Annotated in this window: 63 protein-coding genes, 1 pseudogene and 2 riboswitches (2 of these 66 cut by a window edge); of the genes and pseudogenes, 39 read left to right on the top strand and 25 right to left on the bottom strand. The window is 35.5% G+C overall.

Annotated elements, in window-relative coordinates:
• The 9 genes from thiD to kdpDN all read left to right on the top strand — a co-directional run.
• Window positions 1-755 carry the 3' portion of a bifunctional hydroxymethylpyrimidine kinase/phosphomethylpyrimidine kinase gene (gene thiD, locus AC3WVA_RS23095; RefSeq protein WP_492322196.1) on the top strand. 67 nt of this gene lie to the left of the window's left edge, so the window shows 755 of its 822 coding nt (coding positions 68-822); its start codon lies off the left edge, out of view; it ends in the stop codon at window positions 753-755.
• 84 nt (window positions 756-839) lie between these two features.
• Window positions 840-987, top strand: a riboswitch (cyclic di-AMP (ydaO/yuaA leader).
• 93 nt (window positions 988-1,080) lie between these two features.
• Window positions 1,081-1,467 (top strand): hypothetical protein, encoded by a 387-nt coding sequence (locus AC3WVA_RS23090; RefSeq protein WP_048526268.1) that lies wholly within the window; start codon window positions 1,081-1,083, stop codon window positions 1,465-1,467.
• Window positions 1,468-1,483: 16 nt separating this feature from the next.
• On the top strand, window positions 1,484-1,714 hold the full coding sequence (locus AC3WVA_RS23085) for a hypothetical protein (RefSeq protein WP_048526269.1): 231 nt from the start codon (window positions 1,484-1,486) through the stop codon (window positions 1,712-1,714).
• Between the two features lie 261 nt (window positions 1,715-1,975).
• A riboswitch (cyclic di-AMP (ydaO/yuaA leader) is annotated at window positions 1,976-2,121 on the top strand.
• Window positions 2,122-2,220: 99 nt separating this feature from the next.
• Window positions 2,221-2,325: a SipW-dependent-type signal peptide-containing protein gene (locus tag AC3WVA_RS23080; RefSeq protein WP_000887889.1), complete on the top strand. Its 105-nt coding sequence runs from the start codon at window positions 2,221-2,223 to the stop codon at window positions 2,323-2,325.
• A complete protein-coding gene (gene kdpF, locus AC3WVA_RS23075; RefSeq protein WP_000150656.1) occupies window positions 2,322-2,402 on the top strand; it encodes a K(+)-transporting ATPase subunit F in 81 nt (26 codons plus the stop codon). Before AC3WVA_RS23080 ends, kdpF begins: the two co-directional genes overlap by 4 nt.
• Window positions 2,403-2,421: 19 nt before the next feature.
• Window positions 2,422-4,089, top strand: a complete 1,668-nt coding sequence (gene kdpA / locus AC3WVA_RS23070; RefSeq protein WP_098346422.1) for a potassium-transporting ATPase subunit KdpA — start codon at window positions 2,422-2,424, stop codon at window positions 4,087-4,089.
• 13 nt (window positions 4,090-4,102) lie between these two features.
• Window positions 4,103-6,193 (top strand): potassium-transporting ATPase subunit KdpB, encoded by a 2,091-nt coding sequence (gene kdpB, locus AC3WVA_RS23065; protein ID WP_128975808.1) that lies wholly within the window; start codon window positions 4,103-4,105, stop codon window positions 6,191-6,193.
• A gap of 16 nt (window positions 6,194-6,209) precedes the next feature.
• Window positions 6,210-6,791 (top strand): K(+)-transporting ATPase subunit C, encoded by a 582-nt coding sequence (gene kdpC, locus AC3WVA_RS23060; protein ID WP_492322195.1) that lies wholly within the window; start codon window positions 6,210-6,212, stop codon window positions 6,789-6,791.
• Window positions 6,792-6,847: 56 nt separating this feature from the next.
• Window positions 6,848-8,002 (top strand): KdpD-like non-kinase potassium sensor, encoded by a 1,155-nt coding sequence (gene kdpDN / locus AC3WVA_RS23055; protein ID WP_098520048.1) that lies wholly within the window; start codon window positions 6,848-6,850, stop codon window positions 8,000-8,002.
• A 28-nt stretch (window positions 8,003-8,030) separates the two neighbouring features.
• On the opposite strand, the gene AC3WVA_RS23050 is transcribed toward kdpDN, so the two are convergent.
• On the bottom strand, window positions 8,031-9,212 hold the full coding sequence (locus AC3WVA_RS23050; RefSeq protein WP_141539434.1) for an MFS transporter: 1,182 nt from the start codon (window positions 9,210-9,212) through the stop codon (window positions 8,031-8,033).
• A 141-nt stretch (window positions 9,213-9,353) separates the two neighbouring features.
• Here AC3WVA_RS23050 and AC3WVA_RS23045 point away from each other — a divergent pair, with 141 nt between their 5' ends.
• From AC3WVA_RS23045 to AC3WVA_RS23030, 4 genes are all read left to right on the top strand, one after another.
• Complete coding sequence (locus AC3WVA_RS23045; RefSeq protein ID WP_000401391.1) at window positions 9,354-9,815, top strand: MarR family transcriptional regulator; 462 nt, start codon at window positions 9,354-9,356, stop codon at window positions 9,813-9,815.
• Between the two features lie 128 nt (window positions 9,816-9,943).
• Entirely contained in the window at window positions 9,944-10,798 is an 855-nt protein-coding gene (locus tag AC3WVA_RS23040; protein WP_098346418.1) for a patatin-like phospholipase family protein, read from the top strand.
• Window positions 10,799-10,924: 126 nt separating this feature from the next.
• Window positions 10,925-11,128: a hypothetical protein gene (locus AC3WVA_RS23035; protein ID WP_098346417.1), complete on the top strand. Its 204-nt coding sequence runs from the start codon at window positions 10,925-10,927 to the stop codon at window positions 11,126-11,128.
• A gap of 55 nt (window positions 11,129-11,183) precedes the next feature.
• Window positions 11,184-11,456 carry a sugar ABC transporter ATPase gene (locus AC3WVA_RS23030; protein ID WP_098346416.1) on the top strand — a complete coding sequence of 91 codons (273 nt, stop codon included), beginning with the start codon at window positions 11,184-11,186 and terminating at the stop codon, window positions 11,454-11,456.
• Window positions 11,457-11,517: 61 nt separating this feature from the next.
• Here AC3WVA_RS23030 and AC3WVA_RS23025 read toward each other — a convergent pair whose 3' ends face one another.
• Entirely contained in the window at window positions 11,518-12,819 is a 1,302-nt protein-coding gene (locus AC3WVA_RS23025; protein WP_000482710.1) for an NCS2 family permease, read from the bottom strand.
• A gap of 203 nt (window positions 12,820-13,022) precedes the next feature.
• Between AC3WVA_RS23025 and AC3WVA_RS23020 the strand changes: the two genes are divergently transcribed.
• The 3 genes from AC3WVA_RS23020 to AC3WVA_RS23010 all read left to right on the top strand — a co-directional run bounded on the left by AC3WVA_RS23020 (window position 13,023) and on the right by AC3WVA_RS23010 (window position 15,076).
• On the top strand, window positions 13,023-13,889 hold the full coding sequence (locus AC3WVA_RS23020; protein WP_098346415.1) for an SDR family oxidoreductase: 867 nt from the start codon (window positions 13,023-13,025) through the stop codon (window positions 13,887-13,889).
• Window positions 13,890-13,957: 68 nt separating this feature from the next.
• Window positions 13,958-14,719 carry a L,D-transpeptidase gene (locus tag AC3WVA_RS23015; RefSeq protein WP_098346414.1) on the top strand — a complete coding sequence of 254 codons (762 nt, stop codon included), beginning with the start codon at window positions 13,958-13,960 and terminating at the stop codon, window positions 14,717-14,719.
• A 105-nt stretch (window positions 14,720-14,824) separates the two neighbouring features.
• Window positions 14,825-15,076 (top strand): hypothetical protein, encoded by a 252-nt coding sequence (locus AC3WVA_RS23010; protein ID WP_098346413.1) that lies wholly within the window; start codon window positions 14,825-14,827, stop codon window positions 15,074-15,076.
• Window positions 15,077-15,087: 11 nt separating this feature from the next.
• On the opposite strand, the gene scrK is transcribed toward AC3WVA_RS23010, so the two are convergent.
• The 13 genes from scrK to AC3WVA_RS22945 form a co-directional block, all read right to left on the bottom strand.
• Complete coding sequence (gene scrK / locus AC3WVA_RS23005) at window positions 15,088-16,029, bottom strand: fructokinase (protein ID WP_098346412.1); 942 nt, start codon at window positions 16,027-16,029, stop codon at window positions 15,088-15,090.
• On the bottom strand, window positions 16,026-17,501 hold the full coding sequence (locus AC3WVA_RS23000; protein ID WP_098346411.1) for a glycoside hydrolase family 32 protein: 1,476 nt from the start codon (window positions 17,499-17,501) through the stop codon (window positions 16,026-16,028). The genes scrK and AC3WVA_RS23000 overlap by 4 nt, the downstream gene beginning before the upstream one ends.
• Window positions 17,502-17,515: 14 nt before the next feature.
• Complete coding sequence (locus AC3WVA_RS22995; protein WP_492322194.1) at window positions 17,516-18,895, bottom strand: sucrose-specific PTS transporter subunit IIBC; 1,380 nt, start codon at window positions 18,893-18,895, stop codon at window positions 17,516-17,518.
• Between the two features lie 129 nt (window positions 18,896-19,024).
• Complete coding sequence (locus AC3WVA_RS22990; RefSeq protein WP_048526285.1) at window positions 19,025-20,011, bottom strand: LacI family DNA-binding transcriptional regulator; 987 nt, start codon at window positions 20,009-20,011, stop codon at window positions 19,025-19,027.
• A gap of 117 nt (window positions 20,012-20,128) precedes the next feature.
• Entirely contained in the window at window positions 20,129-20,344 is a 216-nt protein-coding gene (locus tag AC3WVA_RS22985; RefSeq protein ID WP_048526286.1) for a DUF1540 domain-containing protein, read from the bottom strand.
• A 72-nt stretch (window positions 20,345-20,416) separates the two neighbouring features.
• On the bottom strand, window positions 20,417-20,869 hold the full coding sequence (locus tag AC3WVA_RS22980) for a thioredoxin family protein (protein WP_098346408.1): 453 nt from the start codon (window positions 20,867-20,869) through the stop codon (window positions 20,417-20,419).
• A 12-nt stretch (window positions 20,870-20,881) separates the two neighbouring features.
• Window positions 20,882-21,301 carry a disulfide formation protein C gene (locus AC3WVA_RS22975; protein WP_087957430.1) on the bottom strand — a complete coding sequence of 140 codons (420 nt, stop codon included), beginning with the start codon at window positions 21,299-21,301 and terminating at the stop codon, window positions 20,882-20,884.
• A 165-nt stretch (window positions 21,302-21,466) separates the two neighbouring features.
• Window positions 21,467-21,715: a YhdB family protein gene (locus AC3WVA_RS22970; RefSeq protein WP_048526289.1), complete on the bottom strand. Its 249-nt coding sequence runs from the start codon at window positions 21,713-21,715 to the stop codon at window positions 21,467-21,469.
• Between the two features lie 120 nt (window positions 21,716-21,835).
• Entirely contained in the window at window positions 21,836-22,345 is a 510-nt protein-coding gene (locus AC3WVA_RS22965; protein ID WP_098346407.1) for a PCYCGC domain-containing protein, read from the bottom strand.
• A 45-nt stretch (window positions 22,346-22,390) separates the two neighbouring features.
• A complete protein-coding gene (locus AC3WVA_RS22960) occupies window positions 22,391-23,500 on the bottom strand; it encodes a GerAB/ArcD/ProY family transporter (protein ID WP_098346406.1) in 1,110 nt (369 codons plus the stop codon).
• Window positions 23,501-23,516: 16 nt separating this feature from the next.
• Entirely contained in the window at window positions 23,517-24,599 is a 1,083-nt protein-coding gene (locus tag AC3WVA_RS22955; protein ID WP_098346405.1) for a Ger(x)C family spore germination protein, read from the bottom strand.
• Window positions 24,596-26,113 (bottom strand): spore germination protein, encoded by a 1,518-nt coding sequence (locus tag AC3WVA_RS22950; RefSeq protein WP_098346404.1) that lies wholly within the window; start codon window positions 26,111-26,113, stop codon window positions 24,596-24,598. The genes AC3WVA_RS22955 and AC3WVA_RS22950 overlap by 4 nt, the downstream gene beginning before the upstream one ends.
• A gap of 125 nt (window positions 26,114-26,238) precedes the next feature.
• Window positions 26,239-26,835 carry a hypothetical protein gene (locus AC3WVA_RS22945; RefSeq protein WP_141539433.1) on the bottom strand — a complete coding sequence of 199 codons (597 nt, stop codon included), beginning with the start codon at window positions 26,833-26,835 and terminating at the stop codon, window positions 26,239-26,241.
• 232 nt (window positions 26,836-27,067) lie between these two features.
• Here AC3WVA_RS22945 and AC3WVA_RS22940 point away from each other — a divergent pair, with 232 nt between their 5' ends.
• From AC3WVA_RS22940 to AC3WVA_RS22930, 3 genes are all read left to right on the top strand, one after another.
• Window positions 27,068-27,628 (top strand): nitroreductase family protein, encoded by a 561-nt coding sequence (locus AC3WVA_RS22940; protein WP_000214810.1) that lies wholly within the window; start codon window positions 27,068-27,070, stop codon window positions 27,626-27,628.
• Between the two features lie 114 nt (window positions 27,629-27,742).
• The gene (gene spoVR, locus AC3WVA_RS22935) at window positions 27,743-29,161 is read left to right on the top strand and encodes a stage V sporulation protein SpoVR (RefSeq protein ID WP_098346402.1); all 1,419 of its coding nucleotides are present in this window, start codon (window positions 27,743-27,745) and stop codon (window positions 29,159-29,161) included.
• 107 nt (window positions 29,162-29,268) lie between these two features.
• A complete protein-coding gene (locus tag AC3WVA_RS22930; RefSeq protein ID WP_098520042.1) occupies window positions 29,269-30,531 on the top strand; it encodes a neutral/alkaline non-lysosomal ceramidase N-terminal domain-containing protein in 1,263 nt (420 codons plus the stop codon).
• Between the two features lie 109 nt (window positions 30,532-30,640).
• Here the strand turns inward: AC3WVA_RS22930 and AC3WVA_RS22925 are convergent, their stop codons facing one another.
• Window positions 30,641-31,111, bottom strand: a complete 471-nt coding sequence (locus AC3WVA_RS22925; protein ID WP_098229270.1) for a MarR family winged helix-turn-helix transcriptional regulator — start codon at window positions 31,109-31,111, stop codon at window positions 30,641-30,643.
• 145 nt (window positions 31,112-31,256) lie between these two features.
• Here AC3WVA_RS22925 and AC3WVA_RS22920 point away from each other — a divergent pair, with 145 nt between their 5' ends.
• From AC3WVA_RS22920 to AC3WVA_RS22875, 10 genes are all read left to right on the top strand, one after another.
• Window positions 31,257-31,841: a DUF3238 domain-containing protein gene (locus tag AC3WVA_RS22920; protein ID WP_087957437.1), complete on the top strand. Its 585-nt coding sequence runs from the start codon at window positions 31,257-31,259 to the stop codon at window positions 31,839-31,841.
• Between the two features lie 133 nt (window positions 31,842-31,974).
• Window positions 31,975-32,559 carry a DUF3238 domain-containing protein gene (locus AC3WVA_RS22915; RefSeq protein WP_098520041.1) on the top strand — a complete coding sequence of 195 codons (585 nt, stop codon included), beginning with the start codon at window positions 31,975-31,977 and terminating at the stop codon, window positions 32,557-32,559.
• Window positions 32,560-32,745: 186 nt separating this feature from the next.
• Window positions 32,746-33,009, top strand: a complete 264-nt coding sequence (locus tag AC3WVA_RS22910; protein ID WP_000456206.1) for a metal-sensitive transcriptional regulator — start codon at window positions 32,746-32,748, stop codon at window positions 33,007-33,009.
• An 88-nt stretch (window positions 33,010-33,097) separates the two neighbouring features.
• Window positions 33,098-33,658, top strand: coding sequence for a sulfurtransferase TusA family protein (locus AC3WVA_RS22905; RefSeq protein WP_247998777.1), 561 nt, complete (start codon window positions 33,098-33,100; stop codon window positions 33,656-33,658).
• 37 nt (window positions 33,659-33,695) lie between these two features.
• Entirely contained in the window at window positions 33,696-34,826 is a 1,131-nt protein-coding gene (locus AC3WVA_RS22900) for an MBL fold metallo-hydrolase (RefSeq protein ID WP_098520039.1), read from the top strand.
• Between the two features lie 32 nt (window positions 34,827-34,858).
• On the top strand, window positions 34,859-35,089 hold the full coding sequence (locus AC3WVA_RS22895; RefSeq protein WP_048526303.1) for a sulfurtransferase TusA family protein: 231 nt from the start codon (window positions 34,859-34,861) through the stop codon (window positions 35,087-35,089).
• Between the two features lie 30 nt (window positions 35,090-35,119).
• Window positions 35,120-35,479: a rhodanese-like domain-containing protein gene (locus AC3WVA_RS22890; protein WP_071759281.1), complete on the top strand. Its 360-nt coding sequence runs from the start codon at window positions 35,120-35,122 to the stop codon at window positions 35,477-35,479.
• Between the two features lie 14 nt (window positions 35,480-35,493).
• A complete protein-coding gene (locus AC3WVA_RS22885; protein WP_071759280.1) occupies window positions 35,494-35,790 on the top strand; it encodes a rhodanese-like domain-containing protein in 297 nt (98 codons plus the stop codon).
• Between the two features lie 72 nt (window positions 35,791-35,862).
• Entirely contained in the window at window positions 35,863-36,342 is a 480-nt protein-coding gene (locus AC3WVA_RS22880) for a DsrE/DsrF/DrsH-like family protein (RefSeq protein ID WP_098520038.1), read from the top strand.
• A 33-nt stretch (window positions 36,343-36,375) separates the two neighbouring features.
• Window positions 36,376-37,140 (top strand): sulfite exporter TauE/SafE family protein, encoded by a 765-nt coding sequence (locus AC3WVA_RS22875; protein ID WP_071759279.1) that lies wholly within the window; start codon window positions 36,376-36,378, stop codon window positions 37,138-37,140.
• 33 nt (window positions 37,141-37,173) lie between these two features.
• Here AC3WVA_RS22875 and AC3WVA_RS22870 read toward each other — a convergent pair whose 3' ends face one another.
• Window positions 37,174-37,614, bottom strand: coding sequence for a hypothetical protein (locus AC3WVA_RS22870; RefSeq protein ID WP_098346396.1), 441 nt, complete (start codon window positions 37,612-37,614; stop codon window positions 37,174-37,176).
• A gap of 148 nt (window positions 37,615-37,762) precedes the next feature.
• Window positions 37,763-38,965: an LCP family protein gene (locus AC3WVA_RS22865; RefSeq protein ID WP_071759310.1), complete on the bottom strand. Its 1,203-nt coding sequence runs from the start codon at window positions 38,963-38,965 to the stop codon at window positions 37,763-37,765.
• Between the two features lie 227 nt (window positions 38,966-39,192).
• Here AC3WVA_RS22865 and AC3WVA_RS22860 point away from each other — a divergent pair, with 227 nt between their 5' ends.
• Complete coding sequence (locus AC3WVA_RS22860) at window positions 39,193-40,278, top strand: acrylyl-CoA reductase family protein (protein ID WP_142321041.1); 1,086 nt, start codon at window positions 39,193-39,195, stop codon at window positions 40,276-40,278.
• Window positions 40,279-40,312: 34 nt separating this feature from the next.
• On the opposite strand, the gene AC3WVA_RS22855 is transcribed toward AC3WVA_RS22860, so the two are convergent.
• Together AC3WVA_RS22855 and AC3WVA_RS22850 are read right to left on the bottom strand one after the other, a co-directional pair.
• Complete coding sequence (locus AC3WVA_RS22855; RefSeq protein WP_098346394.1) at window positions 40,313-41,968, bottom strand: Na/Pi cotransporter family protein; 1,656 nt, start codon at window positions 41,966-41,968, stop codon at window positions 40,313-40,315.
• A gap of 331 nt (window positions 41,969-42,299) precedes the next feature.
• A complete protein-coding gene (locus AC3WVA_RS22850; RefSeq protein ID WP_098346393.1) occupies window positions 42,300-43,502 on the bottom strand; it encodes an MFS transporter in 1,203 nt (400 codons plus the stop codon).
• Between the two features lie 318 nt (window positions 43,503-43,820).
• On the opposite strand from AC3WVA_RS22850, the gene AC3WVA_RS22845 reads away from it, so the two are divergent.
• The 7 genes from AC3WVA_RS22845 (at window position 43,821) to AC3WVA_RS22815 (ending at window position 50,385) form a co-directional block, all read left to right on the top strand.
• A complete protein-coding gene (locus AC3WVA_RS22845; protein ID WP_098346392.1) occupies window positions 43,821-44,909 on the top strand; it encodes a DUF871 domain-containing protein in 1,089 nt (362 codons plus the stop codon).
• Between the two features lie 74 nt (window positions 44,910-44,983).
• The gene (locus AC3WVA_RS22840; protein WP_349303153.1) at window positions 44,984-46,924 is read left to right on the top strand and encodes a BglG family transcription antiterminator; all 1,941 of its coding nucleotides are present in this window, start codon (window positions 44,984-44,986) and stop codon (window positions 46,922-46,924) included.
• Window positions 46,925-47,035: 111 nt separating this feature from the next.
• Window positions 47,036-47,356 (top strand): PTS lactose/cellobiose transporter subunit IIA, encoded by a 321-nt coding sequence (locus tag AC3WVA_RS22835; protein ID WP_070805287.1) that lies wholly within the window; start codon window positions 47,036-47,038, stop codon window positions 47,354-47,356.
• A 1-nt stretch (window position 47,357) separates the two neighbouring features.
• Window positions 47,358-47,663 (top strand): PTS sugar transporter subunit IIB, encoded by a 306-nt coding sequence (locus tag AC3WVA_RS22830; RefSeq protein ID WP_098520034.1) that lies wholly within the window; start codon window positions 47,358-47,360, stop codon window positions 47,661-47,663.
• 82 nt (window positions 47,664-47,745) lie between these two features.
• Window positions 47,746-49,056: a PTS sugar transporter subunit IIC gene (locus AC3WVA_RS22825; protein WP_001013061.1), complete on the top strand. Its 1,311-nt coding sequence runs from the start codon at window positions 47,746-47,748 to the stop codon at window positions 49,054-49,056.
• Complete coding sequence (locus AC3WVA_RS22820; protein ID WP_071759272.1) at window positions 49,032-49,310, top strand: hypothetical protein; 279 nt, start codon at window positions 49,032-49,034, stop codon at window positions 49,308-49,310. The genes AC3WVA_RS22825 and AC3WVA_RS22820 overlap by 25 nt, the downstream gene beginning before the upstream one ends.
• Window positions 49,300-50,385 (top strand): DUF871 domain-containing protein, encoded by a 1,086-nt coding sequence (locus AC3WVA_RS22815; RefSeq protein ID WP_349303154.1) that lies wholly within the window; start codon window positions 49,300-49,302, stop codon window positions 50,383-50,385. Before AC3WVA_RS22820 ends, AC3WVA_RS22815 begins: the two co-directional genes overlap by 11 nt.
• Before the next feature lie 169 nt (window positions 50,386-50,554).
• Here AC3WVA_RS22815 and entC read toward each other — a convergent pair whose 3' ends face one another.
• The 4 genes from entC to AC3WVA_RS22795 all read right to left on the bottom strand — a co-directional run bounded on the left by entC (window position 50,555) and on the right by AC3WVA_RS22795 (window position 55,391).
• Complete coding sequence (gene entC, locus AC3WVA_RS22810) at window positions 50,555-51,928, bottom strand: cell wall-binding protein EntC (protein ID WP_492322198.1); 1,374 nt, start codon at window positions 51,926-51,928, stop codon at window positions 50,555-50,557.
• Between the two features lie 507 nt (window positions 51,929-52,435).
• Complete coding sequence (locus AC3WVA_RS22805; RefSeq protein WP_411470213.1) at window positions 52,436-53,590, bottom strand: ABC transporter permease; 1,155 nt, start codon at window positions 53,588-53,590, stop codon at window positions 52,436-52,438.
• A gap of 26 nt (window positions 53,591-53,616) precedes the next feature.
• On the bottom strand, window positions 53,617-54,291 hold the full coding sequence (locus AC3WVA_RS22800; RefSeq protein WP_000609103.1) for an ABC transporter ATP-binding protein: 675 nt from the start codon (window positions 54,289-54,291) through the stop codon (window positions 53,617-53,619).
• A complete protein-coding gene (locus tag AC3WVA_RS22795) occupies window positions 54,288-55,391 on the bottom strand; it encodes an efflux RND transporter periplasmic adaptor subunit (RefSeq protein ID WP_098346387.1) in 1,104 nt (367 codons plus the stop codon). Before AC3WVA_RS22795 ends, AC3WVA_RS22800 begins: the two co-directional genes overlap by 4 nt.
• A 211-nt stretch (window positions 55,392-55,602) precedes the next feature.
• On the opposite strand from AC3WVA_RS22795, the gene AC3WVA_RS22790 reads away from it, so the two are divergent.
• Together AC3WVA_RS22790 and AC3WVA_RS22785 are read left to right on the top strand one after the other, a co-directional pair.
• Window positions 55,603-56,337, top strand: coding sequence for a YwaF family protein (locus tag AC3WVA_RS22790; RefSeq protein ID WP_492322193.1), 735 nt, complete (start codon window positions 55,603-55,605; stop codon window positions 56,335-56,337).
• Window positions 56,338-56,511 (top strand): annotated as a pseudogene (locus AC3WVA_RS22785) (peptide ABC transporter permease); the annotation flags it as partial.
• A gap of 38 nt (window positions 56,512-56,549) precedes the next feature.
• Here AC3WVA_RS22785 and brnQ2 read toward each other — a convergent pair.
• Window positions 56,550-57,286: the 3' portion of a branched-chain amino acid transport system II carrier protein BrnQ2 gene (brnQ2, locus tag AC3WVA_RS22780; RefSeq protein WP_151627730.1), read on the bottom strand. Its footprint extends 580 nt past the window's final position; 737 of the gene's 1,317 nt are visible here — the last part of the coding sequence; its start codon lies beyond the right edge, outside the window; its stop codon occupies window positions 56,550-56,552.

The raw sequence follows: 57,286 nt of genomic DNA, 5'->3' as shown, positions 1-57,286 counted from the left end.
TCCAAGCAGATTTAAAAACATTCCAAGAGCTTGGTGTGTACGGGATGACGGCTATTACGGCAATTACTGCTCAAAACACGCTTGGCGTTCAAGGGGTATATCCAGTTTCGTTAGAAGGTATTACGGAACAGCTGAATTCAATTGGTACGGATTTAAGACCAGATGCTGTGAAACTAGGAATGTTATTTAGCAGCGAAATTATTCAAATTGTAGCAGAACATATTAATAAATTTGGCTGGAATAATATTGTACTAGACCCTGTTATGATTGCTAAGGGCGGTGCATCATTATTACAACAAGAAGCAGTACAAGCATTAAAAGAATATTTATTACCAGTAGCAACCGTTGTAACACCGAATGTTCCTGAGGCAGAAGTGTTAACGGGAATGGAGATTCATAATATTGAAGATAGTAAGGAAGCGGCCAAAGCACTGCATGAATTAGGTGCAAAATATGTGCTTATGAAGGGCGGACATGCAGAGTATCAAGGTAATGAAGTAGTTGATTTACTCTTTGATGGTGAGCGGTTTATGGAATTTAAAAGCGAACGAATTCCTTCAAAGCAAACACATGGAAGCGGATGTACATTTGCTTCAGCGGTTACAGCAGGACTTTCGAAAGGATACTCAATTGAAGAGGCAGTTCTAGAAGCAAAACAATTTATTAGTATAGCAATTGAAGAGCCATTAAATATTGGAAGTGGTCATGGACCGACGAATCATTTTGCATATAAATTGAATAAAGCGCATGTATAAGTAGAAAAAAGTCAGTTATATAACTGGCTTTTTTTCTGTTTACTTTTTCCAAATACAAGAGTAATATATCAGCCAGAATATATTTTTTGTAATACGCTGAGTCCAATTATATGGAGCGGAGGAACCAATTTGTGCAGTGTCACTAGGGGTGAATCTTTCAATTTTGAAAGTAGGGCTACTCTCAAAGTCCGAATCCGACAGCTAACTTCGTAAGCGTCTTGAGAGAGGACGGTGCCATGATGGATACATCACTTCATCAATCTGATTAGTATAGGGGAATATCAATCTATGTTTGAGTTCTTTTATGCTAAGGAGGATGAGGTACATGGAATTAACACTTATTTGTGTTGGAGAAGAAAGTAAGGTAAATAGTTTAAGAGATTTAGTAGCATTTCAACATGAGTTAATTATTTTTACAGCAAATGAAGAGGTAGCGGCTGAAGTTAGAAATTGCGGGTTTGATTGGACGTATAGTTGTAGTAAGGAGCAGGATTTTACTAGTATTTGTGAGTGTATTAAGAAGGTGATTTTACTAGGTGATGAGCTTCCAATTGTTAGCTTCTTTACAGAACATATTCGCTTTTCTTTTCAAGCACCTATCACTGTTGTTACAAGGAATAAACGATATCCAGCGAGGCTCTATGAAACAATTGGAGCTACATTTGTCGTGTTTACGAATTGTGATAATATTTCTTTTTTATTTTTTGAATAGGGTGGGGGAAAAGAAGATGAAGGTTTTGTTATTAGGAGATATAGCGAATCGTTGGGCGGTATCAGTAGATCGAGTTCAAGAGTTGGTGGTGCTTGATCCTATTTTTCCAAGGCCCTATATTATATTGCCATCAAAAGACGCTTTATATTTAAAAACAGATGTTATCGAATATGAGCAATTACATGCAGAATTGTCACAAGTTTATATTCGTGGGAGAAATTTACGCGCGTTTTTGCGTGGAGAATAAATAGGGAATGAAAAAAGAGCGAATGCGAAGTGCCACAAGCTATGCACTTCATGTCATTCGCTCTTTTTATTTCGTATTTAAAAGATCATTTCTGTGAAAAAGAAAGAAAAGACGAGAAAATAGACGAAAGAATATTAATAATACCTAATGTAAGCGTTTAAATAAGATGATATTTTCTTATTTTCAGTAATTTGCCTCTTTACAAGTGAAAAATAGAGGAGTATATTTACTCTCATAAATCATTCATAAAATTTCCAAAAAAACCTAAAATCGCTGAGTTCCAGAAATGGAGCGGGGGAACCAATTTTGTGCATCGTCACTTGGGGTGAATCTTTCAGTTTTGAAAGTAGGGCTACTCTTTAGGCCCGAATCCGACAGCTAACCTCGTAAGCGTTTAGAGAGGAGGTTTACTTTTTGTTGTTCATTTTTTGAACACTGAGTAGAGCTCAGTGTTCTTTTTTAATATTTTAATGGTAAAATTTTACAAAATTAAGTGAGGGATAGCTATGTTAGATGTTGTAATGATCGGAATTTTTGTTGTGTTAGTCGCATCGATGGCAAGTCTTGCAAGTTGGTCAGATAAAGTTGTGAAAGAAGGGAAGCAATCATGACGATTGCCTTATCGGTTATTGTTGCAGCAATTACGGTGTACTTAGTGTATGCATTATTAAATCCGGAAAAGTTTTAATTAGGGGGAGTCATTCATTATGATCTGGGTCGCAGTTGTTATTACAATGCTGTTGTTTATTCTTGTGGCAAAGCCAACGGGAATTTATTTAGAGAAAGCTTTTCAAGGTAGTAAAAAGCTAGATAAAGTATTCGGGCCTTTTGAAAAATTCATTTTTAAAATTACAGGTGTGAAAGAATACAATCAAACGTGGAAACAATACGCACTATCATTAGTTTTATTAAATGGGTTTATGATCTTTGTCGTATATTTCATTTTCAGATTGCAAGGAGTATTGCCATTAAATCCAGCAAACATTGAAGGAATGGAGCCTACGCTCGCTTTTAATACAGCGATTAGTTTTATGGCTGATACAAATTTACAGCATTATAGCGGTGAAAATGGCTTATCTTATTTATCACAATTAATCGGAATTACATTTTTAATGTTTGCAGCACCGGCAACGACGTTAGCACTGGTTATGGCATTTATAAGAGGGCTCGCTGGAAAAGAACTTGGTAACTTTTTCGTTGATTTTACGAGAGCATTAACGAGAGTATTTCTTCCTATCGCATGTATTGCAGCACTAGTCTTTGTCGCACTTGGTGTACCACAAACGTTAGACGGTGCCGTTACGGCACAAACGATTGATGGCGCAAAACAAAGTATTTTACGCGGGCCTGTTGCATCATTCGTAGCCATTAAGGAACTCGGAAATAACGGTGGTGGATTTTTCGGAGCAAACTCTACGCACCCTTTTGAAAATCCAGGACAAGTGAGTAATATTTTGCAAATGATGCTTATGATGTTATTGCCAACAGCACTTCCGTTTACGTACGGACGAATGGTAGGAAATAAAAAACAAGGTCGCATCCTTTTTGTTTCACTATTCATGGTGTTTTTAATAGGGTTTATAACGATTACGACATCTGAACTACATGGAAATCCAGCGTTAAACGGAATGGGTATACAGCATGTACAAGGAAGTACAGAAGGAAAAGAAGTAAGGTTCGGAACAGTATTTTCTTCCCTTTACGCAACAGTAACGACAGCTGCGGAAACAGGAGCCGTTAATACGATGCATGATACGTTAACACCAATTGGCGGGTTAGTACCACTCGTAAATATGATGTTAAATACAGTATACGGCGGTGTTGGAGCAGGTTTTGTGAACATTATTATGTATGCGATTATCGCAGTCTTTATATCAGGATTGATGGTTGGACGGACACCAGAGTTTTTAGGTAAGAAAATTGAAGGTAAGGAAATGAAATTAATTGCGGTAACGATACTATTTCATCCACTGCTTATTTTAGGATTTTCAGCATTAGCTCTTTCAACAAGTTTAGGAACGGATGCCATTTCTCATTCCGGTTTCCACGGTTTAACGCAAGTAGTATATGAATATACATCATCAGCTGCGAATAATGGATCTGGATTTGAAGGATTAGCGGATAATACACCGTTTTGGAATATTACAACTGGTTTAGTTATGTTTTTGGGCCGCTATTTCAGTTTAATTACGATGCTAGCTGTTGCAGCTTCTTTGAAAGAAAAGACGGTTGTGCCAGAAACAGTCGGAACGTTCCGTACGGACAATAGTTTATTTGGCGGCATTTTCATCGGAACAATTGTAATTGTCGGTGCATTAACATTCTTCCCGATGTTAGTACTCGGCCCAATTGCAGAATTTCTTACATTGAAGTAATGGAGGGTAAATGATGAGACCGGTAGTAGTAAAAGAAAAAAGAGTAAATGAGTCACACATACATGCGGTAGAAGATGAAGTTAGACAAGCGAAAACGATGGATCGTGATATCGTGACACATGCGATGAAACAATCCTTTGCGAAATTGAACCCGAAAGTTATGATAAAGAATCCGATTATGTTCGTTGTAGAAATTGGATTTATCATTACGTTCATTTTATCTTTTCTTCCAAGTCATTCTAGTAGTGTACCAGGATGGTTTAATATAACAGTTTCTCTTATTCTATTATTTACAGTTTTATTTGCTAACTTTGCAGAAGCGTTAGCGGAAGGGCGGGGGAAAGCGCAAGCCGATTCTTTAAAACAGTCGAAGAAAGATGTGTTTGCAAATGTTGTAAAAGAAAATGGAGACATTGTTCAAGTTTCAGCAACTGATCTGAGAAAAGGTGATGTTGTTATTGTAAAACAAGGAGAAATGATTCCAAGTGATGGAGAAGTAATAAAAGGGTTAGCGTCTGTTGATGAATCTGCGATTACGGGGGAATCAGCTCCTGTAATAAAAGAAGCGGGCGGTGATTTTTGTTCCGTAACGGGCGGAACGATGGTCGTCAGTGATGAGATTACGATTGTTATTACGAGTAATCCTGGTGAATCATTTATTGATAAAATGATTTCGTTAGTAGAAGGGGCTGCTCGTCAAAAAACGCCAAATGAGATTGCTTTAAATACAGTGTTAACGAGCTTAACTCTTATTTTCTTAATCGTCGTTGTGACGTTACCGATTTTTACGAATTATTTAGGGTTTCAAATTGATACAGCTGTACTTGTTGCGTTGTTAGTTTGTTTAATTCCAACGACAATTGGTGGGTTATTATCAGCGATTGGTATTGCTGGGATGGATCGGGTGACAAAGTTTAATGTGTTAGCGATGTCAGGTAAAGCAGTAGAAGCTGCGGGTGATATTAATACAATTATTTTAGATAAAACAGGTACGATTACTTTCGGGAATCGGATGGCTCATACATTATTACCTGTAGGAAATGAAACGATTGAGCAAGTTGGAAGATGGGCTGCGATTAGTTCTGTTTTAGATGAAACACCAGAAGGTCGATCAGTTATCGAATATGTAAAAACGAAATCTTTATCATATGATAGAGCACTTGCAGAACAAGGTGAATTTGTTCCATTTAAAGCAGAAACGAGAATGAGTGGTGTCGATTTACAAGACGGAACGAAAGTGAGAAAAGGTGCTGTAGGTAGCGTGATTGAATGGGTTAGGTCACAAGGTGGAACAATTCCGAAAGATGTAAATCAAAAAGCAGATTTCATTTCCAAAGAGGGTGGAACACCACTTGTAGTTGCAGTGAATAATCGTATTTACGGTTTAATTTATTTAAAGGATACAGTAAAACCTGGTATGCGTGAACGTTTTGAACAATTACGCCAAATGGGGATTAAAACAGTTATGTGTACGGGTGATAACCCATTGACAGCAGCAACCATTGCAAAAGAAGCAGGAGTAGATGAATTCGTTGCTGAGTGTAAGCCAGAAGATAAAATTGCGGTTATTAAAGCAGAGCAAGATAAAGGGAAACTTGTAGCGATGACAGGTGATGGTACAAATGATGCTCCGGCATTAGCGCAAGCTGACGTTGGATTAGCAATGAATAGTGGGACGACAGCTGCGAAAGAAGCAGCGAATATGATTGATTTAGATTCGAACCCGACAAAAATTATTGAGGTTGTAGGAATCGGTAAGCAATTATTAATGACGCGTGGTGCGTTAACGACGTTTAGTATTGCGAATGATATTGCAAAATATTTTGCAATCATTCCAGCAATGTTTACACTTGCGATTCCGCAAATGGAAGCATTAAACATTATGAAATTAACATCACCACTGTCAGCAATTTTATCAGCATTAATATTTAATGCAGTTATTATTCCGTTACTCATTCCATTGGCGATGAAAGGTATCGCATATAAACCGATGAGTTCGAATGCACTACTTGGCCGAAATCTACTTATTTATGGGCTTGGCGGAGTGATTGTACCGTTCATTGGAATTAAAGTAATTGATATAATTGTCGGCTTGTTTATATAAGGAAGAGGGGAAAAAGATGGCAAAGAAACAAAGTATACTATCACCAATCATCCGGATTACTTTTACATTTTTACTGTTGTGTGGCCTTGTATATCCGCTTGTAGTTACTGGTATTGCACAAGCAGTAATGAAGGAGAATGCGGATGGAAGTCTAATATATAATGATAAAAATGAAGTGATTGGTTCTAAATTAATTGGCCAAAATTTCACAGATCCACGTTATTTTCATGGGCGTGTTTCTAGTATTGAATATAAAGCAGAAGCATCTGGTTCAAATAACTATGCGCCGTCTAATCCAGATTTAGAGAAACGAGTAGAGAAAAGTATTGAAGAGTGGAAAAAACAAAACCGGGCTGTTCCAGTGGCAGAAGTACCAACTGATTTAGTGACGAATTCAGGTTCAGGGCTAGATCCTGACATTAGCCCACAGGCCGCTTCTGTACAGGTGGATCGCATCTCTAAATTAACGAATATTCCGAAAGAAACGTTAAATCAGTTGATTAAAGATCAAACGGAAAGTGCGGCACTTGGCTTATTTGGAGAGAACCGCGTGAACGTCTTAAAGTTAAATTTAGAATTACAGAAACTACTGAAATAGTAACAGTGCTACCTCAATCTAACGGATTGAGGTAGTGTTGTTTCGAAAGAAGGGTTGTGAGTGTTTTGTATGCGGATGACTATAAACCAACTTTTCAAAGGCGAACACCAGAAGAGTATTTAGAATATATTCGTCAGCAAAATCGTGGGAAGTTAAAGCTGTATGTAGGAGCAGCTCCAGGAGTAGGGAAAAGTTATAAAATGCTACTTGATGCTAGAGAGATGAAAAAGGATGGTACGGATATTGTAATTGGTTTAATTGAAACGCACGGGAGAGAAGAGACAGAAGACGCAATTGCTGATTTAGAAAAAGTTCCGTTAAAAGAAATACAGTATAAAGGGAAATCATTTTATGAACTTGATGTGGAAGGAATTATAAAGCGTGCGCCGCAAGTAGTTGTAGTGGATGAACTTGCACATAGTAATATTCCCAGCTCTAAAAATAAGAAGCGTTATATGGATGTACAAGAATTGTTAGAGGCTGGTATATCCGTATTGTCAGCGTTTAATATTCAACATTTAGAAAGCGTTCATGACATTGTAGCTCAAATTACAAATGTAAAAGTAAGAGAACGTATTCCGGATTTTATTTTACAAAAAGCAAATGAAATTCAGCTCGTCGATGCAACGCCGGAAGTACTTCGGAAGAGATTAATAGACGGGAAAATATATAAGGAGGAAAAAATTCAGCAAAGCTTACAAAATTTCTTCACGCTTAATAATTTAGGGGCACTAAGAGAATTATCACTTCGGGAAGTTGCCGATGATATGGACGAGAAAATTAGCCAAACAGTGATAGAGCCGATTGGCGTGAAAGAAAAAATTCTCGTTTGTGTACAATACAGTTCAACAGCAGAGAAATTAATAAGACGGGGATGGCGCATGGCGGATCGGCTAAACGCTGAATTGTATGTATTAAATGTTGAAAGGGAAAAGATAGATTCTCTTTCAGCAGGGAAAAAGCAAACGATTGAAGAGTGGAAGTCGCTAACGAATCAATTTGATGCGAGTTTTGTATTAGAAGAAGCAAACGGAAGAAAGCCAGCGGATGTTATTATTGAAGTGGCGAAAAGACTGCAAGTAACGCAAATTTTACTTGGACAATCGGCGAGAACAAGGTGGGAAGAAATTCGAAAAGGTTCGATTGTAAATGAAATTATGAGAGAAACGAAGTATATTGATATTCATATCGTTGCGGATCAAAGAGCTTAAAATAGAGCCGACCTTTGGGGGCTCTATTTTACTTTTTGTATGGTAGGGAAGCGTAGCGTAGCATTTTCATCGCATATAAGATTATGAGTAGAAACATAATTGCTCCTAAGAAGAAAATCCAAAAGTAATTTTGATTAAATACAAGAAATCCACCTACAAGTGGTCCTGTTCCCATACCGAGATAGCGGATGAAGTTATACATACCGATAGCGGTTGCGCGTTCTTGTACGAATTCCTCCGTTAATAAAGTAGTGTGGGTTGGCATAGAAAGTCCCATGCTAAAACCGTACAAAGATGTAACGATAATGATGAATGGAATATTGATGCTATATGTGAAAGAAAATAAAGTGACACATATAATATTGAAGAAACTTGTAATAAATAAAGCTTGTTTTGTTGTGAGGCGTTTTTGCAAAAGTTTGAAGCAATAACTTCCTAACATAATAGCAAGGGACATAGGTACAAACATCAGACCAATTTCACTTGCAGTTAAGTGAAATAAATTTGTTGAAATGCTCGGTAAAAAAACGAGGAAACAAAAGTAAATACAAAATTGAATAAAGCCAATAAGAGTAATAGAAAATCCAGTTTTATTTTTTAAGATAAACCAGTGATTCTTTTTTGATTGCGGTTGCTGACTTACAGTTGGTTTTGTTTCTGGAAGTAGTGAAATGTTTATCGTTAATAAGAGAATGCCAAGTATAGATAAAAAGAGAAATACGGATACATGGCCGTTTATACTACCGAGATAACCACCAATGAGGGGGCCAATCGCAGGTGCAAGAGCAAGTAACATTTGATAAAGGCTCATTGCTTCTCCTCGTTCTTTTCCTTCAAATAAATCGCCAATAATCGTTGCTGCGACTACAGGTATAGCCGCTATTCCTATAGCTTGAATTGTCCTAAAAAATAGAAATAAATAAACGTTCGCCGAAAAAGCGCATCCGATTGAACCGATTGTACTAATGATCAAACTAGGAATAAGGACAGATTTTCTCCCTTTTGTATCAATGAAAGGTCCATAGATGAGCTGCATGATTGCAAGAGTGAATGTGAAAAGTGAAACTGTTAAATTTACTAGATAAAGAGAAGTGTGAAAAGAAGTTTGAATCATAGGTAAGATAGGTGTGTAAATATTTTGAGAGAAGGAACCGAGTAAGGCACTCATACAGACAACGTATAAAATGAAATGTAGTTTGGATTTTTTCATCATATTAACCTCCTTGTAATTTAGTTTCCTCGGAAACTAAATTTATTTTAACATGTTTTTCTCACTTGTAAATATAAAAAAATGATTTTAAAATGGTATATAGTTAAATTGTTTCTTTGGAAACTTAGGAGGGCGAACGGATTGGAACATACAACGAAACAAATGGAAATACTTTCGAACATTCGTACACTTTTACATAAAAAAGAAGAACATTTGAAAGAACAAAATGAGAAATTTTTTCGTGAGACAGGTATAAGTGGTATGTCTTTATCTGAATTACATGTGATCGAGTGTATTGGAAAAAATGGTTTGATGAATGTAACTGCTATTACGACAGAAATGGGTATGACGAAGGGCGCAATCTCTAAAATTTGTACAAAGTTGTTTCAAAAGAAATTCGTTGAGAAGATGCAAATGTTAGATAATCAAAAAGAAATTTTCTTCCGTTTAACGGAAAGCGGAAATGAAATATATAAAGCTCATGATAAATTGCATAAACAAGCTGAAGAAAAGTGGCTGTTACTTTTAGATAGATATACGAAAGAAGAGCAAGATTTTATTCAAAGATTTATAAAGGATGTCTCCGATCATTTGGAAATATAATTGGAAGAAAAAACTCCTTCATTTCAAGTCTTTTGAATATAATTTCTAAAAGAACTCATATATAATAGAAACAGATACTTAACATAGTGAATAATTAAAGAGTCAATATATAAAGAGGAGAGAATAACATGCTTGAAAATACGGGATTAGTATTAGAAGGCGGCGGTATGCGTGGTGTATATACGGGCGGGATATTAGAATACTTTATGGAACAGGATTTATATTTTCCATATGTAATCGGTGTATCTGCTGGTGCTTGTCATGCAGCGTCGTATCTTTCCAGACAAAGAAATAGAAATAAAACAGTAAATATTGATTATGCATCACACCCACAATATTTATCGTATAAAAATTTATGGAAAAAACGGCAGCTATTTGATATGGAGTTCATTTTTCATGAGATTCCAGAAAAGCATGTACCGTTTGACTTTGAAACATACTTTAATAGCCCAGAGCGTTTCCTTGTAGGAACGACAGATTGTGAAACAGGACAGTCTGTTTACTTTGAAAAAGAAGGAACGAATGATGATGCACTAAATTTATTACAAGCATCTAGTTCATTACCTTTCATTGCACCAGTAGTAAATTACCGTGGTAAGCAATTATTAGATGGCGGGATTTCGGATCCAATTCCAGTTCGTAAAGCACAGGAAGATGGATTTAAAAAATCAGTTGTGATTTTAACGAGAAATCATGGTTATGCGAAGAAAAAGTCAAAGTTTGGATGGGTGGCAGCGAAAGCATATAAAAAGTATCCGAACCTTGTGAAGACGATGTTGAATCGTTATGAAGTGTATAATGAAACACTGCACTACATTGAAAAAGAAGAACAAGCTGGGAATTTATTTGTTATTCGCCCAGAAGTGCCGCTTCAAGTAGATCGTATGGAAAAAGATACAGCAAAACTACAAAATCTATATGAGCAAGGCTATGAAGATGCAAAGAGACAGTTTGCAAATTTACAGACGTTTTTACAAAAATAAGTATGAGGCTGCGGAGAAGAATTTCTCTGTAGCCTTTTTTATTATTGGCTTGAATGCCGAATGACGGTTATACACGTCTAGTATTATGGTATAATATGGATAAAAGTATGTGAAGAGGTGATACATATGGAAAATGTATATAAAGGTCTTAGGCATACTGGATTTACTATGTTGCTTATTTTTGCTGGTGTATTTTTACTGCGCTGGTTCATTCATGATGAAATACTATTAGATCAGCTTATTGGTTTTAGTGTAGGGATGACAATGGTTATTTCATCAGTTTTCATTCAAAAGTATAGTAAGGAAGTACAGGTGAATGAAAAATATTAATAATTTTTAACTCCTTTTATCTTTTTCATAGTTTAGGAATAGTGGAGGCTTTCGTATGATTTTCTTATTTGCAGTATATTTTGTGATCATTATGACATTAGTAATTACGTTTCTTCTTTCAAAAAAATCATATGAGAAGCCTATTATTAAATATATACCAACGTTAATATTGTTTATTTTGGCATTCATTTCTTCTGTTATGTTTGTATTGAATAACGGAATGGGAGAGCTGATGATAGCGGTATTTTTAGGGATTGCAACGATAGTGAACGGTCTTTTACTTCTAGTATTGAAAGTAGTTCGTTTGATTGTTACAAAAGGAAAGTAGCGCATTGAATTCCGATGCGCTACTTTTTTATGTATAAAAAAATCCCTCTTTATAAGGGATTTTAATGTGGTAAGAAAATCAATTGATAAGCGAACAAGATTCCGAATACATACACAAGTGGGTGAACAGCACGGAATTTACCTTTTGCCACTTTCATAAGTGGGTATGAAATAAATCCAAGTGCGATACCTGTTGCGATACTTGATGTAAGTGGCATGCTTAAGATTACTAAGAATGCTGGGAATGCTTCATCAAATGCGTCCCAATCGATGTGGCGAACTGATCCCATCATAAGACTACCAACGATAATTAATGATGGTGCAGTAATAGCTGATACACCAGAAACGGCACTTACTAATGGTCCGAAGAATGCTGCTAGTGCGAATAGAACAGCTACTGTAACAGTTGTTAAACCAGTACGACCACCAGCTGCAACACCAGCAGATGATTCAATGTAAGCTGTTGATGGTGTTGTTCCGAACATAGAACCGATTGTTGCTGAGAATGAGTCAGATAGAAGAGCTCGTCCAGCTTTTGGAAGTTTTCCGTCTTTCATAAATCCACCTTGTTGAGCTACACCAAGTAATGTACCTGTTGTATCGAATAATGTAACAAGGAAGAATGAAAATACAACGCCGTATAATCCGTAGTTAATTACGTCAGATACAGCAGTAATTGGATTTGAAACGATAATTCCTTCTGGTAAACCAGGCATTGATGTAACACCGTTTGAGAATGTTAATTGTCCTGTGAAGAAAGCGATAATACCAGTTAATAGCATCCCGATAAATAGTGCACCATTTACATTTAAAGACATAAGGATAATAGTAATTCCAAGTCCAGCTAATGCTAGTAGAACTGGAGCAGAGTGAAGATCACCAAGTCCAACTAAGTTTGCATCATTTTTTGTAACGATACCTGTTAAACGTAAACCGATAAAGGCGATAAATAGCCCGATACCAGCAGTAATTGCATGTTTTAAGTTTTCAGGAATTGCTTCCATTAATTTTGTACGGAAAGATGTAAATGATAGCAAAATTAAAATCATACCTGCTACGAATACAGCAGAGAATGCAATTGCGAAAGTCATGCCTTCATGAGCTTTTACAACAGAGTAAGAGAAGTAAGCATTTAATCCCATACCTGGTGCAATTGCGATTGGTAAATTTGTAAAGATTGCCATAAATAATGTTCCGACAACAGCAGCGATAATTGTTGCTGTAAATGCTTGTTCAAATGGAACACCTGCATCCCCAAGGATGACAGGGTTTACGACAATGATATATGCCATTGTTAAGAAGGTAATAATACCTGCCATAATTTCAGTTTTAATAGAAGTTTTATGTTTTGAAAGGTTAAACATATAAACATCCTTTCTGTTTACGAATAATTTTCACAACAGTTATATATAATATTCGTTTTTTAACTATTTTGCAATAGTTTTGCATAAAAAGTTTACAACAATTCATATTTTGTGTCTTAAATTCGAATATTAATCGTAAAACGACGTGTGAATTTCAGTTTTTATTGTGCACATATTATAAGGAAAAGGAGTTGAAAGAAGCTATGCCGCAGCAAAAAAACTTTATAACAATGCCAGCGCAACATCAAAATAAACAGCCTGGTATTGAATCGTTAATGAATCCTTTACCGCAGTTTGAAGATACAAATTATAAAGGAAGCGAAAAATTAAAAGGAAAGAATGTATTAATTACAGGGGGAGATAGCGGGATTGGACGAGCTGTTTCCATCGCTTTTGCGAAAGAGGGAGCGAATATTGCGATTGCGTATTTAGATGAAGATGGAGATGCAAATGAGACGAAGCAACGTGTAGAACAAGAAGGGGTAAAGTGTGTGTTGTTACCAGGTGATTTAAGTGATGAACAGCATTGCAAAGATATTGTAGAAGAGACCGTCAAGCAGCTAGGTAGTGTAAATGGTTTAGTAAATAATGTCGCGCAGCAATATCCACAGCAAGGGCTAGAGTATATTACAGCAGAACAGTTAGAAAAGACTTTTCGTATTAATATTTTTTCTTATTTTCACGTTACGAAAGCAGCACTTTCTCATTTCAAGCAAGGGGATGTCATTATCAATACGGCGTCTATCGTTGCGTATGAAGGAAATGAAACTTTAATTGATTACTCGGCAACGAAAGGAGCAATCGTTGCTTTTACAAGGTCACTTTCCCAATCGTTAGTGCAAAAAGGGATTCGTGTAAATGGTGTTGCGCCCGGGCCAATTTGGACACCACTTATTCCATCAAGCTTTGATGAGAAGAAGGTTGCTCAGTTTGGAAGCAATGTTCCGATGCAAAGGCCTGGTCAACCGTATGAATTAGCGCCAGCATACGTATATTTAGCGTCTGGCGATTCATCCTATGTTACTGGGCAGATGATACATGTAAATGGAGGCGTTATTGTAAATGGATAGTTTTCATTTATAAGAGCAAAGTAAAGTTAATTCCACTTATTATAGTGAGCGCTAGGGGAGAGATATAGATGAAAAAATTATGTTTCGTCATACTATTATTTTTCATCCTACCGGTTAGTGCCTTTGCTGATACAGATCATCTAATATTAGTGAATCTTACGACAAACCAATTATCTTTTTTTGAAAATGGAAATTATACAAAAACATTCCCCGTGACAACTGGAAGAGATCGTACCCCTACGCCTGAAGGTAATTTTTGTATTATAACTAAATATAAAAATAAAGAATACCATCGAAAAAAAATAGCTGGTGGTGCACCGAATAACCCTCTTGGTACGAGATGGCTTGGACTAGATAAAAATGAATATGCGATTCATGGAACAAATCGGGAATGGACGATTGGAAGTAGGGAATCAAATGGTTGTATTCGTATGCATGACAGAGATATACAGTGGCTATATGACCGAGTCCAATTACAAACAAAAGTAATCATTTCCCGTTTTCATACGAGCCCTGAATATGAAGCGAATAAGCTTGGTTACCGCGTTGTGAGCTGGAATGGTCGTAAAGTAGAGGAAGAGCAAATTGGCGTGCTTACGTTAGTAGACCGTGCCGATATATATTGGCAAGAACCAAATGGGCAGTTAACGAAAGTGAAAACGGTATTGCCGAATGAAAGATATAAGGTGTATTCAAAACGAAAAGATGGAATATATTATATAGGAAACAATTTGTATATAGTGGATGAAACTGGAGAGAAAATTCGTTATGAGCAAATTTCTTCTTCGGTTTTAAGTAATATATATAAACGGAAATATAATGTTTCCTAATAGGCTACCGTATTATAGACGGTAGCTTATTTCTACTTCGAGTTTAACTGCAACTATTGGATTTTGCTGAATATAATACAGTACAGATAGGGGGGCGGTTACATTATGAAAAGTGAATTTGCTTTTAAAGTTTTCTTAGTAACGACCTGTTTATTTATCGTGTATTTGTATGCGTTTCTCGTTTTTTCTTTTTATGTTCCATATGTTGATTTAATATTGTTCTTCGGATTTATTTGGGCATTTGTTAAGGCGAGAGAAGGGGAGAAGAGTATATATCGGCGTATTACGTTATGTGGGACGGCCATTCTCGTTGTTTTGTACTTTTTTATTATGCATGATTTTTGGAGGGGAATGTAAAAAGCATACGATTACTCGTATGCTTTTACATCTGTTAATGATGGAAGAGAGGAAATGGCTCCGTAATTTGTACATGTGAGAGCACCTACTTTATTTGCAAAGGAGATAAACGTTGTTAAATCTTCAAAATTATGAGGAAACATTTGTTCACTTTTAGCAATTTGGTATAACATCGCTCCAACGAAAGCATCACCAGCACCAGTAGTATCAACTTGTTGAATAGAGATAGAAGGTACAATCGTTTGCTTATCCTTTGTTGCAAGAAGAGTACCGTCTTTTCCGAGTGTAATAGCTACGGCTTTCGCACCGTGATTTAATAATTTGAGTGCAGATTGTTGTAAATCACTTTTTTTAGAAAGCATAATCGCTTCTTCTTGACTTACTTTTACAAAATGAGCATGTTTTATAAAAGTTAAGCAATCTTGAATAAATTGTTCGGTATTTGTAATGAGCGCATTTCGGTAGTTTGGATCAAAAGAAATAAACTGGCCACTTTCTCTTGCATGCTGTAGAAGTTGAAAATATGTGTCTTTTAACGGGCTGGACAATAAAGCTGTCGCTGAACCAAAATGGATTAAATCATTCGTTTTTATTTTTGATAAATCAATGCTATTGAAATGATATTCACCGTCTGCGCCACGCATAAAGGTAAAATCGCGCTCACCATTTTGGTCGATAGATACGAATGCAAGTGTGGTTTGTTTATCCTTGATGAGCATGGAAGTGTCCACATGTGCATGTTGTAAAGTTTGTTCAAGAAATTCACCAAATGGATCGTTTCCTACTTGTCCCATAAATGTAGCGTGTCCACCTAATTTTGTAATAGCAGCAGCAACGTTAGCAGGTGCTCCACCAGCCTTTTTCTCGAAATCTGAACCGTTTACTAAAGAAACATTGGTATTTCGGCAAACGAAATCAATTAATAGTTCACCGATACAAAAGACATTTCTCATACAATCCCTCTTTTCAGCTTATATTGTGTAATGATAAAGTTTAGTTTTGCATCTGAAAAGATTGCTATATGATGTTTCAAGTCTTTTCGAGGAAAAACCCGAGATGTAAAGACTGTTGAACCATCGTATAAGAAAATTTCCACGATGCTTGTATCTACAAATATTTGTAGTTCTATCGTATCTTGAATATTAATTTTTTTATAGCGTTCATAACCATATTCTCCGCCAAATTGATGGCAGAAGTTGCTCCTGTCTATAGAAATAGTACCTTCTTTCCGATTAAATGTAATTGGAAAACATTCCTCTTCATTATGGAAAAGAGAAAGTCCGAATAGGTTTGCATTCTCTGTTTTGAGAGTGACAATTAATTCATAAGAATCTTTATGATCAAGTGTTGATAATATATTTAATCCAGCTTTTATATCTCCTGAAATTTCTTTTTTTGTTGTTCGTAGTTTTGCTAGTTCTGAAACTGGTTTTTGTTTTAATATGTTGTCCTCTAATGTTAATTCACGTGGAAGCGTTAAACAATGAGCCCACATATAATCATCAGAAGGATATGCGATTTCACTCGATCCTGCCCAAGCAAACAATAGGCGGCGACTAGTAGAGTCTTTTAGAGTTTGAGGGGCATAAAAATCGAATCCTTTATCAACCTCGTAATATGAATCAACATGGAAATGTAAATTTTCAATATCGAAATGTCCTATAGCATAAACAACATTGTATACATTTTGGAAATTTTCTTCTTCTTTTTCAATTCCTTGAGGTGAAAAGAGAAGTACATCTTTCCCCGATAATTGGAAGTAATCGGGGCATTCCCACATGAATCCAAATTCTTTTAAGTTTGTTGAAATTTCACCTTGGAAATTCCAATTGTCTAGGCCTTGTGACTTATATAGTAAAAGAGTTCCAGTTTTATTTTTGCGTTGTGCACCGAGTAACATATAGTATATATCGTTATGTTTCCATACTTTTGGATCACGCACATGCTTTGTATATCCGTCAGGGATCACATCAATAATAGGATTATTACTATATTTCGTCATCTTATATTGAGAATCCATTATTACCATACATTGTTTTGCATCACGGGAATTATCAGATTTTTTTATATTTCCTGTATACAGTAAGTGAAGAAGTCCGTCTTTTACGATAGCGCTCCCAGAATATGCACCGTGCGATTCATAGCTTTCAGTAGGTATGATAGCTACAGGCATACGCTCCCAGTTAATAAGATCTTTTGATTTCACATGCCCCCAATGCTTCATTCCGTGGATGGGGCCAAATGGATACCACTGATAAAAAACATGATATTCATCATTGTAGTATGATACACCGTTAGGATCATTCATTAGTCCAAAAGATGGATGGATATGATAAATTGGTTTCCATGAATCTTGGTTTGCAATTTCATATAAAGAATGTAATTCGTCTTTATCAGATTGCAATATTGTTTTATATTTTGACATAGGTTTTCCCCTCGTTATTGTTTACTTTCTTTATATAAAATGAATGTGGAAACAAAAGCAGTGATAATTGCAATAGCGAATCCAATTATATAGTGAATCATATTCATTATGCCAAGAGGTGCAACAATTGTAAGCATTGGAATACCTGTTAAACCATATGCATTAGCCGCTACTTGCATCCAAACAACGTAAGCGCCACCAATTGCCCCACCAATAGCTGCTGCAATAAATGGTTTACCAAGTTTTAAATTGACCCCAAAAATAGCTGGTTCTGTAATTCCTAAAAATGCTGAAGCTGCTGCTGGAATTGCAATTTCTTTCGTTTTTTTGTTTTTTGTTTTGAAATAAACTGCCAAAGTAGCCCCACCTTGAGCAACGTTCGCCATTGACCAAATAGGGAGTAAGAAATTGACACCGATATCTTTATTTGCGAGTAAGCCTGCTTCAATAGCATGGAAGCTATGATGTAAGCCAGTAAGAACAATTGTTGAATATAGACCACCGAATATAAGACCAGCTACTGGTCCTGCAAATTGATAAATTGTATTTAAAAGGTACGTAATGCCGTCACCGATTTTATATCCAATTGGTCCAATAATAATAAGTGATAAAAAGCCAGTTATAATAATCGTTAAGAATGGTGTAACTAATAAATCTAAAGAGTTCGGAACGCGTTTTCGAAGTTCTTTTTCAATTGTACTCATGACATATACGCATAACAGAATTGGTAAAACAGTGCCTTGATAGCCAATCATATCAATATTCATACCAAGAAAATGTAAAACAGTTGGTTTTGCATTTGAAAGAGTCCAAGGATTCGTTAAGCTTGGGTGAGTTAATATACCACCAACAACTGCACCTAAGAAAATATTTCCACCAAATTCTTTAGCGGCACTAACCCCAATTAAAATAGGTAAAATAATGAAAGCTGCACTTGAGAACATATCAAGTAATTGGATAAGTGAGTGATCATCAGGAACTAATTTAAACGCTTTCAACATTCCAATTAATCCCATAAGTAAACCGCTTGCGACGATAGCTGGAATAATTGGAACGAAAATATTAGATAATGTCTTTGCTAAGCGAGCGATGGGGTTCATTTTTTTCTTAGATATATCATTTGATGTTGTAGAATCCAGTTCAGCTATTCCGATTAGTTTAGAAAACTCATCATATACTTTGTTTACTATGCCAGTTCCAAAAATAATCTGGTATTGTTCAGTCGTTGCAAAAGCACCTTTCACTTCATCGATGTTTTCGATTTCGGAAGCGTTTATTTTTGTTTCATCTTTTAGTACAAGACGAAGGCGAGTAGCACAATGCGTAGCGCGAACAATGTTTTCCTTTCCACCGATGTTTTGTAATACTTGTGTTGCAATTTGTTTCATATTCATAAAAATTTCCCCTTACTATATTTTTATGGAACCGGTTCCGTGAACGATTAAAATAAAAAACAGGGAATTGATGTGAAGAATCCTGTTTTTTTAATGTGGAACCGGTTTTATTTTTATTATAGAGTGCCTTTAAATTTTGTCAACGCTTTCTTGGATTTTTAATGTATAACGAGAGTGTAATATTTTTGGTATAGTTTTATTTTCGACAAGCTGTGAAAGAGAAGTGGCAGCAAGCTTTCCAGCATACTCATAGTCAAATGCAATTGTCGTTAAGCTAGGGTGTACCATTTCTGAAATATCATATCCCCCAAATCCTGTTACAGAAATATCATTTGGTACAGAAAGAGAATGGGAGTGAATGACTTTCATTGCCCCAAGTGCAATGTTATCAGTAGCACATACGATAAGCGTTGGACGGTTATTACTTAAAATATGTTGTACTTGTTTCATGGCATCTTCTATTTGGAAAGATGTTTCGTAATAACAAACATTGCAAGTTGGTTCTAAATTTTCAATGGCTTTTTGAAAACCGTTTTTTCGATTTATACCAACAGAAATATCATCTCTTTCTACTCCTAAATAGGCGATATTTCTATGCCCTTGTGATAATACGTATGCTCCTAACTCATAAGCTGCATCATAATCATCATGAACGAGGCAATATTGATCTTTATATTCTTGCCCAACGAATAAAATAGGGATATTTGAATTAGCAATAATTTGTTGATGCTTATTTGTTAAAGTTTTTGTTAATAAAATAATGCCAGCTACCCTTTGTTTTATAAAGTTTTCCATTGCTTGTATTTCAGTTTCAATTGCTTGATTTGCATTTGCTACAAGCATTTGATAATTATTTTCCTGTAACGTATTATCAATCCCAATAAGAGTTTTCATTGTAGCGAAGGAGTCTAATCGGGGGATAATAACACCAATTAAATTTGTTGTTTTTGCTTTTAAGCTTTGAGCAAATGTATTGGGAGAGAAATTTGTTTCCTGAATAATACTTTCAATTTTAAGTTTTGTTTTATCACTTACGTATCCACCGTTTAAGTAACGAGAAACTGTGCTTTTTGCAACTCCAGCCAATTTGGCGATATCTGCAATAGTTTTAGTCATATTATTTCACCTTCATATTCATAAAAATATTAATTTTATTATAGGGAGAATTGGAGAGGACGTAAACAAAAAGGGGAAAAGAAAAAACCACCTCACGTATATGAGGTGGAATATGTGTTAAAATCTTGGCTTAAATGTATGACAACAAGTTTCTACACTCGTTGCTACAGAACTTTCTAGCGTCTCGTTTGTTAAAACTGCACTTGTATACGATTCATTTTCAGTTTGACCCGTTTCATCCGCATCTGGCTGAACGATAATCGCACTTGCTTGACAAAAGTTACCTTGTCCCCAAAATGAGCAATTGGAAACAGAGCATCTTACTTCTGGCATAAAACCCCCTCCTTATACATTAGTTTGGGATTTTACGCCCATTTCATGTATAGAAGGAGTTTCCTTTTCTCGTTATTTTTTCGTTTGTTCAAGCCATTCTTTTAATTTGTCTTTTGGTTGTTCACCACTAATACGGCTTACTTCTTTGCCATCTTTGAAATGAATAATTGTTGGAGTTCCTTTAATGTTATATTCATCCCAAGGAGCATCTATTTTTTCGATATCCATAACTTTCATATTAACGTTCAAGTCTTTAGCCATTGGTACTACGACAGGAGATAGCTTTTGGCAGTGAACACAAGATGTTTGATAAAAGTATACTGTTTCTTCTTTTTTCTCTTTTAAATTCTTTTGAAGATCTGAAAGAGAGATTTTGTTTGTATAGTAGTCAGGACCATTTGTTGTACTACCAGTAGCGTTATCAATTTTTTGGCTAGTAGCATTTTTTTCTTCCATTTGCGTGACAGCGAAAATTGCCGCAAATAAGGCGATAATAATACCACCAAATATAAGCATTTTTTTCATTGTTTCATCTCCTTATTTGTTTTTTATTACAATAAAACTACATACAGCGATTGTAATAAAGCCGATAAGTGCTAAAAACGGGATTGTAATAAAACCAAACCAGTTTATGAATTCTCCGGTGCAGGGTACACGGCCGCAAGCTGCTCCAGCAGCTGAAAATGCTGGGACTTTTTGAATGGCATAGTGATATAAAGAAATACAAGCACCAATACTTGCAATTGGTAAAGAATAACTTGCGATGCGATAATCTTTCTTTGCTACAGCGATACCAAGCCATAAAACGAATGGATACATAATAATACGTTGATACCAACAAAGTACACAAGGCTCAAATTTCATGATTTCGGAAAAGTAAAGACTTCCTAGTGTAGCGATAAAAGAAGCTCCCCATGCGGTAAGTAAAGCATATTCTTGCTTTTTTTCTCGTCCCATATTTTATACCTCTCTTATAATAGTTACATACTAAATTATAGTATGAAGTAGCACAGAAAAGAAAGAAAAAATATGTTTATCAATAAAAGTTTTATAAGGGGAAACTTTTATTGATATAAACATTTTAAAAAAGCGCTATTCTCATAAAGAGAATAGCGCTATATTTTACATTTGAATTTGCTCTACTTCATCTATATGTGACTTTTGGGATGCATGGTCAATATATTGAAATAGGAGCTGCAATTGTTTATCAACTTCTGGTAGTTCTTTACTGTATTGATAAGCATGTAAAAAGTGTTCAATACGCTTAGAAAATAATTGATCGTTCGTTTGAACCATAAGAACGAGTAATTTATCCCAATTACAGCAATACGTGTAATAGAGAGCTTTATCATAGTCGTTATATGTTTGCACTGTGTACCCTCCTTACCGAGGAGTTATATATAGTGTGTGACAAGCAAGGAGAAATACACTTGAAAGAATTTGTTAAGAAAAAAAGCGAATGAAAAGAAAAAACGAGGAATGTCCCCGTTTTTAAGCTTTTGGCATTGGCGTAGGTGTTGGCTTGCCGTAGCCCTCTTTGTATTTATTGTCGATATAGTTACGAATTTCTAGCGTTGATTTTCCTTTTTGTTTCATGGAAGCAGATTCAACCGCGATTTCTAAGCAATTGACGCAAGTCGTTGCGTGGGAATCCCAAACAACTTCACCATTCTTTTTCATTTCACGAATAAAGCAGTTTTTATTATTTTTATGTCCCACACTATCACCACAACCGCAGTAACATGGAATCCAATCTAATAGCTCTGCATTTTGTCCAGCGACAGTGTAGATATCTTTCATTTGTGGATCAAGTTTGTCTAAGAAGGTAGGAAGTGTGTCGACACCTTTTGTTTGTTCTTGAATGTCAGCTTGCTGAGTATGCGATGCGTGGTCATGTTCTTCTTTTGATTCAGATGATTTTTTTTCATTTGTACTAGTAGCTCCGCATCCAGCAAGAATTAAACTTAGTACTGCAAGTAAAGAAAATACATATTTCTTCATACGCTTGTCCCCTTTACAAATGTATTACTCAAATTGTATCAGAGATTATGGTGTATCGGTTGAAGATTTTTTCGACTGATTTTTGAAGCGCCATCGCAGTGAATGAAAGAGAAATAAAATTGGGATATAAGCGTATACAATATATAAGCCTGCTTGAGATAGCACCGTATTTAATGTATTGATACTTTCACGGTTTGTGAAAAATAAGGAAGCTGTAAAGACTATTAAGGTGAAAAATGGTAATGTAAGTTTAAAAGGAATATGGAATGAACGCTTCATCGTTTGACATGATGACCAAATGGTTAAACAAAGATTTGGCAAAATAATTAAAAACCAAACGAAAATAATAATGTATTCAAAGCGTTGAATGAAAGGAACTTTAATGATTTTTAACATTGTTAAAGTAGGCCAAATCGTGTGATTTAATTGGCCCTCGCTATAATACATAAAAGATACGATGGCTAAAACTACATAAATTAATGTACTGAAAGCAATACCTGCATGAGCCCATCTTTTTAAGGATTTTCCTTTTTCAATAAATGGATAGAAGATTAAGATTGTCTCAAAACCAAGAAACTCTAACGCAGAGTGTTTTGCAGATATAAGCATGTCAAAAGGTGAATGTGTAAAAATAGGTAAAATATTGCGGAAGTGTGCATATTTCATTGGATAGATTAAAAAGAATATCACAAAAATAGGAAGCACAATACCCCAAAAGCATATCCCTGTCACAGAGCGGAACCCGCCTTTTATAATATAGTAAGTCACTAATAAAAACATAAGGGTAAGTTTCCATAATTTAATAGTAGGGAAAATCCAAACTTGTATTACTTCCATATATGTACGGAGAACAGTAAGGCAGAATAATAAGCAATAAAGAGTAAAAATTACGGAAAATATAGAACCAATCCATTTTCCAAAGGTCGTCGTATGAATGGTAATTAAATCTCCATCTTTTTCTAACATTTTTAGCATGCAAAACAGTACAATGTGAGTTGCAATGCCTGCTATGATTAGAGAAATCCAAGCATCATAACCAGCATTTTTTAAAATTACACGTTGATATCCGAGAATTCCTATACCGATCTGGAGAGAATGCAATAAAATAAATGCAAAATATGGAGAGACAGTTTTTGTTTTATTCATTGTATTCATTGCTTATTTCACCTCACTATTCCCCGATTCCAGATTGTACAATGTTAATGTCTAGATTTATATCCACAGCTACATTCGGATACATATTTCGAATTTGGTTTATATTCCATTTTCTCGTATGACTTCTAATTTCATCTCGTATTCCTAAAGGATCAATTTTCTTTTGTTGAAATTGTTTTATTAATTTTTCACAGTCTTGTTCAACATTTCTTTCAATTTGTTTTTTTATATAATTGATATTTGTTTTTTTTCTTAAATCAATCCAAGTAGGAGAGTTTTTAATTAATCCATTTAGTTTCAAATGAATTTTCACTTTTGGTATGTCACCAGTTTGATCTATATCATACTTACTTTCCCCAGCTAAGTTTTGTATGACCACCATGCCTTTATGCTTATCTTTTTTTATCGCCGCTTCGTAACGCCCATTTTTTGTAGGATTAATAAGCAATTTTGCTAAAACAGAATGTCTTTTATCTGTATACATAATGACTTTATCACCTTTTAAAAAAGCAAGTCCTTTAACAGCGACGGAATGATTATCGCCCATTTTTATATAAGGGATATAGGCATCACATACAGAAGAGTAGTAATTATATAAAAAAATGTTTAATGCAGTTTGTGGAATGTTTTCATTTCTTATATTTTGCTCGAGCAAATCAGCAATATATAATGATCCATTTTGTTTGCCATAATTTAAAAGTTCTTCAGCTGATCCGTCTACAATTGCTAGTTGTACATCACGCCCGATATTTGGATCACGTTGTAAGTTAGTAATAATCTCGCCCATTCCTTGTTCTCCTAAATCTTTTCCAAATAGAACGACACGCATTTGACCTACAACAACATTGTGAGGGGATTTCGCATTTAATCGTGAAGCGATTGTTTCAAGTGAACGAGCAGATGTAGATTGAGTTTCTGGTTTAGACTTCACACCATGTGTATACTCTGGAAATAAGATCGTTCCTTGGAAGTTTTTGTTTTTTTTCATGTCAAATCCAGCAACATGAATAATACGCTGCGTATCCACTACATACGTTTGTGTACAGCCAGTTTGTAGAACAAAAAAGATTAGAATAAGGAACAGTAAGAGTTTTTTCATTCATTATCACCATCACGTTTTTTCTTCGCTTTGTTTGGATTATAGCGCCATTTAGATTTTGGTCTAAGGAAAGAAGGCCTTTGTGCAGTTTGGCTAAACGGTAAACGGAGAAAACCTTCCGCTGTACCTAAACCACGAAATGGATATAAAGGTAATAAATAAGGTGATCCAAGTGATTTTAATTTAATTAAATGAGCTAAAATAAATACAAACCCGACGATAAGACCTAATCCACCAAATGCACCAGCTAAAAGAATAAGCGGAAATCGTAACAACCGGATAGTAGAAGACATTTTTACAGTCGGTGTTGTGAAAGATGCAAGAGCGGATAAAGCAACTGCAATTAATAAAATTGTACTTGTTAAAGCGGCTTCAACAGATGCTTGCCCAATTACAATCCCGCCAACAATACCAATTGTTTGTCCTACTTTCGTCGGTAAACGTGCTCCCGCTTCACGAAGCAATTCGATTGTAATTTCTAAAAAGAGTGCTTCTAAAATAGGAGGGAAAGGTACGTTCGCTCTCGAGAAAATAATAGGACCTAGTAAATCAGCTGGAATCATTTGATAATGATATGTTAAAGCCGCTGTATAAATAGCGGAGGAAAAAAGAGAAAATATAGCTCCGAAAAAACGAATAACGCGAAAGAACGATCCAATCATCCACGGTAAATAATAATCTTCTGGTGAAATGAAAAAATCTAGTAACGTTGTCGGTCCTGATAAAGCATATGGAGAGCCATCTGTTAAAATTAAAACTTCCCCGTTAATTAATGCAAATACTGCTCGGTCTAATCGTTCTGTAGGTAATAGAACAGGGAATGGTGAATTGCTATTATCACTAATAAATTGCTCAATCATAGTTGCATCAAATGGGACATCAAAGTCAATGTCTTCTAGCCGTTGTATTGCAGTGTTGATAAATTGTTCATTTGTAACCCCTTCTATATAAGCAACTGCTACTTTCGTTTTTGACATAGATCCAACAGTAACTTCTTTAAAAATGAGTTGCTCCGTTACAATATTTCGGCGTAATAAGTGTATATTTGTATCAAGGTTTTCAACGAAACCGATTTTAGGTCCAATTACGCTATACTCATTTTCTGTATCGTTATATAATCGTGTTCCTAAAACAGTACTTTCGGCACGAATTAAAGCATATTGATCGGGATTTGAATTGCTTTTTAAGCGTACTAAAATATATCCACCTAATAATTTCTGACGAATATCATCAATAGAGGGAGAGGTAATAATATCTTCAATGGAGACAATATTACATAGGTCAGAAATATTTTGAATATGTTCTGATTCCTTTTTCATAGGAGTTAAAATAAACTGTTTAATAATAAGTGCTTCCACGACAGATTTATAATAAAACAAGCATAACGTTTCATCTTCAAGTACGTTATATGAAACAAAATCGCTAGATTCTTTCATAGTATGTATAAATTCTGGAATAGAACAAATTGTTTTTGTATTAGTCTTTTTGGATTTCTTAGATGATAAACCGAACATTTTCTCACCCCTAACATATATCATGTGCTTGTGTTAGTTTTTGGGAAAGACGGGAATTTATACTTGAAAATTGAAAGTTCATAAAGAAAAGGAAGAGTATTGAAAATCTCTTCCTTTTTGGCGTATTAATTTGTTTTCTTTTCTTTCATAGACTGTACTAATTTAATCATTTCAGTTCGTATATCTTCTTTTTTTACATTTAATTTTTCGGCAATCTGTTTTATATCCATTCCGTCTTTTTTCATTTTTAGTACATCGTCAAGAGGGGTATTACTTTTTTGAGAGATGATTGTTAATACTGTGAGCTGGCGTAATCCGATATTGTATTCTTTCATTTTTTGTTTTAGTCCGTCTGGTGTAGATTTTTGCATAGTTGCTAATTGTTGCAGTAGTGCTTTTTTCGTTTCTTTATTCATATGATGCTTTTTCAACTTACTTGGATCTACGCCGAAATGCTCGGCTGTTTTCTCCCAAGATTTATTTTGTTTATAGTAAGCTAAAACGTCTTTAATTTCTTTTTTACTCATTCTTGCAATGTGAGCAGCTTTCCAAATTTCATGTTTGTTATAGCCGAGTTTTTCGAGCGACTGCATTTCTTCTTCTGAAATTGGTTTATGATGATGGAATGTTACTTCTTTTGGCGTGGCAGCGTAAGTAGGGAGGACGGTTACCCCGAATAATAATGCTGCCATAGTCATACTTACTGCGATTTTTTTGTACATATAAATTCCTCCTAGATGGATAATGTGGAAAACTGTACACATATCATTTCCATAAAATGTGAAATACTTGTGAACAAATCAAGTTTTTTTATTCACAGTATGAAATGACATTTTTAAAAGTTTTCCAACATAAAACATTGATTAATAGTAAAAAACTAAGGTATAATCGAAATTGAAAATCAATATCAATAATAAACGTATACATATAGATAAAAATAAGGGAGAGAAAAATATGACTACATATACTTCCATCGCAAATGTGATTAAAGAAAGACGCTCTGTTCGTACATTTACAGATAAAGCAGTAGATAAAGAGTTATTAATTGAACTATTAAACGACGCAACGTGGGCACCGAATCATAAACACCGTGAACCATGGAATTGTAAATTATACATTGGGGAAGGCCGTCAGAAATTAGTGGACGCAGTTTTAAACTCGTTCACAGAAGAAGAAAGAGCGAAACGCGGTAAAATTTTATCAGATCGTTTCTTAAGCACACCTGCACAAATCGTTGTGTATATAAATGAAGATCCTCGTCAAATTCAACGTGACGAAGATTACGCTGCAACATGCGCATTTATGCAAAACTTCCAACTTCTTGCTTGGGAACGTGGCTTAGGCTGTGTTTGGAAATCAGGTGGATTAAACTACAATCCACTGTTTATAGAAGGACTTGGTTTAACAAGAGGTCAACGCATCGTTGGAATTCTTCACCTTGGCTATTTCGATAAAGCACCAGAAGGAAAAGCTCGTACACCGATTACGGAGAAGATGGAGATTATTGAAGGTTAATAGATGAGACATTCTCGTTTTTATGAGGATGTCTTTTTATTATGCAATCAATCCTCATGAAAGCTTGTTCTCAATCATACACTTTCTTAAGGGAAAGTGTAAGGAGGGAAAATAATGAGAGCAAGTGACGATAAAGCACTGCAATATGCGATTGCGGAAATTACAGAAATTGCGACTGGATTTGGGCTTGATTTTTATCCGATGCGTTATGAAATATGTCCAGCGGAAATTATTTATACATTTGGTGCATATGGGATGCCAACGAGATTTTCACATTGGAGTTTTGGGAAGCAATTTTTCAGAATGAAATTACAATACGATCTAGGTCTCAGTAAAATATATGAACTCGTTATTAACTCTGATCCATGTTATGCCTTTTTATTAGATACAAACTCGTTAATTCAAAATAAATTAATTGTAGCGCACGTTTTAGCACACTGTGATTTCTTTAAAAATAATATTCGTTTTTCAAATACGAAGCGAGATATGGTAGAAAGTATGTCAGCGACAGCTGAACGGGTGAAAGCGTATGAGCATAAGTACGGAAAGGCAGAAGTAGAAACATTTTTGGATGCCGTACTTGCCATTCAAGAGCATATTGATCCGTCGCTCATGCGCCCAAAACTTGCGTGGAGTATTGATGACTTAGAAGAGGAAGAAGTAGAAAGGAAAAAGGTATCACAATACGATGACCTATGGAATTTAGATGATCGAAATAAAAAAAGAGAACGTTCCAATGTACGTAAAAAGAAGAAAATTCCGCCGCAACCAGAGAAAGACTTACTCCTCTTTATTGAAGAATATAGCCGTGAGTTAGAAGATTGGCAGCGAGACATATTAACGATGATGCGTGAGGAAATGCTGTATTTCTGGCCGCAGCTTGAAACGAAAATTATGAATGAGGGCTGGGCATCATATTGGCATCAACGTATACTTCGTGAAATGGACTTAACATCTGATGAAGCAATCGAATTTGCGAAATTAAATGCAGGTGTCGTTCAGCCATCAAAAACGAGCATTAACCCATACTACCTCGGTATTAAAATGTTTGAAGATATTGAAGAACGCTACAACAACCCAACAGAAGAAATGAAACGAAGAGGCGTTAAACCAGGATCTGGTCGTGACAAAATCTTTGAAGTGCGCGAAATCGAATGGGATGTATCTTTCTTAAGAAATTACTTAAATAAAGATCTCGTAATGAGAGAAGATATGTACTTATTCCAGCGCCAAGGAAAAGAATATAAAGTAATAGATAAAGAGTGGGAACATGTACGTGATCAGCTCGTAAATATGCGAACAAATGGTGGCTTCCCATACTTAGTAGTAGAAGACGGGGACTACTTAAAGAACGGAGAATTGTACATTAAACATAGTTACGAAGGGATCGAGCTTGATTTAAAATATTTAGAAAAAGTATTGCCATACCTTCATCAATTATGGGGAAGAACGGTGCATATGGAGTCGATTGTGGAGAGTAAGGGCGTTGTATTTTCTTATGATGGGAAGATGGTGCATCGGAAGTATGTGTGATGGAAAGAACGGACATAGAATGCTATGTCTGTTCTTTTTTATTTGGAACGAGGTGAAATATGCTATTCTTAAAAAAGGGAGTTACATAGAGAAGTGGAGCGATTCAAATGAGCAAAGTAGGGGTATGTAAGGTGGATATTACGCCGCCTGTCGGTATTGATTTTGTCGGATATCATAGAGAGACTGGGATAAATAATATTGAAGAGCGTATTTATGGGACGGTTTTTGTATTTGAAAAAGGTGAAATGAAAACTGTGTTTATAAGTATTGATAATATCGGGATGTTAGTAGAAGATACGAATATGATTCGTGAGCGAGTAGCAAGTAGGCTTCATGTTCCATTTGAGCGAATAACAGTTGTTTATACACATACACATTCCGGTCCGGAAACAGTAGGTGAGCGACCTTTAGTAAAGTCGTATAAAACAATCTTAGTAAATAATGTAGTGCACGGTGCAGTGACTGCGAATAACAACTTGAAGCGATGTGAAGTTGGCTGGGGTGTTACCACAGGTGATATTGGGGTCAACCGAAGAGAAAGAACAACTGATGGAAGAGCAAAGATGGGAACAAATATAGATGGTGTTGTAGATAAACGAATTGGCATGTTAGCAATAAGAAATGCTGAAACGAAGGAGCTATCTGGGATTATAGTATTTTGTACGGCGCATCCGAATGTATTAAAAGGTGATAGCGATGTATTATCAGCGGATTATCCTGGAATGACGAGAGAGATTCTTGAGAAAATCGTAAACTGTCCTGTTATTATTGTGCAAGGTGCTGCTGGTAATGTAAATGCAAAGTATCGCGGTTCAAGGGAAGCTTTAAAACAAATTGCTTACACGTTTAGTGGACATGTATTAATGATGTTGCCAACAGTTACATATAGTCCGATTGTAAATGTAAGAACGATTTCGAGTACGGTGCAAATGAAACTGCAGGATATCCCTGAAATTGATGAAATACGAGGCATGGCTCAATTAGCTGAGAAGCAGTGGGGCGTGAATACGGATGAATGGCTTATTATCGTTTTAGAGAAATATAAGCAAGGTATGCGGCAGTTACGTATTGATTTAGAAGTGCAACTGTTTCAAATTAATGATGGTATATTCTCAGGTATACCGATGGAACCTTTTTCGGAAACGGCATTAGAAGTGAAAGAGAATCTTCAAAATGAATTAGCTTTCTTTGGTGGATATACGAATGGATATATTGGCTACTTACCAACGAAGGAAGAATTCACATATGGTGGGTATGAAGTGGAATTAAGCCCTGTTGTGTATGGACCGGTTACGAATTTATTGATGCCACCGGAGGAGAATACTGCGGAGTTGGTTGTGAAGAGAGTTATGGAATTATATAACGCGTAAAAAATATATTCAGTAGAATAAAATGTAAAGAAATTCATGATTTTTAATACAGCTATAGAAAAACGAATCCATTTTGAAGAAGATGAATCAAAGTGAATTCGTTTTTTGTTTACCAGACAGGTCGTATATTTGATGATAATTTCTCTGTATTTTCTTTAGTAACGAATGTTGTTAAATCTTCTTTTAGCATTTGCATTCGTTCTGTACCAATGTTTTCAATCCATCGCTGCTCTATTTCAGCTACTATTTCTTCTTTAGCTTTCATTACTGCTAAACCACGTTCGGTTAAAACAATGATTTTACCCCTTTTATCAGTAGGATGTGTTTTGCGTGTAACGTAGCCATTACTCTCAAGAGAATCCACCATTTTACTTATAGCTTGTTTGGAAATCCCTAAATACTCAGCTAGCTCTATACCAGTTGCCCCATTAGGAAGGATGCGTTTGAACATAAAACCATGTGCTGGCCTAATATCTTCAAACCCTAATTCACTTAATTTGTCATGTAGCTCAGTAATTAATGTGCTAAATGATAATGATAAAAGCGATGTAAGATCTAACTCGTTAAATGTTTGATCCATATATATAACCTCCGCACTTGTAGTCAATTAAGTTGACTATATGTAATACTTATTGTACTATACACAATATAGTCAATCAAATTGACTATATTGTGTTGGTAGAACAAATAATGATTTATATAAATAGAATCAATGGAGGTTTCACATGGTTCATATCGTAAAAATTAGAGGGAGTGTTTTTGCACCATATGCATCGCTGGAACCTATTAAGGATCCTGTAACAGGAAGATCGTTTGAATATGCTGGAGATGCACGTGAGTTTACACCATACGCGGTGAACGCAAAGCGTTCAAGGTTAGAACAAGAAGTGAATATTGATTTTTATAAAAGAGAAATTTTCACATATGCAGATGCTTGTATCGTCACAGTGAAGATTATAAATCCAGATGGCTCAACTGAGTATCAAAAAGGAGAAACAAGTACAGAAAATATTGTATGTACGAATATCGTATGGGGCGAGGATGAAGTTTCATTTGAAATGAGAGCAAGTGCCAGTAATCCGTTAAATACGGCAGCACCTGCAGCTGATTATTTGTTGGCTATACGAGTTAATAAAAGTGGTACTGTGCATGTTGAAGGTGTACATGATGGTTTCCCTTGCTATGAATTTTATAAACAAGTAGATTTTGGTCCGTTTGAATCAATGTATACACATGATTTTAGAGAAACAAATGATACTCCAGCAGCACTAGCTGGAGAGATGGAATATAGCTTTAAAACGACAGTCTAAACATAAATATAGCGCTATTTTTAGAAGGAAGTAGAAAAGTAAAAGAGAAATCTATTGGTTTTAGGATTGAAATTATGGCCTATTTTACTCAATAGTATTCAGTATCTAAAATAAAATTATAGAGGTGTTTCTTATGACTAACATCGTGAAAATTAGAGCCAGTGTATTTATTCCAATGTCTTGGACTGAAGCTAAAAAGGATATGGAAACAGGAAAAGTAATTCAATTCGAAGGTGATTCACGTGAATTTACACCAAATGCGGTAAATACTATGCGCTCTAGGGTTGAGCAAGAGGTAGTAGTTGATTTTTATAAAGAAGAAGTGTTTTCATATGCGAACACAGGTATTACGACAGAGAAGATTACGAATCCGGATGGTTCTGTGAATAAAAGAACAGGGAAAGCAAGTACAGAGAATATTGTGTGTACTGATATCACATGGAATTCTGAAGGTGTGCAATTCAAAATGAGTGCGAGTGCAAGTAATCCATTAAATGTATATGCACCTCCTGTGGATTATGTATTACATGTATGTGTGAAACGGGATGGTAGTATTGATATTCAAGGAGAGCATGATGGATTCCCTTGTTTTGAATTTTATAAGCAAGTAGATTTCGGTTCATTTGAAAAAATATATACACATGATTTTAGAGAAACTGGTGATACAGCGGCAGCACTAGGTGGAGAAATGGATTATAGTTTTAAAAAGAGTTTATAAGAAGTGAGATAATAATGCAGTGTAGTTGAGAAATGCAAAAGTCAATAAAACCAGTGGCTTTTGCATTTTTACTATACGTTAGAAAGTTTCAAAAAAGGCTTTACAATATACCTTATAGGGTATATTATGTTATACAAAGTTACAAAGTAATGTATAATATAGTTATAAATACGGAGGTGGGTTACATTGGAATACAATCAAGATATGAAAAATAGATTGAAACGTATTGAAGGGCAAGTTCGTGGTGTACTTCGTATGATGGAAGAAGGAAAAGATTGCCGAGAGGTTATTACACAGTTAACGGCATCTCGTTCTGCACTAGATCGTACAATTGGACTTGTTGTTGGGACAAATTTAGAGCAATGTTTGCGTGAGCAGTTTGAAAGCGGTAATGGTTCAAATGAAGAGTTAATTAAAGAAGCTGTTCAATTACTTGTAAAAAGCCGATAATCTGTCAGACATAATTGTTGACAGATTTTCAAAAACATTTTAACATACCCCTACAGGTACGTGTATATAAATTATGGAGGAATCGACTATGGGTATAAAAGTAGATATGAATCTAGATTGTAAAGGTTTGGCTTGTCCGATGCCGATTGTAAAGACAAAGAAGGCGATGGAAGGATTGACGTCAGGGCAAGTGATTGAAGTTCAGGCAACAGATAAAGGGTCTACTGTAGATATACAAAGTTGGGCGAATAAAGTAGGTCATCAATATATCGGTACGAAACAAGAAGGTGATGTATTGATGCATTACGTTAGAAAAGCAAATGAGCATGAAATGAATGAAATAGTGAAATATCCTCATACAATTACGAATTCGGAATTGGAAGAGATAGTATTAAGTGGTGAAGAGTGTATTATAGTAGATGTTCGTGAAGCGGCGGAATTCGCTTTTGGTCATATTCCATCGGCTGTTTCCATGCCGTTAGGAGAATTAGACAGTGCAGCGTTAGATCAGACGAAGCAAATTTACGTTGTTTGCCGAACTGGTAACCGTAGTGATGTAGCTTGCCACATGTTGAAAGAGAAAGGTTATGCAAATGTGAAAAATGTCATTCCAGGCATGTTAGAGTGGCAAGGGAATGTGGAAAAATAAAATTTTTAAATAAAAATATACCTACGGGGGTAATTAGATGGATGTTAAAGCATTACAAGCAAAAGATGTTGCAGAGAAAGTTTTATTTGGAGAGTTGTTTATTTTAGATGTTCGAAATGAGACGGATTATGAAGATTGGAAAATTGAAGGGAAACAAGTTTCTTCTATTAATAAACCTTATTTTGATTTGTTAGATGGTGTAAATCATATTGTAAGTGAATTACCTAAGGATAAAGATGTTTTAGTAGTATGTGCAAAAGAAGGGGCTTCTATATTTGTGGCAGAGCAGTTAACAGAGGCTGGATTAGAAAATATTTATTATTTATCTGGTGGTATGAAGGCTTGGAGTGAATATGTAAAGCCTATAAAAGTGGGAGATTTAAAAGATGGCGGAAGTATGTATCAGTTTAACCGCCTTGGAAAAGGTTGCTTATCATATATGGTGATTTCAAACGGTGAAGCAGCAGTTATTGATGCAGTAAGAACAGTTGAAGCGTACGAAGAGTTTGCGAAAGAGCATGGCGTTACGATTACGAATGTAATGGATACACATTTACATGCAGACCATATTTCTGGCGGACGTAAGTTAGCGGAAAAAGTAGGTGGTACGTATTGGTTGCCGCCAAAGGATGCGGAGGAAGTTGTGTTCTCATATAAACCACTTGTTGAAGGATCTGTTATTACGGTGGGGGGTACTAAAATTGAAATTGACGCATTATACTCACCGGGGCATACGATTGGAAGTACGTCATTTATTGTAGATGATTCCTATTTATTATCAGGCGATATTTTATTTGTAGATTCAATTGGGCGTCCAGACCTTGCTGGGAAAGCTGAAGATTGGGTAAGTGATTTACGTACTACTTTGTATAGCCGATATAAAGAACTATCTCAAAATTTAGTTGTGTTACCGGCTCATTATTCAAAAATAAGTGAAATGGACGAGAGTGGTATTGTTAGTGCTAAATTAAAAGATTTGTTTGCGTATAATGCAGGATTAAATATTGAGGATGAGGGAGAGTTTCGTAAAGTTGTAACAGAGAATTTACCACCTCAGCCGAATGCTTACGAAGAAATTCGTCAAACGAATATGGGTAAAATTCATCCGAGTGTGGATGAAGAGCGTGAAATGGAGATTGGTCCAAACCGTTGTGCAGTTCATGAATAATGAAATAAACAAATAAAAAAATGGAGGAATAGATGATGAATGTAAAACAAGTATTAGATGCGAAAGGTTTAGCATGTCCAATGCCGATTGTAAGAACGAAGAAAGCGATGGATACTTTGCAAACTGGAGAAGTGTTAGAAGTACATGTAACGGATAAAGGATCAGTTAAGGATATTCCAGCGTGGGCAAATAAAGGTGGTCATGACATCGTAAAGCATGAAGAAGAAGCTGATGTGCTGAAATTCTGGATTAAGAAGGCGTAGCATGTTTATAAATGTAGAGAGGTTGGTTATATGAATACAATATTAAGTACGCTTTTCATTGTACTAGCTGCAGCGTTTGTTATTTCACGTTTTTTACCGGTGAAAGGTGTTCAAAATATAAGTGGGAAAGAATTAAAGCGTATAGCAGGAAAAAAGGGAAAACAATTTATCGATGTTCGCACAGTAGGTGAATATAGAGGCAATCATATGAAAGGATTTCAAAATATCCCGTTAAATGAGTTATCTAGTAAAGCAAATCAGTTAGATAAAAATAAAGAAGTAATCGTTATTTGTCAGAGCGGGATGAGAAGTAAGCAAGCAGCAAAAGTATTAAAGAAATTAGGGTTTCAGCACGTTATCAATGTTTCAGGCGGTATGAATGGTTTGTGAGGAGGGAATTTAAAATGAAAGAAATGACAGTAAAAGAATTAGCAGAAAAATTGTTACGTAAAGAAGAAGTAAATATTGTAGACGTACGTGAAGTAGAAGAAGTGGCCGAGGGGAAAATTCCAGAAGCATGTAACATTCCATTAGGACTATTAGAGTTTCGTATGCATGAGTTGGATAAAAAGAAGGAGTATATTATCGTTTGTCGCTCTGGCGGAAGAAGTGCAAGAGCAGTTCAGTTTTTAGAGAGCTACGGTTTTCAAGCGATCAATATGGTAGGTGGTATGTTAGCGTGGGAAGGTAAAGTCTTATAGTACAGGGATAAATGATTTGAGCCTTTTTATAAATAATAAAATACCCCTATAGGTAATTGGAGGGAGAACAATATGGAACAACAGAAGAAAACAACAATCATTTTATTTAGCGGAGATTATGATAAAGCGATGGCTGCTTATATTATTGCAAATGGTGCAGCGGCATACGATCAAGAGGTAACTATTTTTCATACTTTTTGGGGCTTAAATGCTTTAAGGAAAGATGAGCATGTGAAGGTAAAGAAAACTTTCATCGAAAAAGTATTTGGAAAGATGATGCCGCGTGGTGCGGATAAGATGGGATTATCAAAAATGAATTTTGCTGGTATGGGACCAAAGATGATTAAAGGTATTATGAAAAAACATAATGCGATGCCTTTGCCAGATTTAATAGATTTGGCGAAAGAACAGGGGATTAAACTTGTCGCTTGTCAAATGACAGTAGATTTATTAGGGTTAAAAGAGGAAGAGATTATGGAAGGGGTAGAGTTTGCAGGAGTCGGAGCATATTTAGCAGATGCTTCAGATGGGAATGTGAACTTATTCATTTAAATCACCTTCTTTTTAGAAGGCGGGGGATATAAGGTGAACTTAGTCGTATTACTTTTTATAATTGGGTTTATCGGATCGTTTATATCAGGAATGGTTGGAATTGGCGGTGCGATTATTAATTATCCGATGATCTTATACATTCCGGTATTGCTAGGATTTACTGGCTATACGTCACATGAAGTGAGTGGTATTACAGCGGTGCAAGTATTCTTTGCAACTTTTGCAGGGGCATGGGCCTATCGGAAAAGTAATGATATGGATAAAACGCTAGTTGTATATATGGGAGCTAGTATATTAATAGGAAGCTTCATAGGGAGTTTTGGTGCTAACGTATTAGCGGAACATACGGTCAATGTTGTTTATGCAGCGTTAGCAACAATAGCTGCTATTATGATGTTCGTACCGAAACGAAATAATGGTGATGAAGTGAAATATAATAAATGGTTAGCAAGTTTGTTAGCATTTATTGTAGGCGGAGCATCAGGCATTATAGGAGCTGGAGGTTCTTTCTTATTAGTTCCGATTATGCTAGTTATTTTAAAATTGCCGATACGCACAACAATAGCAACATCTATCGCAATTACATTTATTTCCTCAGTAGGGATTACGACTGGAAAAGTGATAACTGGGCAAGTAGTTGTAATTCCAGCTCTTATTATTGCGGTTGCAAGTATCATTGCTGCGCCGCTTGGAGCGCGAATTGGGAAGAGGATCAATCAAAAAGCACTGCAATATATGTTATCGATTTTGATTGTAGGAACTGCTGTTAAGATGTGGATTGATATGTTATCGAAATAAAAGGATGGTGCTGCTTGCAGCCCATCCTTTTACTTATGCCCAAATAACTTTCATTAAGTTTTTATATTCGTCATTTGCTAATTTATATAGCATTCTAGTATGTTCAAATACAAGTGCTGGATTAAAGTTTGGTTCTGAGAATGCAAGTGATGCTGAAATATCAATTGCATTTTGCTTGTTTAATGTGAATTTTGCAAATCGATAAGATGTGTTTAATTCATTGATAACGTGCAAAATGTCATTTGTTGCTGCTGCATCCGGTACGTGAGCAACATTGAAGCAGTATATATCTACAGTAGGATGTTCGTTTTGGAAAGCAGCGATAAGTTGAATTTTTGCACCAGCTTCTGTTTCTAATCCTACTGAAAAGTGAACAGAACCATCATTTTCATCTATATTTTCTTCCATGTATATATCGTTTGATTTTAAGTAGTCTTTAAAATCTGAGATGTTATGTTTTACTGCAGCTTTCATATGTATGAGCCCCCTGATAATTGGAATAGATTGCTACTATTTATTATAATTTAAAAATATTAAAAAAGATAGTTAGAAAGTTCTGATTTTTATTTCCGGATAAATAAAAAGAAGCAGTACTCTACCTCCATAGAGAACTGCTTCTTTTTTATTCATTGTCGTTAGACGATGTTTCTGTGTCTTCATTGCTATTTTTATTTTTTACTTCGTTGTTACTTGATTCTCGTTCACTTGAATTTTCAGATTTAGATTCTTTTGTTTTCTCTGTATTTGTTTTCTTCGAATCAGAGTCTGTTTTTGTATATGCAGGTAATCCGAGATGAGCACGAAGATCGTTTGTAACTTTTGCTAATTCTTTTTTATCTGGATTGTAGTAATACGTTCGGCCGCCACCAGCGGATTTGCTACATGTATCGTCACCTTTTTCCATATAGCAGTCGTCACCTTGAATTTGTAATTTCTCGATTTCTGAATCCGATCCGTACTTATAGAATGAAAGCATATCATCAAATGTTAAGTTTGTAACGAATTGCCCGTTAATATCATCAATGATGTTACCAACTTTTGTTACAGAGCCAACGCTTGTTAGTTTGTGTAAAATTGCTTCAATAACGAGCTGTTGACGTTGTCCACGCATTGCATCACTATCGATGTGGCGCGTTCTAGCAAGAGCAAGAGCTTCTTCGCCATTTAACTTTTGAACACCTTTTTCTAGGTGAATTGCCTCTGCATTATCATTGCTATCTTGCTCAGTAAATTCAACTGGTACATCAACTTCAACACCGCCCAAGTCATCGACGATTTTTATAAATGATTTAAAGTTAAATTTCACAAAATAATCGACAGGAACATTCATTAATTTTTCAACTGCATCAATGCTTGCTTGTGGTCCACCATTTTTTCCGTTTTTAGCAGAACCGAATGCATGAGCGTGTGTAATTTTATCTTTTTTCTTTTCTATTGGAATATAAGTATATGTGTCACGTGGGATACTTAATAGTTTAACAGTTTTGCTATCTTTATTAAAAGTTGCAAGTAAAAGCGCATCTGTTCTTATAGCGCCACCATATTCTTTCCCCCGGACATCACTTTCATCAACACCCATTATTAAAACAGAGACATTGTTTGTAATAGGTTTTACAGCTTTATCACGTAAATCAGATTTATCACCGCGCGCTAAATCATGTGCGGCATTTCGAACAGCAGAAGATGCTTTATTTACTAAAAACCAAGTATAACCGCCACCTACTATTAAAAAGAATAGTATAACGCTTATAATAATTTTTGTTTTTTTCTTACTTTTTTTCGGTTTACTGCGTGTATTTTCTTGCAAAGATGGGTTTTGCTCCATTTCTTGTACTCCTTCATTTGGATTGAAATACGACACTCATATCCACTTATTATAATGAAATTTAGCGAAAAAAAACATTACAAATCATTTACATTTCGTAAAAATTCAATTTATTTATAAAAAGTCAGATTTTATATATTTTATTTTTTAGATGTAGAATAAGTATAAGGTTTTTTAGTAGAAATGAAAATATGTATTATGAGAAAGTAATAGAGAAGTAAGATTTGTTGAAATATAGCCAAGAAGAAATGAGTAGGTTTACTAGTTTCTTCTATATAATAAAGAAGAATTTGACGGATAAAGGAGAGGACATAATGAATCATACATCATTCCGAGCAATCGTTGTGAACGAAATAGAAAGTAAGCAGTTTGTAAGAAACGTTGTCGAGAGAGAAGTAAGTAGTTTGCCTGAGGGGGACATATTAATACAGGTTCATTATTCTTCATTAAATTATAAAGATGCGCTTTCAGCTACTGGTAATAAAGGTGTTACGAGAACATATCCTCATACGCCAGGCATTGATGCAGCAGGGGAAGTTGTGAGTAGTGAAGATACTACTATTAAGGTAGGAGATCAAGTCATTGTAACGGGATATGATTTAGGGATGAATACTTCTGGTGGTTTCGGAGAATATATTCGCGTGCCAGCATCTTGGATTGTCCCTTTACCAGAGGGAATGTCATTAAAGGAAAGCATGATGTACGGGACAGCAGGTTTTACAGCTGCTTTATCGGTATATAAGCTTATGAGAGCAGGTATCACGCCTAGTATGGGAGATGTTTTAGTAACGGGTGCTACAGGCGGCGTAGGGAGTGTAGCTGTTAGTATTTTAAGTAAGTTAGGATTTAACGTAGTAGGAGCGACAGGGAAAATGGAAGAGGAAGAGATGCTACTACGTCTAGGAGCGAAAAAAGTGATTCATCGCGCGGAATTGAATGATGAATCAGGAAGACCGATGCTAAAAGGGATATACGCCGGGGTTATCGATACTGTAGGCGGCAGTATATTAGAAACAGCTTTAAAAATAGTAAAGTATGGTGGTTGTGTAACGACATGTGGTAATGTAGCAGGTCAGGAATTACAAACAACGGTATATCCGTTTATTTTGCGAGGCATAAGCCTTTTAGGGATAGATTCTGTGCAATGCCCAGTGGATGTGAGAAGAGATGTGTGGACGCTCTTAGCAAGTGAATGGAAAAATAATGAGGTACTATCTTATACAGAAGAATGTACATTAGAAGAGTTAGATGAGAAGTTTACACTTATATTGCAAGGAAAGTTAAAGGGAAGAACTGTTGTAAATATGAAATAAGAAAAGAGACGCTTACATTAGCGTCTCTTTCTTATTATAATGATTGTTTTAAATTGACTTTACCTTGTTCACCTAAAACACCATCAGCAATATTTACAGCGTGATCACCGATACGCTCTAAGTTACTTACCATATCAACGAAGATGATGCTTGCATCACCTGAACAGCTACGTTCGTTCAGACGTAATACGTGACGTTTACGAAGAACACGTTCCATTTGGTCAATTTTACGTTCTTTTGCAATAACCGTTTGTGCTAGTTCAGTATCGAAGTTTGTTAAAGCTTCAACTGCGTCTTGTAATGTTGAAATCGTTAATTCAAGCATTTCATTTAGTTCAGCTAGTGCTTCGTCTGATAGTGAAACGCGGTTTGAAATTTGGAAATCTACAAGTTCTACTAGGTTTTCTACATGATCACCAACACGTTCAATATCTCCAACAACACCAGCTAAAACGGAATGTTTTTCAGAGTCTGAAGGTGAGAGCGGCTTTTCTGATAGTAAAACTAAATACTCGGTAATTTTTTTATCTAAATTGTTAATAGCTCCTTCTAATTGAGTAGCCATGTTTTCATGCTTTTTATCTTGTGTATTTAAATATTGATTCGCTTCTTTTAAGCCGTGTAATGAAAATTCAGCCATACGCACAACCTCTTTTTGAGCTTCAGTTAAAGCGATAGCTGGAGATTGCTCAATAAAGATTGGATTTAAATGTTGCGGTTTGAAGTTAATAGATGAATCTTCACCACGAATGATTTTTGTTACGATCCATGCTAATACTGCAATAAATGGGAACTGAATGATTGTATTTGTTACGTTAAATGTTCCATGTGCAAATGCAATTGTCATTTCTGGATTTAAGTTTAATGACGTTTGGAAATACTGGATTAAACTTGTAAATGGTACTAATAAAATTGTAAAGATAATGGTACCGATAATATTAAAGATAACGTGAACTAATGCTGCACGTCTTGCTGCAATTGAAGTACCGATTGCTGCTAATACTGCTGTAATTGTTGTACCGATGTTATCACCGAACAATACAGGAAGAGAAGCTTGTAAATCGATTGCACCTTGACCGAATAGTTCTTGTAAAATACCGATTGTTGCGCTTGAGCTTTGTACAATTAAAGTGAACACTGTACCGACAATAATTCCTAAAATTGGATTGTCACTCATGCTAATCATTAACTCTTGGAATGACTCTAAAGAACGAAGAGGTTTCATACCTGCGCTCATTAATTCTAAACCGAAGAATAACATACCAAAACCGAATACAACTTGACCTACAGAATGTACTTTTTTATTTTTAAAGAAGAATAGTAAAATCGCTCCAACTGCCATAACTGGGAGAGCGTATTCTCCGATTTTAATTCCGATAATAAATGCAGTAACTGTCGTTCCGATGTTCGCACCCATAATAACACCGATTGCTTGTCTTAATGTCATAAATCCGGCACTTACAAGTCCGACTGTTAAAGCGGTTGTTCCTGAACTTGATTGGATTAATACAGTAACTAACATACCTGCTAGTACACCCATAAGTGGGTTTGTTGTAAAGCGATCTAAAATATCGCGAAGACGATCTCCAGCAGCTTGTTGCAGTCCATCGCCCATGTATTTAATCCCGAATAAGAAAATACCTAATCCACCAATGAATTGGAAGATCATTTCTTGAACATTATATTCCACGCATTCCACTCCTTAAATTTCATGTACGATGTAATTATTAACTGAACCTTGAGGCACTGTAAACGGTTTGTTAGTAAAATTTACACTAACTTTACAAAGAGATAAAAAGTTTACAATTAATTAAAGAAACAGCTGTATTTTATTGGTTTTCAGCTTATATAAATCTTAATTTTGTAAAGAAATCACACTTTTTAGAATAGTATTTTTCAGTTAAATATCAAGGAAAGCGTCTGAGAGTTCATCGTATATTTTTTGATGAAAGTTAAAAAAATATGTAGGGAAATGCATGTAGTTTTATAACATCAAAAATACGATAAAAAAGCCGCTGAAATTATCCAGCAGCTTTTTCTCTGTTTTTATCTCCATGCTTTTGTTTCCTTACACTTGTGATGTAAATGAACAGGAAAGCAATAAGGAGTAGAGAAGAATAGCGATATACAGTTGCATAGTTTGTAAAATGTGCAATGAATCCAAATATAATTGCGCCAGCACCAATTCCAAGGTCGAATGCGGAGAAGAATGTAGCGGTTGCGACGCCTCGTCGGTGCGGTGCTACTCGGTCAATCATCCATGCTTGCAGTGCAGGTTGGATCGCTCCAAAACCACTTCCGTAGCATGCTGCTGCAATAATTAAACTCGGAATAGTAGTTGTATACGACAATAAAATAATACCTACAAACGTAATAATAACTCCTGGAATGATAACGAATGTATGACCTTTCGCATCGTATAACTTTCCAGAAAACGGACGAGTGACAGCGATTGCCAGTGCATTAAATAAGAAGAAGAGGCTAATATCAGCAATTCCGACTTCGGTAGCGAATAATGTAATAAAGCTCCCGATTCCTCCGTACATTAATGTAATACATAATATTAATAATGAAGGAAGTAAAGCTTTGCGCTCGATAAATCCATCGAGGAAGGTACCAGATGTTTGCTTTGGTGGTTGCGGCGATTTTTTGATTTGAAGTAGTTTCGTTAATATTAATGAAACTACTGTACAGGAAAGTGCACATAAAAAAAGAATTGTGAAGTTATATGTTTGCATAAGCCAAAGTCCAATAAGTGGACCAAGCGCCATTGCAATTGTTCCAGAAAGACCGAAATACCCCATGCCTTCACCGCGTCTAGCTTGTGGAATTAAATCTGAAACGACAGTTCCATATGTAGTCGTTGTAATACCAAAACCAGCTCCGTGTAAAATTCGAACGGCAAGTAATAGGAAGACGGTTGAAGCGAAAAGATAACTACCCATAGCGAGTAAACAAATAGCAGTACCGATCATTAAAATGATTTTTTTGCTAAACTTTTGCAAGGCATTTCCCGTTAGTGGTCTAACAAAAAGTGCTGCAACGGTAAACATACCGACAACTAATCCGATATTGGAACTTGTTCCGCCAATTTCTTTCACATAAACAGGTAAAGTAGGAATTAACATTTGAAACCCTAAAAACATACATAAGTTTGCTAGAATTAAAGCAACAAACTCTTTCGTCCATAATGGTTCTCGTTTTACGAGTATTGCCTCTCCCATATATTCATCCCCTATATAAAATTTCTCTGTTCTTTCGAGTATATGTATTGGTCAATGTAACAGTCAAGGAAGGTGCCTTGAAAACGTATAACAATTTTCGAGGTGGAAAAACTGACAAATTTGTGTAAAAGCTACACAACTATGAAAAAAAGTTGTAAAGTATAGATGTATAGACTTGTAGTTGTTATGAATGATAGAAATTGTTTTTTCTTTAAAGAAAGCGGATTCAAAAAGTAGTGAATGAGAAGGGGATATATACTTTTTCACTACATATATTTGAAAAGGTTTACAAAACAATGAAGAAAGAGGCGTGTACATATGAGACGATTAGGTATTTCTATTTATCCAGAACATTCAACAGTAGAGAAAGATAAGGAATATTTAACATTAGCAAGTAAATACGGATTTACACGTGTATTCACATGCTTATTGTCTGTAGATGGAGAGAAAGAGAAAATTATAGAAGAGTTTAAAGAAACGATCTCTCATGCAAATTCATTAGGGTTCCAAGTATTAGTTGATATTAGTCCATCTGTCTTTACACAATTAGGTATTTCATATAATGATTTATCGTTCTTCCATGAATTAGGTGCGTACGGTATTCGTTTAGATGTTGGGTTCTCTGGTTTAGAAGAATCGATTATGACTTACAATCCATACGGCTTAAAAATTGAAATTAATATGAGTAACGGTACGAAATATGTTGATAACATTATGAGCCATAGACCGAATCGTGAAAATTTAATTGGGTGTCATAATTTTTATCCGCATCGTTATTCAGGATTATCATACGATCATTTCATTAAATGCTCGAAACAATTTAAAGATTACGGTATGAGAACGGCTGCTTTTATTTCATCATTTGATGCAACATATGGGCCTTGGCCAGTAACAGAAGGATTATGTACGTTAGAGCAGCATCGTGAATTACCGATGACAACACAGGCGAAGCATTTATTTGCGACAGAATTAATTGATGATGTCATTATTGCGAATGCGTATGCATCAGAAAAAGAATTAGAGGCACTAGGTGCATTAAATAAAGAAAAACAAACTTTTGATATAGAGTTATATGATACAACAACAGAATTAGAAAAAATTATTGTATTAGAGGAACCGCATTTTTATCGCGGAGATGTATCTGAATACATGATTCGCTCGACACAAAGTCGTGTGAAGTATAAGAAAGAAGAATTCAAACCACATAATACACGCGAAATTAAACGCGGTGATCTTTTAATTGATAATGAACAGTACGGTCAATATAAAGGTGAGTTACAAATTGCTTTAAAAGATATGGTGAACACAGGAAAAACAAATGTAGTTGGCCGAATTGAGGAAGAAGAAATTTTCTTATTAGATTATTTACAAGCATGGGATAAATTCGGGTTTACATTAAAGAAATAGATTAAATAAAAAAGGAAAAAACTACTGACCTCAGCAGCTTTTTCCTTTTTATATATATTGCGAGAGGAAGAGCTATGACAAAGGTGCATCAGCGATTAGTTTCTATTTTAGAAGGGTTTTTAGAAGAGAAATCGATGTTAAATCGAGCTTTTTTAGCGAGCCGTTTACATGTATCAACGAAGACAATTCAAAAAGATATAAAATTATTAAATGATATATTGGAAGAAAACGGAGCGAAAATTGAATCGCAAAGAGGGACTGGATACGAACTAGAAATTATACAAGCGAAGAAGTTTGAAGAATTTTGCGTGAATCTATTTCAAAAACAGACGGAAAAGATCCCAACTTCTTATGAAGAAAGGATAGCTTACATCCTGCAACGTATTTTAACGACAGATGGGTATGTGAAGCTTTCACAGTTAGCAGAGGAGATTTATGTAAGTAAATCGACTGTAAATTTAATTATGAAAGATGTTACAGATATATGTGGTCGTTATCAATTACAAATTGAAAAGAGACCGTATTATGGTATACGTATTGTCGGAGAGGAGTTTAGTATTCGTTCTTGTTTATCACAATATGGTTTACCACGTTATGATCATACTCCGTTTCATGAGCAATTTGAGCAGAGTGATACATATGTATCGTTACCTCATATACCGCTTATCCGTTCGGTTATATTAAAGTATATCGAGGGAGGAACGATATATTTATCAGATATAGAAATTGATAATTTAGTCATTCATATTGCGATCGCGTTAAAACGTTGTGAAGATCACCATTATATGAAAGGGCTAAATAAGGAGCGAGCTGAACTTATCATAAAGCAAGAATATACAATTGCGAAAAAGATTGTAGGGGATTTAGAGAAAGCGTTGGATCTTTCATTTCCCGAAGAAGAAGTTTTATATGTGACGATGCATTTATTAAGTACTGCCGTTACAGCGAAAGATCGTTATGAAAATGTAGAAGAATTATTAGGGAAAGATCTATATGCATTTATGCAACATATTCTTTTTAAAGTAGCGGAAGAACGCAATCTTATTTTTTATTATGATGAAGAATTATTATTTGGATTTGGTGTTCATTTAAAAACGTTATTAAATCGTTTGAAGTATAAGTTAAATACGAGAAATCCTCTTTTGGCAGAAGTGAAAAAGAATTATCCGTATGCTTTTGAAATTGCGGTTCTCGTTGGAGATATAATTGGTGAATATACGGGAGAATCGATTCCGGAAAGTGAAATTGGTTATATTGCGATTCACTTTGGTGGAGCGATGAGTCGTTTGCAGGAACAGAATCAAAAGAAAAGATGTTTATTAGTTTGTGCGACTGGTCAAGGAAGCGCCCAGTTATTGAAATATAAAATTCTATCACAGTTCCGAGATAAATTAGAGATTGTAGGGATTACAGGCTATTATCAATTGAAAGTAGAAGATCTTTATAAAGAAAAGATAGATTGTATTATTAGTACGATTCATATACCAAGTGGTTTGCCTGTACCTGTTATAAAAGTAAACTCAATATTTGATGATAAAGAGATTAAGTTAATCGGTCAGCAGTTGTTTACGAATGTGAATACTAGTGTGCAGCAATATATGAAGGAAGATTTAATCTTTTTAAATCATAGCGCTTCTACGAAGGAAGAGGTTATTCAATTTTTATGTGAGAAAGCTGCTGAGAAAAACTATGTAACAGAAAACTTTTATGATTCTGTTATGGAAAGAGAGAATACATCTCCTACAGCGGTCGGGAATTTAGTTGCGATTCCACATCCGATGCAGTTATTAAGCGAGAAAACATTTTTGATGTTTTGTACACTTAATAAAGCGGTTGACTGGGGAGATAAGAAAGTACAAGTTATTATTTTATTTAGTGTAAAGCGCAATAATAATGAAGATTTACAAAAGCTTTATGATTTTTTATATGATATTATGTCTAATCAAAATACGATAGAGAAATTAGCTCAGGCTAAAGTAATTGAAGATTTTCAAGAGATATTATTATCGTTATAAGAGAAGTATATAAAAACTTCCGTTACACAACGGAAGTTTTTTATGTTTAATTGTATGCGTTTTCATAATAAGATAACAATATAGAAAAAAGATAGCTTGGGGGAATTTAAAATGACTGATATGCAAACTCCATTTGCGTTAATTTTACATGGTGGCAACGCGAGAAGCGCGTCACTTGAAGCAATTGCTTTTGCAAGACAAGGAGATTTTGAGAATGCGAGTGAAAAGATGACACTTGCTAGTGAAGAAATTTCAGCAGCTCATCGCATTCAAACAGACTTAATTCAAGAAGAAGCAAGAGGAAATCATGCAGAAATCAGTTTACTGTTAGTGCATGCACAAGATCATTTAATGAATGCAATTACAGTGAAAGAACTTGCTGAAGAATTTATCACTCTTCATAAACGAATAGAAGAGAAAGTGACAGTATAAGATGTACATTTTATTATGTTGTGCGGCAGGCATGTCAACGAGTATGGTTGTAAGAAAAATGCAAGAAGAGGCAATGAGACAAGGGAAGAGTTATAAAATTAAAGCAGTTGATTCAGAGCTCGTCAAACTGGAGATAAAAAATGCTGATGTTGTTTTAATTGGACCACAGGTGAAGTATTTGTTTCCAGCGGTACAGTTTCTTGCGAAGTCATACGATATACCGGTTGCAATTATAGAGCAACGAGATTATGGCATGTGTGACGGTTTGAAAGTATTGAAACAAGCAGAACAATTAGTTTTAGCATAATTATATTTTTTTAAATATAAACATTATAATGTTATAACTTTATTTCATTCTTTCATAGTAAGGAAAAAGAGGAGGGGTATTGATGAATGGTTTTATGAGTTTTATGGAACAAAAGATTATGCCAACAACACAAAAGATTGCAGGGCAACGACATTTATTAGCAATTCGAAACGGAGTTATTTCTACATTGCCGTTAACGATTGTCGGATCATTTTTCGTTATCTTTTTAAATTTACCAATTGATGCATATATGGAGTGGATTGCACCGTTTCGCCATATTTTAGATATTCCATTCCGATTTACAGTAGGTTTAATGGCGTTATACGCAGCATTTGGGGTAGGAGCTTCACTCGCGAACTTTTATCAGCTCAATCAGTTAAGTGCAGGATTGTTATCTGTACTCGCCTTTTTACTAGCATCAGTTGAACCAATTCAAATTACGAAAGCTGTACCAGGCGTTATTGATGCAGGTAGATATATTTCAGTAGGAACATTAAGTGCAACATCTTTATTCGGAGCAATTGTTACAGCCTTAATTGCAGTAGAAATTTATCACTTTATGATTAAGCATAATATCTCGATTAAATTACCAGATAGTGTACCACCAGCAGTTTCAAATTCGTTTGCAGCATTAATTCCAACTTTAGTCGTTATTCTTTTATTCTGGGGTATTCGTTACGGTTTAAAATTTGATGTAAATACAACAATCACATATTTAATCGCACCACTAAAATCAGTATTAGTAGGAAATAATTTATTCGGTGGTTTATTAACAGTATTCTTAATCGTGTTCTTCTGGTCATTCGGTATACATGGCCCTGCGATTTTAGGACCAATCATTCGTCCGATGTGGGATTCAGCAATTCTTGAAAATATGGAAGTATTCACAGCTACAGGAAATGCACATCAATTACCAAACTTATTTACAGAGCAATTTATTCAATGGTTCGTATGGATCGGTGGATCAGGCTCAACGTTAGCTTTAGTTATTATGTTTATGTTCTCTAAATCTAAGTTCCTAAAAGAGTTAGGTAGATTATCATTCGTGCCCGGCTTATTCAATATTAACGAACCAATTATTTTCGGGGCACCAATTGTAATGAACCCAATCTTAATTATTCCATTCGTTATTACACCGTTAGTGACAACAACAGTATCATATTTCGCAGTTGTTTCAGGGATGATTCCGCTAATGATGGCGAAATTGCCATTTACGATGTTAGCACCAATTGCAGCGGTTATTAGTACGGACTGGACAATTATGGCTGGTGTACTTGTACTTGTTAACTTTGTTATCTCATTCGTTATTTACTATCCGTTCTTCAAAATGTATGAGAAACAACAAGTAGCAGGAGAGGAGAAAGAAAAATGCTCGGAGCAATTATCATCTTAATTACATTCATAGTGGGGCAGTGTATTGCACATTATTCAAAATGGGTACAAAGTAAATCTTTATTAGTTTTACTACTCGTATCAATTTTATTTATCGGTTGTTCAATGGGTGCTTATGTAATGTTAGGATTACAATCACCATACGTAATTATTGTACCAACGATTTTATGTGCAACATGTTTATCTGCAAAATATAGATTTACAAGCATGGCATTAATACAACGTGTGAAGGAGATGCAAAAGCATGGAGCGTAAATTAGGAATTTCACTTTATCCAGAGCATTCAACGAAAGAACAAGATATGGCATACATTTCGGCAGCGGCACGCCACGGTTTTTCAAGAATATTCACATGTCTATTATCTGTAAATCGTCCGAAAGAAGAAATTGTAGCTGAATTTAAAGAAATTATTAATCATGCAAAAGATCATAATATGGAAGTTATTTTAGATGTAGCTCCGGCAGTATTTGATCAACTTGGTATTAGCTATAGCGATCTATCGTTCTTTGCAGAGTTAGGTGCAGACGGTATTCGTTTAGATTTAGGTTTTGATGGATTAACAGAAGCAAAAATGACGAATAATCCGTATGGCTTAAAAATTGAACTGAACGTAAGTAATGATATTGCATACTTAGAAAATATTCTTTCGCATCAGGCGAATAAACCAGCTTTAATTGGTTGCCATAACTTTTATCCGCAAAAATTCACTGGTCTTCCGTATGATTATTTCATTCGCTGTAGCGAACGCTTTAAAAAGCATGGTATTCGCACGGCAGCGTTTATTACGTCACATGCAGCTAACATCGGTCCATGGGATATTAATGACGGATTATGTACGCTAGAAGAGCATCGTAACTTACCGATTGAAGTACAAGCGAAACATTTATGGGCAACAGGGCTAATCGATGATGTGATTATCGGAAATGCTTATGCGAGTGAAGACGAGTTAGAGAAACTAGGAAACTTAAATCGTTACATGTTACAGCTAAAGGTAAACTTTGTAGGCGAAGCGACAGAAGTAGAAAAGAGAGCCACGCTGCAAGAATTACACGTAAGACGCGGCGACATAACAGAATATATGGTGCGCTCTACAGAAGTACGTAAAAAGTATAAAGACTATGACTTCCCAGTGCGCGAAAGTGTATTACAGGAAAGAGGGCAAGTTGTAATTGGAAACAACTCATTTGGTAAGTATAAAGGCGAATTGCAAATTATTCTAAAAGAAATGCCGATAGATGAACGGAAAAATATTGTCGGTACAATTGCAGAAGAGGAGTTATTCTTACTAGATTATGTAGGAGCTTGGACACAGTTTACTTGTGTGGAATAGGGAAGGGCAGGAGAGGATGCTATGGCATCCTCTTTTTTTGTTGAAATAGTAATCTCTCGTATATAGAATGCAAAGAGATAGATTTAATTTGGACGGGAGAAAAAGAATATGAGAATCATAAAAAAAGAGTCAGCCTCAACAATGAGACTGACTCTTTTTTCTATGGTAATTAGTTTAATACTTTCACTGTAACTGTTTTACGTCCCCAGTTACTAGATGTGCCTTTATCTGGCATTAAAACGTCGATTTTATTTCCTTTAATAGCTCCACCAGTATCACCAGCGATTGCTACTCCGTAACCTTCAACCCATACTTTTGAACCTAATGGAATGACACTTGGGTCAACTGCAATTAGTTTCATGTTTGGATTAGCTGTTAAGTTATGGCCCATAGCTGATTTTACTTGGTCGCCTGCTTTATAACCATTTTCAAGTGGATCTGCTGTGTAAGCTGTTGCTACAACGCGTAATTCACGAGAAGATGATGGTGCACTTGTTTCAGTTTCTTTTGCAACAGGTTGTTGTGTAGCTGGTTTTTGAGCTTTAGCCGCTTCACGAGCTTTAGCTGCCTCTTGAGCTTTAGCCGCTTCACGAGCTTCAGCTGCTTCTTGAGCTTTAGCCGCTTCACGAGCTTTAGCCGCCTCTTGAGCTTTAGCCGCTGCTTGAGCTTCAGCTGCTGCTTGAGCTTTAGCTGCTTCACGAGCTTTAGCTGCTTCTTGAGCCTTAGCTTCTGCTTGAGCTTCAGCTGCTGCCTGAGCTTTAGCTTCTGCTTGAGCCTTAGCTGCTTCACGAGCTTTAGCTGCTTCTTGAGCCTTAGCTTCTGCTTGAGCTTCAGCTGCTTCACGAGCTTTAGTTGCTTCCTCCGCCTTAGCTTTAGCTTGCGTTTCAGCTACTTCACGAGTTTTAGTTGCTTCTACTGCTTTAGCTGTATCTTGAACTTTTGTTGCTTTTTCAACTTTAACTGCTGGTTGAACTTTAACTGGAGCTTTACCTGTTAAGTAAGGAACATGAACATAAGCTGTTTTTCCGTTATATTCAAATTGAATCCAATCATTTTCAACTTGGTGTGTTGTTTCAATTACATCATCTTGTTTTAATTTACCAAGAATTTCTGAGTCTGTGTTTGCACCAGCACGTACGTTTAATACGTTTGCTGTTACGTAGTAAGTGTCTTTTGTATAGTCAGCGCTAATGAAAGCTTCTTTACCGCTGTTTAATTTCACTTTTGACCATCCGTTTTCTGTATGTAAAACGTTAACTTTATATCCATCTAATAATTTTCCTACAACTTTTGATTCAGTAGTTGGGTTTTCTCGTACATTTAGTACATCAGTCGTTACGATTGTTTCTGCTTTAGCAGATGTTGTGAAAATCCCAAGACCAAAAACCGCTGCTGTTGCTATACCCATAAATTTTTTCATAATAGCCTCCATTGCATTTGTTTTCGTTGACCTCATTATAGCAACCATTATTTTCTTATTTGCGGAAAACATAAAATTACAAAGGTTTCGTAACGGGTCATTAATATTCTGTAATAATTCCAGTAATATCCTAAAAGCGCTTTCTTATAGCTTATAGGGAAGGTTAGAGCGTATGATGCATAAAAAGAAGAGTATTTCAATTTCTAATAGGTTAATAATGTTTCTGTAGTGTTACGTAATTATTTCTTAATTGTTACAAAAACAGCTTATCTTGCTGTTGAAACAGGTGATTAGTTATGTAAAAATAACTATTTTTGCTGTGGAGGAATATAAATGAGGTGAAATTTAATAAAAAATCGCCATAATTGTTACAAAATAAGTCGAGGTATGGAAAAAATTACGCCTTGATTTTGGTCTGTCACATATTATTTTTGCAATAATAGGATTCTATAATAGCTTTAGTAGGTTGAAATAATTAAAGGTGTTGATAACGTGAAACATATATAATAGAAGAAACACGATTTAATAGATAAAGTGAAACTTTAATCAGTGGGGGGGTTCTTCATCCCCCACTGCCCATTAAAGCGGGATAAATAAAAAACGTAGGAGTGTAAACTCCTACGTTTTTGTTTATTCATATCGTAAACATTCAATTGGATCCAGTTTTGCAGCTTTGTTAGCTGGTAGTAGACCGAATATAATACCAATTAACATAGAGATACCTACTGCAAGAAGTCCAAGTTCTTTTGAGACAACGAGTGGCCATCCGGCAAAGATTGAGACGATCCAAGCGAAGAAGATACCGAGCATGAATCCGATGAAACCGCCGAGACCTGTTAAAATACAAGATTCAATTAAGAATTGTGTTAATACTTTACCGCGCGTTGCACCAAGTGCTTTACGAATACCAATCTCACGTGTACGTTCTGTTACAGATACAAGCATGATATTCATTACACCGATACCACCAACTAGTAAGGAGATAGCAGCAATACCACCGAATACCATTTTCATCATACCGATAGATTCGTCTAATTGCTTCGTAAATTCACCTAAGTCTTGTGCTTCAAATTTGTGCTCAAATTTAGGAGCTTTCATTTCGTTTAAAACAGAAACGGCTTGTTTTTCTACACTTTTACGTTCTGTTGGAGAGGTCATTGTTAATCTTACAGAGTCATACTCATTTACTCCTGAAATGACAGGCGCGTTTTCAAGTGAAGTGTAACCTTCAGCCATAGCCATTCCGAATTCATTTTTCGTTTCGTATACACCGACTATTTTATACGGCTTTCCTTTTATATCTGTATATTGATTTGATTCCCAACCATTACTAAATAATTTGTTGAAAGCTTCTTCATTTAATATAACAGCAGGGATTGCTTGGTTTAATTCACTGTCGTTTAATTCACGACCGTGAATTAACTTTATTTTCGAATCTGTCATAAAGGCGCCTGTTCCACCTTTTAAATCAAGATTTACATCTTTTGAACCAGCAGATGCTTTTACTTTCATACTTACATCTGGATACACATCTTTAACGCCTGGTACGGTTTGAAGACGGTTTAGCATATCAGGTGTGATTTTGGCACTATCTGTTCCATAGTCAGGATTGTTGTAGTAAATCGTTACTTCATTATCTTTTCCTTGGCCTAACTCTTCTTTAAACTTTGCATTTGTACCATCACCCATTGAAATGATAGTAATAATGGCACTAATACCGATAATAATTCCTAGCATCGTTAAGATAGAACGCATTTTGTGGGCAAAGATAGAGGAAAGGGCCATGCGTATATTTTCACTCGTGTTCAAAATTAACCTCTCCAATCTTGGACGATATTTCCGTCACGAATTACAATTTGACGTGCTGCAGCTTCCCCAATTTCACGATCGTGGGTAATCATAATGATTGTTGAGCCTTGTTTGTTTAATTCGTAAAAGAGGTCCATAATTTGTGTACTTGTTTTCGTATCAAGTGCCCCCGTCGGTTCATCGGCTAAAATGAACTTTGGATTATTTACGATTGCACGTGCAACTGCGACACGTTGTTTTTGTCCACCTGATAATTCGTTCGGTAAGTGAGTAGCGCGATCAGCTAAACCTACTTTTGTTAAAGCGGCTAATGAGCGCTCACGTCTTTCTTTTTTATCAACTCCAGCGTAAATAAGAGGTAGCTCTACATTTTGAAGTGCTGTAAGTCTCGGTAATAACATGAAGTTTTGGAATACGAATCCGATCTCTTTATTACGAACGCGTGCAAGTTCTGTTTCAGACATGTTTGAAATGTTTTGACCAGCTAGTTCGTACGTACCTGTCGTTGGTTTATCTAAGCAACCGATAATGTTCATTAATGTTGATTTACCAGAACCAGATGGTCCCATAATAGAAGTAAATTCTCCCTGGTTCAGTGTTACGTCAATGCCGTGCAATATTTGAACGGATTCTGCACCATTTTGGAAAGATTTCGTGATGCCTTTTAAGTTAATCACTGGGCAACAACCTCCATACCATCTTTTAAGTCTTTTTCAGGTTTAGAGATAATTTCCTCTCCTTTTTTCACTCCAGAAACTTTTGCTTCGCTATCAGTCTCGAATTCAACAGTAACTGCTTGTTCTTTCGCTTTACCGTCTTTTACAATGAAGACAACATTTTTGTCACCTTTTTTCACGATGCTGCTTTTCGGAACAATTGTCCCAGTTGCTTCGCCAGATTTACTTGTTACGTATACGTGGAAGCCATTTTGTAATTCTTCACTATTATCTAACGTGACAGTGAATTGATAGTTAGAAACTGTTTTGTTTTCATCCATGCTCTTTAATGGTGTAGAACCGATTTCTGTTACTTTTCCTGTCCAAGTCTTACCAGCGACCGTTTTTGAGGAAACAGTTACTTCTTGCCCAACTTTCATACTAGCAAGCTCATATTCAGAAAGTTGACCTTTTACTTTAAATGGGCCAGCGTGACGAAGTGTAATGCCGCTCATACCTGTTTTTTCATCAGCAGTTTTTACGATGTCATCAATTACGCCATCAGTAGGGCTCGTTACAGAAAGTGTGTTTACTTTCTCTTTTGCCGCTTTAATCATCTCATCAGCTTTTTCAACTTCAAACTTCTTCATTTCAAGTTGTGATTCTAATTGCTGTACTTCAATTTCTGATGCTTTTAATGCTTCAGCAGGAAGGCCTGCATTTTTATCTTTTTGTAATTTTTGTTTCGCAGCATCAATTTGCTTTTGGAACAATGTTACTTCTTTTTGTGCGATTTTCTTTTGCATTTCTGCTTCTGTTACACCTTGTTTCGCAGTAGGGTCATTATATTTAAAAAGGAGCTGACCTTTTTTCACTTCATCACCTTTTTTTACAGCTAATTCATACGTACCTTTTGTTGGATCAAATGAAATTGTTTCGATCCCGTTTGGAATGACTTCACCGCCAAATTTTTGTGCGTTTTCAATTTGTTTTTCTGTTACTTTATATCCGTTATATGCCATTGCCACTTCTGAACCGCCGCCAGCAAATGCAAAATATGATCCAGCTGCAATACCGATTGCTACTACACTAGTAATTAACACTTTATTTTTCTTCTTCATCTATTTATCACCTTTTCGTTCGTTTTAGTATCTACATTCAGTATAGAAGAGGTAAAGAATCTGACAAATCGTTTTAGCTTACAATAACCTTACAGTTTTGTAAGGTACGTATATATAAATGTAAGGTAGAGCTTGTCCTAGTGTAAGCAAATGAATTGACTCGTTGTTTCTTTCTTACAATAATATTGTATGGAGGAAAGGAGGAAGGAAGATGGAAGCTTATTTTAGTGCGCATCCATTAAAACCATTTATTCCATACTCAAGGCAACACGTCCTTATATTATTTATTATGTTGGTGGGGATATTTTTTCTGTATCAATACCAAGATGTATTACGGCAAAGTGAGTGGAATATAACGGTTCGATATGCCATTGTATTTTTATTTATTGGAAGTGAGATTGGACTTCATATGTGGGAATGGAAAGCGGGGATATTTGAACTGGGCACTTCATTACCATTTGAGTTATGTACGATTAGTTTATTGTTAGCATCGATTATGATTGTAACGAAAAGTTACCGCATATATGAGATCGTATTTTTTACGGGAATTATTGGTGCATCACAAGCTATATTAACGCCGAACTTGCAATATGCTTTTCCGCATTTTCGTTTCATTGAATATTTTATCGCGCATATATTGCTCATTTGGGCACCACTCTTTATGACTTGGGTAGAAGGGTATCGTCCTACATTACAATCTATTAAACGCACAATGATATTTTTAAACATATTGATTCCCATTGTTTCGTTTGTGAACTATAAAACGGGCGGTAATTATATGTTTTTAGCTCGCAAGCCAGAAACTGCGTCATTACTCGATATGTTAGGGCCGCATCCTTACTATATTATTTCATTAGAACTCGCAGCGCTTATTGGATGTTTTATTTTATATATGCCATTTGCGAAAAGAGAAGAGCATGCGCATAAAGAATCACTAGGATCATAACCTAGTGATTTTTTTGGACTTACTATTTTTTCAGGAAATATGATTGTAAAAAGTATAGAAGAGGCGATGATGAAAGTAAGGTTAGGAGGAGAGATGAAGAAGGACGTTGTAGAAGAGGAACAATGTGCTGTGCAGTCAAAAGAAGAGTTATTTACTTTTAAACATACGATGTGAAAAGAAGCAAGCATGTATTTCATGCTTGCTTCTTTTCTTTATTTTGTAGAAACTTCACCTTCAGCTTCTGTTTGCGGAATATAGTAACCAATTATACCACCGATGATTGCTGGAATAATCCAGCCAATTCCTAAGTTATAAAAAGGAATGGTGTGTACGATATTAGCAATAAAACTTGGTATCATTTCCACATTATCAAGTGCATGAATACAGCTAATAATGAATGCTGCGATCATTGCTCCGATGTAGACAGAAGGTTTACGTTTCGTATATTTATCAATAAATGATACGAAAATTAAAATGATTGTAATTGGATACAAAATAATTAATACAGGTAATGTAATTTTAATTAATAAACTTAATCCTAAGTTTGAAATCACGAAGCTAAAAATACAAACGTATAGTACAAGCTTCTTATATGAAACGTTTGTTAATACTGTTGCAAAATAGTTGGCGAATGCACTTACAACGCCGATTGCTGTTGTTAAACAAGCGAAGATGATTGCGATACTTAATAAAACATTACCGCTTGTCCCAAAGAATTGGTACATAACAGTAGCTAATAGTTGACCACCGTTCTCGAATTGACCCAAGTTGCCGTTTGAAGCACCGATATAACCAAGCAAGAAATAAACAATTGTTAAAAATAGAGCTGCAATGCTACCGCAAATAATTGTATATTTCGCAATTGATTTCTTCTCTTGTATACCGTTTTGGCGAATTGCATTTACAACAATCGTTGATAATACAAGTGCTCCAATTGCATCTAACGTTA

Source organism: Bacillus sp. EB106-04-02-XG92 (assembly GCF_058791995.1).
Note: the sequence above shows the minus strand (reverse complement) of the source record. Positions and strands in the feature narration are given on the sequence as shown.

Excerpts from the sequence above, each read along its gene's own strand:
- AC3WVA_RS22890 (WP_071759281.1), top strand. The coding sequence starts at position 35,120 with ATGAATACAATATTAAGTACGCTTTTCATTGTACTAGCTGCAGCGTTT.
- AC3WVA_RS22955 (WP_098346405.1), bottom strand. The coding sequence starts at position 24,599 with ATGAAAAAACTCTTACTGTTCCTTATTCTAATCTTTTTTGTTCTACAA.
- AC3WVA_RS22845 (WP_098346392.1), top strand. The coding sequence starts at position 43,821 with ATGAGACGATTAGGTATTTCTATTTATCCAGAACATTCAACAGTAGAG.
- AC3WVA_RS22925 (WP_098229270.1), bottom strand. The coding sequence starts at position 31,111 with ATGGATCAAACATTTAACGAGTTAGATCTTACATCGCTTTTATCATTA.
- AC3WVA_RS22885 (WP_071759280.1), top strand. The coding sequence starts at position 35,494 with ATGAAAGAAATGACAGTAAAAGAATTAGCAGAAAAATTGTTACGTAAA.
- AC3WVA_RS22840 (WP_349303153.1), top strand. The coding sequence starts at position 44,984 with ATGACAAAGGTGCATCAGCGATTAGTTTCTATTTTAGAAGGGTTTTTA.
- AC3WVA_RS23030 (WP_098346416.1), top strand. The coding sequence starts at position 11,184 with ATGATTTTCTTATTTGCAGTATATTTTGTGATCATTATGACATTAGTA.
- AC3WVA_RS22820 (WP_071759272.1), top strand. The coding sequence starts at position 49,032 with ATGCTCGGAGCAATTATCATCTTAATTACATTCATAGTGGGGCAGTGT.
- AC3WVA_RS22950 (WP_098346404.1), bottom strand. The coding sequence starts at position 26,113 with ATGTTCGGTTTATCATCTAAGAAATCCAAAAAGACTAATACAAAAACA.
- AC3WVA_RS23035 (WP_098346417.1), top strand. The coding sequence starts at position 10,925 with ATGGAAAATGTATATAAAGGTCTTAGGCATACTGGATTTACTATGTTG.
- AC3WVA_RS22835 (WP_070805287.1), top strand. The coding sequence starts at position 47,036 with ATGACTGATATGCAAACTCCATTTGCGTTAATTTTACATGGTGGCAAC.
- AC3WVA_RS23085 (WP_048526269.1), top strand. The coding sequence starts at position 1,484 with ATGAAGGTTTTGTTATTAGGAGATATAGCGAATCGTTGGGCGGTATCA.
- AC3WVA_RS22965 (WP_098346407.1), bottom strand. The coding sequence starts at position 22,345 with ATGAAGAAATATGTATTTTCTTTACTTGCAGTACTAAGTTTAATTCTT.
- AC3WVA_RS22930 (WP_098520042.1), top strand. The coding sequence starts at position 29,269 with ATGAGCAAAGTAGGGGTATGTAAGGTGGATATTACGCCGCCTGTCGGT.
- AC3WVA_RS22920 (WP_087957437.1), top strand. The coding sequence starts at position 31,257 with ATGGTTCATATCGTAAAAATTAGAGGGAGTGTTTTTGCACCATATGCA.
- AC3WVA_RS22975 (WP_087957430.1), bottom strand. The coding sequence starts at position 21,301 with ATGGGACGAGAAAAAAAGCAAGAATATGCTTTACTTACCGCATGGGGA.
- AC3WVA_RS22795 (WP_098346387.1), bottom strand. The coding sequence starts at position 55,391 with ATGAAGAAGAAAAATAAAGTGTTAATTACTAGTGTAGTAGCAATCGGT.
- kdpF (WP_000150656.1), top strand. The coding sequence starts at position 2,322 with ATGACGATTGCCTTATCGGTTATTGTTGCAGCAATTACGGTGTACTTA.
- spoVR (WP_098346402.1), top strand. The coding sequence starts at position 27,743 with ATGAGAGCAAGTGACGATAAAGCACTGCAATATGCGATTGCGGAAATT.
- AC3WVA_RS23080 (WP_000887889.1), top strand. The coding sequence starts at position 2,221 with ATGTTAGATGTTGTAATGATCGGAATTTTTGTTGTGTTAGTCGCATCG.
- AC3WVA_RS23015 (WP_098346414.1), top strand. The coding sequence starts at position 13,958 with ATGAAAAAATTATGTTTCGTCATACTATTATTTTTCATCCTACCGGTT.
- AC3WVA_RS22990 (WP_048526285.1), bottom strand. The coding sequence starts at position 20,011 with ATGACTAAAACTATTGCAGATATCGCCAAATTGGCTGGAGTTGCAAAA.
- AC3WVA_RS23050 (WP_141539434.1), bottom strand. The coding sequence starts at position 9,212 with ATGAAAAAATCCAAACTACATTTCATTTTATACGTTGTCTGTATGAGT.
- AC3WVA_RS23025 (WP_000482710.1), bottom strand. The coding sequence starts at position 12,819 with ATGTTTAACCTTTCAAAACATAAAACTTCTATTAAAACTGAAATTATG.
- AC3WVA_RS23090 (WP_048526268.1), top strand. The coding sequence starts at position 1,081 with ATGGAATTAACACTTATTTGTGTTGGAGAAGAAAGTAAGGTAAATAGT.
- AC3WVA_RS22900 (WP_098520039.1), top strand. The coding sequence starts at position 33,696 with ATGGATGTTAAAGCATTACAAGCAAAAGATGTTGCAGAGAAAGTTTTA.
- AC3WVA_RS22805 (WP_411470213.1), bottom strand. The coding sequence starts at position 53,590 with ATGGCCCTTTCCTCTATCTTTGCCCACAAAATGCGTTCTATCTTAACG.
- AC3WVA_RS22825 (WP_001013061.1), top strand. The coding sequence starts at position 47,746 with ATGAATGGTTTTATGAGTTTTATGGAACAAAAGATTATGCCAACAACA.
- AC3WVA_RS22880 (WP_098520038.1), top strand. The coding sequence starts at position 35,863 with ATGGAACAACAGAAGAAAACAACAATCATTTTATTTAGCGGAGATTAT.
- kdpB (WP_128975808.1), top strand. The coding sequence starts at position 4,103 with ATGAGACCGGTAGTAGTAAAAGAAAAAAGAGTAAATGAGTCACACATA.
- AC3WVA_RS23010 (WP_098346413.1), top strand. The coding sequence starts at position 14,825 with ATGAAAAGTGAATTTGCTTTTAAAGTTTTCTTAGTAACGACCTGTTTA.
- AC3WVA_RS23040 (WP_098346418.1), top strand. The coding sequence starts at position 9,944 with ATGCTTGAAAATACGGGATTAGTATTAGAAGGCGGCGGTATGCGTGGT.
- AC3WVA_RS23000 (WP_098346411.1), bottom strand. The coding sequence starts at position 17,501 with ATGTCAAAATATAAAACAATATTGCAATCTGATAAAGACGAATTACAT.
- AC3WVA_RS22915 (WP_098520041.1), top strand. The coding sequence starts at position 31,975 with ATGACTAACATCGTGAAAATTAGAGCCAGTGTATTTATTCCAATGTCT.
- AC3WVA_RS22790 (WP_492322193.1), top strand. The coding sequence starts at position 55,603 with ATGGAAGCTTATTTTAGTGCGCATCCATTAAAACCATTTATTCCATAC.
- kdpA (WP_098346422.1), top strand. The coding sequence starts at position 2,422 with ATGATCTGGGTCGCAGTTGTTATTACAATGCTGTTGTTTATTCTTGTG.
- AC3WVA_RS22850 (WP_098346393.1), bottom strand. The coding sequence starts at position 43,502 with ATGGGAGAGGCAATACTCGTAAAACGAGAACCATTATGGACGAAAGAG.
- AC3WVA_RS22830 (WP_098520034.1), top strand. The coding sequence starts at position 47,358 with ATGTACATTTTATTATGTTGTGCGGCAGGCATGTCAACGAGTATGGTT.
- AC3WVA_RS22905 (WP_247998777.1), top strand. The coding sequence starts at position 33,098 with ATGGGTATAAAAGTAGATATGAATCTAGATTGTAAAGGTTTGGCTTGT.
- AC3WVA_RS22985 (WP_048526286.1), bottom strand. The coding sequence starts at position 20,344 with ATGCCAGAAGTAAGATGCTCTGTTTCCAATTGCTCATTTTGGGGACAA.
- kdpC (WP_492322195.1), top strand. The coding sequence starts at position 6,210 with ATGGCAAAGAAACAAAGTATACTATCACCAATCATCCGGATTACTTTT.
- AC3WVA_RS23020 (WP_098346415.1), top strand. The coding sequence starts at position 13,023 with ATGCCGCAGCAAAAAAACTTTATAACAATGCCAGCGCAACATCAAAAT.
- AC3WVA_RS22995 (WP_492322194.1), bottom strand. The coding sequence starts at position 18,895 with ATGAATATGAAACAAATTGCAACACAAGTATTACAAAACATCGGTGGA.
- AC3WVA_RS22895 (WP_048526303.1), top strand. The coding sequence starts at position 34,859 with ATGATGAATGTAAAACAAGTATTAGATGCGAAAGGTTTAGCATGTCCA.
- AC3WVA_RS22960 (WP_098346406.1), bottom strand. The coding sequence starts at position 23,500 with ATGAATACAATGAATAAAACAAAAACTGTCTCTCCATATTTTGCATTT.
- AC3WVA_RS22815 (WP_349303154.1), top strand. The coding sequence starts at position 49,300 with ATGGAGCGTAAATTAGGAATTTCACTTTATCCAGAGCATTCAACGAAA.
- AC3WVA_RS22945 (WP_141539433.1), bottom strand. The coding sequence starts at position 26,835 with ATGTACAAAAAAATCGCAGTAAGTATGACTATGGCAGCATTATTATTC.
- AC3WVA_RS22980 (WP_098346408.1), bottom strand. The coding sequence starts at position 20,869 with ATGAAAAAAATGCTTATATTTGGTGGTATTATTATCGCCTTATTTGCG.
- scrK (WP_098346412.1), bottom strand. The coding sequence starts at position 16,029 with ATGAGAAATGTCTTTTGTATCGGTGAACTATTAATTGATTTCGTTTGC.
- AC3WVA_RS22940 (WP_000214810.1), top strand. The coding sequence starts at position 27,068 with ATGACTACATATACTTCCATCGCAAATGTGATTAAAGAAAGACGCTCT.
- AC3WVA_RS22865 (WP_071759310.1), bottom strand. The coding sequence starts at position 38,965 with ATGGAGCAAAACCCATCTTTGCAAGAAAATACACGCAGTAAACCGAAA.
- AC3WVA_RS22870 (WP_098346396.1), bottom strand. The coding sequence starts at position 37,614 with ATGAAAGCTGCAGTAAAACATAACATCTCAGATTTTAAAGACTACTTA.